Below are 57,671 nucleotides of genomic sequence, written 5' to 3' on the forward strand. Positions count from 1 at the left end.
CCGGCAGCCCGGCATCGTTCAAGGCCAGGATCGCGCGGAGGGCTGTAGCCGTCTCTTTATCATATGCTGTGCTGTCTGCAGAAGGCACAGCAGAGGCAGAAACCATACGATTCCCGTTCTGTGCAGTATCAAAAGAATCTGTATCATCCATACTCTCGTCAATGTCTGTGAAATCTGTGTGGTCAGTGTCTTGCGTAGCGTATGAGAGAGTCCCCTGATCGGCGTTTCGCTCATTATGTGTGAGCGTGGCATTGTCGTTTGGAACTTGCTCCAGCGCGGTGTCAATACAGGAAAGGACGTCTTCCGCTCGATTAACAGCAGTATAGTAGGCTGTTTTCCGGTTGGCCAGCTTTTCACTGAAGGCATCGTCGCTCCGGGCGCTGGACAATGACAGTACCGCGAAGGTCAAGAGGCAGAGCACGAGGAACACCACCAGCAGGGAGGAAGAGCCGATGTTGGTAAAGGGCGCGGAGCGCTGTTTATGATTCATGCGAAGCCCTCCTTTGCAGATGATGAGAAAGCTGCAGGGTATAGATTGCATCACTGTTGGCAGGATCATGACGATCAGAATCTGTGATTGCTGCAGAACCGTCGCTGACAGCATCCGCGGATCGCAGACTGCTGACTGCTTGTGTACGAAGATCCGCATCAAGTTCCCGGTTTTCCTGAGAAAGCGTTACCGAAAGTACCAGTGTGGCGTCCGGACTGTCAGATTCACAGGGAGCCAGCTCTTTATCATAGAAAATCCGGAGTTCTACCGGGGGATGCGGCGTTATCTCCCCATTTGCTGTTCCGGCAGACGCCTCTTCGCCAGAGGAATCGTCGGCTTTTTTCGACAGTATCGGTACTTGTGGCGGCAATCTCTGCCAGGGGATACCGTGCGGTGATCAGTGCCACTGCCTCTTCCATACTGTCGGAGGCTTCGATGAGCTCTGCAATGGCGGCGCTTTCATTGACCGCCAGGTTCAACTGCCGGGAATGGAGGCTCAGCAGATGAGATTTGACGAAGATCTGCACGCAGACCGCACTTGCCGCCGCAAAAAACAAAATGGCAAGGGTCAGTTCGGTGAGAAACAGGGCAGATGAGCGGGACTGTTTCTGTGGTGTCATAAGCGGAAGCCTCCTTTCTGTAGAATATTTTCGTATGACAGGAAATGGAGTCCTGTCATTAGGCTGTTATTGTGTGTTTACCTCGTTTTTGCTTGTTGCGGTACCCCTGACAGCAACTATGGTGGAAACGCTTTCTCCGTTTTCATCGGTACAGGTGAAAGAAAACAGCCCGTTTTTCAGCTCTTCCATGGAAAAATCGCTGATGGACAGGATGGTTTTCCCGGCGGATGCCCGGGCCTGTACGTCGTCTTTGATGAACAGCTCTTTCAGTTCCTTTTCATACAGATAAATATACGTGGTATAGCTGTCGTCCCCCACCGTTTGCTGGATGGCCAGGGCATCCAGTCCGTCAAAGGTGCCCAGATGGACGGCATCCCCGGAGTCTCCCTGATGAATTTTTTCACTGATGTAGGACAGGGCGGTGCGGGAAACGTCGTTTTTGGCCGTTTCCACCGCGGACTGGCGGTAGATCCCGGCGGCGAGAAGCATGACGCACAGGGCCGACACTGCGAACACAAGGAACAGGGCAGCAGGAAACAGAAAATCAATGATGTGTTTCTGATGTCTCTGTGCTGGCATGCGCACCGCTCCTTTCAATGATCGTGACATCCGGGAAAATATTGGCGCCGGAGATCCGGTAATCCACAAAAAACAAATCTTCGTTGTAGGTAATGCCGTAATTGGTTTTCAGATAGTCCAGGCTCTGCGGATATGCGCCCTCCACCGCATAGCAGTAGGTAATGCTGCGGTTCAGCGCGTTTTCCAGCGTCTCTTTCTGCCGTCGGACCGTATCCTCTGACAAATGGCTGATACCGAAGAAAAACAGGGCAAAAATCAGTACAAACATGCAGACGGACAGCTGCAGGCCCCGAAATACCGAGGGGGATCGTTTTTCCTGAAACCGTGCCATGGCAGTCGCTCCTTTCCGTTAAATGCCGGACATGATGCCCATGAGCGGGAACATGACAGACAGAAGGATCACGCCCACGATGAGGGAAAGGGCGATGACCAGCGTGGGTTCGATGGCAGACAAGATCTGTCCGATCTGGTTGTCCAGATTTTCCTGAGAAATCCGGGCGATATCGTCCATCACCTTTTCGGTCTCGCCGGTGCGGATGCCCAGCAGTACCATGCGGGCGTACAGACCGGACAGCAGGCCGCTGGTATGCATGGCGTCACCGAAATCCTCCCCGGCGCGCAGTTTTTCCAGGCAATCCTTTGTCCTGGTGGAAAATACGGGATCCTCCATCAGGTTCTGCACCAGCTCCAGGCTGCGTTCCGGGTCGAGACCGCTGCGCAGCGTCAGTCCCATGGCGCCTGCGAACCGGCAGGTGCTGATCTCATCCCGCAGCGTGCGGAAAAGGTGGAAATGACAGAGCATTTCGTAAAAAGAGCTGCGGCCTTTGGCGGAATGGGAGAGGGTCAGGCCAGCCGCAAGGAGCAGGACGAGCAAAGCCAGGAAAAACATGGAGTATCGGTTAAGAACGGTACCTACGTTCATGAGCCCCCGGGAAATCCCAGTCATTTCCGTGCCCAGCTGGATGAATACCTGGTTGAAGATCGGCATGACCTTCACGAGAAGGATAATGATCACAGCGATCATCATGCCTGCCATGACGGCGGGATAGGCAACCGCGCTGCGGATGCTGTGCATGATGGCGTCCTCCCGGGCATAGTGGTCGCTCAAGGCCTGCATCACCTCGTCCAGCGTGCCGGTTTCCTCGGCGATCTTCACCATCTGCAGCAGATAGGCCGGGAACAGGTTCGTGCATGCCAGCGCCGGATAAAGGTTGCCGGTCTCCTCCTGTTTTTCCAGAATCTGCTGTAAAATGGCCCGTTCCGTGTTGTCGGTCATATCGTCCAGCATCACCGTCAGCCCTTCTGTGGCCGAAATGCCGGATCGTAAAATAAGGGCGAGCTGTCCGCAGAAGGAAGAAAGCTCACTGTTTGTGAATCGTTTGGTATCCATGATCAGCCTCCTATATTAACCAAGGTCTTTACAGGGATTGCTCCGTGCGTTGCACTCCCACAATCCCACCTCGACATTCGCATATCGCGAAGCATTCGCTCCGCTTTTATGCTCATGCCGGGGCGTGTACCAAGATCTTACGCCCGTTCTTGTGCAAGCACAAACGGGCTCAGACCTTTGTACACTGTAAACTAATATACATATTTTACAGTATAATTGCTTCCGTCGCCGATGTATTTTTTCACTTCTTTGCTGCTGTTGCTGGCGGCCAGTGTGGGATCCATCAGCGTCCAGTTTTTGCCGTCGAATTCGATGATGCCGCTGACCCAGCCGGATTCCTTCAGATATACGCTGATCCAGGCGTGGTAGGCGGTGCCGGAATAGCCCACATCCAGCCGGGTGGGGATACCCTGGGAGCGCAGCATGGCGGTCATGAGGGAAGCATAGTCGAAGCAGATGCCCTTGCCGGATGCCAGGGTGGCATCCACATCCGGAATGTAATTGGCAGAAATGTTTGCCGCTGCTTCCTTGTCGTAGGTAATATGTTCAATCACATAGTTGTAAACGTTCTGCACATAATCCAGATCGTCGGCAGACTGATCGGAGAGGGAGATGCCAAGCTGTACGGTCTGGCTTTCTTTTGTATACCACACATACTGGTTCGGGCAGAGAAACGGGCGGAACTCATCGGCGAGTGTCACGCTGATCTCCTGGGAAAAAGCCATGGCGTACATATTATCATAGGCGTGCTCCAGAACAGCGATGCTGTAGGTGCCGTCTCCACCGGACAGGGGGAATGCACTGTCGGTGTCCGGCAGCAGGGTATAGGTATATACGGTCTCGTCCGGGATGGTGATCTGCAGCTTGGCCATGTCGGAAGCACCCTGGTAGCGGATCATCACATAGCCGTCGGATGTGTTGGAAGCGTCAATGGAGACGGCTTCATTTCCGTAGGTGATCGTGCCGGATTCTTCCGGGAGCGTGACATCGGTGATGGTCTCCCTGTGGCTGTCAGAAGCTCCGGCATTTTCTCCGGAGGTGCCGGCGATATTGGCGGCCGCCGTTGCTGTCTGGGCGTCGGAGGTCGCGTGGCTGCCATCCGAAGAGGAACAGCCGCCAAGACAGGAAAGACCCAGGAAGAGAAATACAGATGTGATGATCATTCGTCTGTTTTTTCTCATTCCAGGGCCTCCTTTCCGGTACTTTATTGTTTCAATGTCAGAATCAGCTGTAACGTGTTGCCTGCGTGGTCAGGAACGAAAATATTCAGGGAAGCTGAGGGATAATCAAATACCACACACCCTGTCTCTTCGTCCCAGGAAACCGGGAGGATCTGTTCTCCGTTCCCATCTGCCGCATAAATATGTTCATAGTCGATGCCGGAGCCGTTTTCTTCGTCTTGCAGATACAGGAGCAGCTGTCCGTTCTTCAATTCATTGGATACGAGAACCGGAGATGTACGGTCAATGCCGGTGACGGCTATTGTCTCTACTGCGTACTGATGATTGGAAAGTACGACGGTGATGGTCATGGTGCCATTCATGGTCGGCTCAATGGAGTATTGCCGGGTGCCGGTTTCATATACCGGGATGTTATGGCCATCGATGGTTGCCGTTACTCTGCTGACAGAAGGAAATTTGCTGGTGACATGCAGCTCATAGACCGGATCCGCAGAGATTGTGGTGGGAAACTCCCGGATGCTGATCTTCGGAGCAATAAACAGCACAGGAAGCAGGAAAAACAGTACCATAATCACAACCAGCACCAGCCGCTGCAGGGCAAAACGCTCCCGGCGGTAGTTGCTGTAGGAGGTAAGCACTTCCAATGGAATTTTGTTGGACTCCATATCACAGGCTTCGAAAATATTTTCCAGCATCTGCTTGGCAATCTGATCATCCAGGGCAGAGATATCTGTTTTTTTGTATTCATCTGACATATGTGATCCCTCCCTTTCCTAATGTTCGATCAGCTGTTTGAGCCGTCTGCGGCCGCTGATCAGGTAACGCTTCACGGAACTTCGGCTGATATCCAGCATTTTTGCAATATCTTCCAGCTTCATATTTTGATAATATTTCAGGAATATCACCTGAGATTCTGTAAATGGAAGGTTCAGCACCTGCCGCATGAGGTATTCTTTTTCATCGATGCGGATGGCCTGACTCTCCGGATTGTCAGTGGGATCAGTCTCCTGAGAGGCCGCAGAGGCTTCGTAGTCGCTGAGCTCCGTCTTGTGTTTGGTGTTTTTTTTCTGCATGTTAAAGCAGATACGGAAGCAGATCTGATTCAGCCAGGAGATAAACAGCTCCGGATTTTTCAGACTATGGATGTTCTTCAGGACGAGAATGTATGTTTCCTGCAGGGCGTCCTGGGCCAGATATTCATCTTTCAGATAATGATAGGCAAAATGGTACAGCCGCTGATACGTTGCTGCATACAGTTCTGCAAAAGCGTCACTATCCCCGGTCATCGTCCGGGTAACCAGCTTCGCGATATATTGATAATCTAAAACAGACACTCTCGCACCCTCTTTCCTGAAAAATTAGGGGTATATGATACCAGGGTCGAAAAATCAAACGTCGATTGTGCTTGCACAAATAGATGTTTGATCTTGAGACCCGCCCACAATATGAGGATAAAAGTGTGGCGTATGCCACACGATATCCGAATGTGTGTGGGGGATTGCGGGAGTACAAAGTACGGAGCAATCCGCAGGGTATCATAAATTATACTTCTTCCGATGTGTCGCTGATCCGCTGGTTGGCAAGGGAGATCAGCTGTGTGATGGTACGGATCTGTGCGCCTTCGTGGTAGGCCCTGCCGTAGGCGTATTTCAGCGGAAGCTGCTCTGCCATGGAGTTGTAGGCAGACACCCGCTGGTTCACCAGACGCAAGAACGCATCCATCTGCTCCGGCGTCGTATCCTCAAAGATCGCCAGAAACTTATTGCCGCCGTTGCGGCCGACGAAGCACATGTTTACAGAGGCAAGCTTCAGAATATTGGAAAAATCCCGGATCACGGCGTTGCCCTGCAGATGGCCGTACAGGGTGTTGATCTCCTGGATATTCGTCAGGTCGAACATGATACAGCCCAGCGTGTCCGGCAGCGGCCGGTCCAGATATTTCTCAATGAGCGCGTCGCAGCTGTAGCGGTTGGCAATCCCGGCCACGGGATCGGAGTGCACCGCAAAATCCAGTTCCCGGTAATCCTTTTTATATGAAGCGGAAAAGGAAAAGTCCAGGAAAATAAAGAAAAACGAGAGGCCAAGCACAAACCATAGCAGCGCAAACATGATGCGCACATCGGGATCCGATGCGATCATATGGTAAAGACTGTGGTTGGTAAAAATCTTATAACAGCCAAAAGCGGTCAGCAGGATAAAAATGATCAGCTGGATCGTTTTGACAATATCGTGTTTTCTCATAGGATGGCCTCCTTTTAAGGAATTTGTTGTCTTCCCTTCTTAAACTCAGGTTCCCGCGCTGCCACGCTCTACTGCCTGCTATCGCAGGCGGAACCTTTATTAATGGCTTGTGAAAAACAAATGTCTGCTAGCGCAGCCGCTTGTTTTTCACTGCGCGCATTATATTATAACATAGTTCTTTGTGGGGCGCGCGACAAAAAGTTTGAAAAATTTTTGAAAAAGGTGAACCTTTTTCTGAACCGCCCCGCTCTTAATAAGTAGAAGGTTATCTATTGTTGAACAACAGGTGGGATATACAGATCACAAGAGAAAGGAAAGATACCGTATGAAGAGCTATTTTTAAAAGAGGTCTTGCGTTAGTTTTGGCGGTGGCGCTGGTCGTGTCCAGCGGCCTGTACGTGTCTTCGGATCGTACCTTAAAGGCGACGGGCGAGGATGAGATGTACAGCGAAGCCGGCGCGGAGACAACGCAGGAAGTAGTGGAAGTACAGGCAGAGCAGGAGGAAGCACAGCCCGTGGCGGAAGCGCCCGCAGAGGAGGCGCCTGCCCAGGAGCCTGAGACGACGGTGCATGAGATTGAGATCGCGCCGGAACAGCCGCAGGCACAGGAAGAGACACCTGCGGAAGAGCCGAAGGCGGAGGCAGCAGAAGCACCGGCGCAGGAAGAGACACCGGCGCAGGAAGCACAGGCCAAGGCCCCGGCGGCAGAGACTCCCGTGGAAGAGGAGAAGGCAGCAGAAGTCTGTCAGCTGCATGTGCAGGCCGTATCCGGCGGCAAGGTAACCGTATCGGTGGATGGCGGCAGTGCGAAGAATGCAGCAGACGGCCTGACAGAGGAGATGCAGAAGAATGCATCTGTGGTTCTCCATGTATCTGCAGATGAGAATCATGAGATCGCAGCTGTGACAGCCAACGGTACTGCACTTGGTGCGGTATCCGGTGACAGCGCAAATGCATCTTATGAGCTGAAGGCAGATGCTGATACCACCATCGCTGTTTCCTTTAAGGAAAAAGCAGAGGAAGTACAGCAGGAATCTCCGAAGACTGAGGAGAAGAAGGACGAACAGAAAGCGGAAGAAGCTAAAGAAGAGACTCCGGCTGAGGCGGAGCAGGAGGAAGCCGCAGAGAAGGATCTGAACGAGATGCCTGCGGATGAGCTGTTCGCGTATCTCATGACCGTATCCGGCGACGACATGGACGCGCTCTATGAGAAATATCCGAATCTGGACGAGCTTACCGCAGCATTCAGTGAAGAGCAGAAGAATGCGCTTACCGCACACTTTGGCGGGGATCAGGCTGTGACGCTGGATGTTACAACCGATTATACGCTCCGGGAGGGAGAGAGTATTTCCGTTACCGGAACACAGGGAGATTATCCGGCGAGTGACCGCTGGCAGATCACGTCCGGTTCTGCGATCGTGAGACTGGATACCTATTCCGAGAATACGGCGCAGCTTACAGCCCTGGCTGTGGGTACTGCAACAGTAAAGCATGGTTTTTGGGTAAGGAATAAAGGCTGGAACTGGAATGAGGAGACCTTTACCCTGACAGTTATCCCGGCTGTAGAGGCTACATCACTGACGGTATATCCGGAAAGCGTTTCAGTTGCAGCCAATAGCACGGTACAGCTGACTGCAACTGTTGAACCGGGCAATGCATCTGTTACATGGGCCAGCAGTGACCCCAATATTGCTACGGTTGACAGGAACGGAAAAGTGACAGGCGTGAAGGAAGGAAGTGCGACAGTCACCGCTTCTTCCGGCACCCGGGTGGCGTCTTCTGTCATTACTGTAACGAGAGACACCACCGGAGATGTGTCCGGGCAGACTGCATATTTCTATATCTGGAAACCGGGAGCTTCTACGAGTGCCAGTTATCGGGATACCTGGTATTATGCAGGCACCGGAAGCGTCACGGGGCCAAAGGCCACAGCGGGTCTGCACGGAACAAGATATTATGACTGGAATATGGTTACTGCCTATCCGGGCACGATGCCGGATATCACTGTAGATGGAGTAACGTATACGTATAATGCATCTCCGGATGCCCCGGTCGGTACCTATTCCGTAAACTGGGCATATCTTGTCGTGGAGAATGGCGCAAACGATGGGTATAGTACAGTCGTACCGAATGGTACATATGTATACCATGTGGACGGGTATGCGGTGTTTAAGACCGCAGGCGAGATTACCGTGGATTTCCAGGTGAAACAGCCGACAGTCAGCGGATTTGACAGTGTGACCGGATGGCCCAAGGTATACAAGCAGGGTAATGATGTGACGGCACCTGCCCAGGATGCGACCAAGACCGTCAACAATGTGACTTATACGTTCGATGGCTGGTATAAGGATCAGGGATGCACGCAGAGAGCCACTGCAGAAGATTTCAGAAACTTGCAGGAAAGTGTCGTTTTCTATGGGAAATATGTGGCCAACAGTGCAGCGTATACGGTGGAATATTATTATGATGATGTACTGAATGCCAATGAGACGGTCAATGGAAATGGCACGCAGGGAGAGCGGATTCCTTACGCCGCACCGGGCGAGAAGACCGCAGGAGATATCACCTATAAGCTTGACCGCGTGGAGACACCGGGAAAGCTGATCACCTCCGACAGTGCGGAAAATGTGATCCGTATTTATTATAAAGGGGAATATCAGGTTGTCTATGATCTGAATGGCGGAACGACCACCAGTGCGCAGACGACATTTGGCGGCCTGCACAAAGGAGATGCGACGCCGACCATCGACGATCCGACCAGAGCAGCAGATGACACCTATACATACGAATTTGCAGGGTGGAATCCGACTGTCAGCGACACAGTGACCGGAAATGCAACCTATGTGGCACAGTGGACACCGGTATACAAGATTTTCCATGTGACTTACGACTGGGGCACCCCGGACAAGGCAGTCACCGATGTATACTCCCTGCCGACCGATAGCACTGTCTACCACTACAATGATCCGTATGAAGCGGTAAAGACCTCTTACGGAAGAGTGGAGACGACAGACCGGTACGGCAATGTGAATGGTTACTACAGCTTCAGCGGCTGGAGTCCGGCAGAGGGCACCATCACAGGCGATGTGACCATCACCGGTGAATGGACATACACATCGGTAACGGTAGAGAAACATAAGGTATTCTACACCTGGAAAGGTCTGCCGGATGCAACCTTGTATAATGAAGCGGGCACAGAGATTTCCAGACCGGAATACCCGCATGACATCCCCGGACTGGTGAATGGCGAAAGCTATGCTGATCAGTTGGATACCGGAATGCCGGGTACGGTGGTATACACCCGGGATGCATTCGGCAACAAGACCGGTAAGTACACGTTAAGTGCATGGACAGATCCGAATAACGGTATCATGGGAACCGCAGACGTGAATGTAACGGGTGTCTGGCAGGAAGAGATATTCCAGGTAAAGGAGTGGCATATCACTTACGAATGGAGCGGAGATGTGCCGACAGGCGATTACGCCCAGACACTGCCGACAGATGGCACTACCTATAAAAACAACCAGGATTACACAGTAGATACCAAGTATGGCGAAAATTACACCGTAACCACTTATGACGAGTGGAACAATGTGACTGGCACCTATACTTTCAGCGGATGGGATACCGAAGACGGAAAGATCACAGAAAACCTGACCATCAGGGGTACCTGGAAATATGACAAGACAGATGTTGCAAAACACAATGTAAACTACATCTGGCATAATTTCCCTGCTGGCACTCTTTATAATGATGAGGGCATAGTGGTAACACCGGAGAAACCGACTTCCATCACTGACCTGGTGAAGGGACAGAAGTACACCATTGATAAGGCAATGCCGGGAACCATTGTGTACACCCACGATGATCTGGGCAACGTCAATGCGAAATATGAGTTAAGCGCATGGACAGATCCGGGTAACGGTACCATGGGCGAGGCAGATATTACCGTCAGTGCTACATGGGTAAAAGAAGACGTAGAGGTGAAGACCTGGAAGCTTACCTATGCATGGAACGGGGATGTGCCCACAGGCGTTTATGCACAGATCCTGCCCACCGATGATACAGCATACAGAAACAATGAGGTATTTCACGCAACAAATCAGTACCCGGCCGGTTACACCGTAACCACCAGGGATGCATATGGCAACATCAATGGCCGGTACGAGTTCAGCGGCTGGACACCGCTGACCGGAACGATGACATCTGACCGTACCATCTCCGGTACATGGAAATTCATCAGCCAGACAGTGGAGGCACATGAGGTGCACTACAGCTGGGGGGCAACCCTGCCCAATGAAACACTGTATGATGCAGATGGCAACGAACTGAAAGTACGGCCGACGGAGCCCACCGATGGCAACAAGTATGTAAATAACCAGACCTATCCGGTCAATCGTGACCAGGAGGGCATGACCGTTTACACCAGAGATGCATATGGCAACACCAACGCTTCCTACAAACTGAGCACATGGACGGATCCGGGTAACGGCACCATGGGCAACAGCGATGTGACCATCACCTCCGAATGGGTGAAGACAGAAATCGCGGTGGATACATGGAAGATCACGTATTCCTGGGATGGAGACATTCCGACCGGCGTGACCCTGCCCAACGATCCGACAGAATATGTGAATGGCGCAACATACAAGATTGATACGACTTATACCAGCAGCTATACCGTACCGACTCATGACCAGTATGGAAATATCACCGGGGAGTATCGGTTCTCCGGCTGGGATAAAGCACCGGGAATCATTACCAGCAATATCGAGGTAAAGGGAACCTGGAACTATGTAGAGACAGAGCTGGTACAGTATACGGTAGAGTATACGTGGAGCGGTCTGCCGACCGGCGTTACCCTTTATGACGCAGATGGCAAAGAGACCACACCGGAGAAACCGGAATCTATCACCGGATTGGTGAACGGCGAGAGCTATGCCGAGCGGATTGATACCACCATGCTGAACACGGTGGTATACACCCATGACGAGTACGGCAACCGGACAGCTTCCTATACGTTAGGAAAATGGCAGGATCAGGGAACCGGAAAGATCAACAACGCCAACGGAGAGATAAAGGGTGTCTGGACAGAAGAGAAGCTGGATGTGGCTACCTGGAAGATCACATACAACTGGAAAGGTAATGTACCGTCCGGCAAATACGCACAGACGCTTCCGACAGACAGTAAAACTTATATCAATGGAGAGCAGTACACCGTTGATGACAAATTCAAGGACGGAATAACCGTAGAGACAACCGATGATTTCGGCAACGTGAATGGCGTTTACACTTTCCATGGCTGGAACCATCAGACAGGGGAGACCATCACCTCCGACCTGACCATTGAAGGTACATGGAGCTTTGAGACCAAGACGGTGGATGCTCATAATGTCACCTACCATTGGGAGGGCCTGCCGGGTGAGCAGTTATATGATAAGGACGGAAACAAAGTAACACCGCAGGAACCCAAAGGGCATACCAGTCTGGTGAACAACCAGCCTTATACGGTAGACCGTTCTCAGGAGAATATGGTGGTGTATACCCATGACCAGTACGGCAATGTCAATGCCAAGTACACACTGGGCACCTGGCAGGATCCGGAAAACGGCGTCATGAAGAACGCGAACATCACCATTGAGGCAAAGTGGACGGCGGAAGCTGTCGATGTGAAGACGTGGAATATCACTTACGAGTGGACAGGCACGACTGTACCGGCAGGTGTGAATCCGCCCACCGACAGCAGAACCTATACCAACCGACAGCCTTATACCGTTGATCGGACATTTACAACGGGATATACGGTAAATTCTTACGATGCGTACAACAACGTCAACGGTGTTTACACCTTCCAGGGCTGGGATACCGCAGACGGCACCATCACCAGTGACCTGACCATCAAAGGAAGCTGGACATTTACTAAGACAGACGTAAAACAGCTGAACGTTATCTACAGCTGGAGCGGTCTGCCGGAGAATACCAGACTGTACGATGAAAAAGGAAACGAAGTTACACCGCAGCTGCCCGCAGGCGCTTCTGGTCTGGTGAAGAATCAGAAGTACACGGTAGATACAAAAGTTTGCCCGGCTGGCACCAAGGTCTACACAAAGGATGCCTATGGCAACCTGAATGTCTGCTATACCCTGGGTGACTGGAGTGCATCCGGTGAGATCACCATGGCAGACAGCGATGTGGAGATCAGCGCACAGTGGACACCGGAAGTAATCGAACTTCCTGATTACAGCATTACTTATACCTGGGATGGAGACGTACCGACAGGTGTGAATCTGCCGACAGACAACACCAAGTATAAGAACAACCAGCCGTACACGGTAAATACCACATACGGCGAAGGATATACGGTAAACCGCACAGACGAGTACGGCAATGTGAATGGCGTCTATACGTTCAGCGGCTGGGATAAAGGAAATGGCAGGATTAATCATTCTGACCTGATCATCCATGGAACCTGGAGCCTGAAAGAGACGACCGTGGCACAGCACAATGTGACCTACACCTGGGATCTGCCGAAGGGAACCTACTATACGGCAGCAGGTACGCAGATTGTACCGACGCTTCCTGATCCGCACGTCGGACTGGTGAAAAATCAGGGCTATACGATCGACACCTTAAGACAGGGCATGGTGGTCTATACCCATGACCAGTATGGCAATGTGAATGCATCCTACACCATGGGCAACTGGAGCGATCCGGGCAACGGCGTGATGGGAGATGAAAACATCGTTGTATCCGGTCACTGGACCAAAGCGGATGTAACGGTACAGACCTGGAAGCTGACTTACAAGTGGAGCGGCCTGAAAGACGGCGAGCAGCTGTACGATGCGGACGGGCAGGAAATCACTGAAAATGTAAAGGAACCGATTGACAATAGGACTTATATCAACAAAGAGCCTTTTGCGGCAGAAGCCGGATACTTTGACGGCTATCAGGTATACACCCATGATCAGTATGGCAATGTCAACGGCGAATATACCTTCAGCGGCTGGACACCCAAGTCCGGTATCATGACTGCTGATCAGAACATCGAAGGCACATGGACATTCAGAGAAACAACCGTGACAGCGCATCAGGTAACCTATCGCTGGAGCGGCCTGCCGGATGGCGTGATCTTATACGATGCAGCAGGCAACACGATCGTTCCCACATTGCCGGGTGGCACAAGCGGCCTGGTGAAGGGACAGCCTTATACGGTGAATACCGCAGGCGCTCCCGCGGGTATGCAGGTTTATACCCATGACGAATATGGCAATGCAGATGTATGCTACACCTTAGGTGACTGGAGCGCATCCGGCACCATCACCATGGGAGACTCTGATATCGTGATCGTTGCCGCGTGGACAGGCGAAAGCATAACGATTCCTGAATGGAAGATTACCTACTCCTGGGATGGCAAGATCCCGGATGGCGTCACCCTGCCGACCGATGACACGAGCTACAAGAACAATCAGCCCTACGAGATCGACAAGACCTATACAGGCGAAACAAAAATTGAAGTAAAAGATGCATATGAGAACGTCATCGGCATCTACAGCTTCAGCGGCTGGGATACGAAAGATGGTAAGATTACCAGCAATCTGACCGTAACTGGTATCTGGAGCTACGAAGCGAAGCCGCAGACTCCGCATAAGGTAGCCTATACCTGGAGCGGCCTGCCGGAAAACGAAACACTTTATGACGGCGAAGGCAATGAAGTGACACCGAAGCTGCCGGGCGACATTACTGATCTGGTGAACAATCAGCCTTATACACTGGACAACACCCTGATCGGAACGACGGTATACACCCATGACCAGTACGGCAACCAGACAGCAGTCTACACCTTAAGCGGCTGGACGGATCCCAATAACGGTATCATGGGAACCGCAGATGTAGAGGTAGCAGGCACCTGGACGAAGGAAGAGATTCCCGTACAGACCCATACCATTACCTACACCTGGAGCGGTTTGCCGGAAGAACCCATTCTGGATGCGAACGGCAGCGATGCAACACCGAAGAAACCGGAAGACAACCGGATTTACACACACAACGCACCTTACAGTGTCGATACCACTTTCCCGGCAGGTTATACGGTAACCACCTATGACCAGTATGGAAATCCGAACGGTGCCTATATCTTCAGCGGCTGGGATGCTGTGGAGACAAAGGGCTACATCACCGCAGACCTGACATTTAAGGGCGAATGGCGCTATGAGGCAGCGGAAGTTGCAAAACACAATGTGGTATACAGCTGGAGCGGCCTGCCGGAGGAGCAGCTGTACGATGCCGACGGCAATCCGATCGCACTGGCAGTACCGGCAAGCATCATCGGCCTGGTAAACAACCAGCCTTACGATGTGGATACCACATACCCGAACATGACCGTATACACCCGCGACGCTTATGGAAATGTCAATGCAAGCTACACTTTTGGCAGCTGGAATGACCCGAATGGCGGCGTCATGGGAGAAACAAATGTAACCGTAGACGGCACCTGGACAAAGGCAGAGATCGCAGTGGCACAGTACACCGTGACCTATCTGGTAGACGGACAGGTATATGGAGCAGTGGAAACGTATGTACCGGGTCAGCCTATCGCAGCCCTGCGGCAGGCACTCACCAGAACAGGCTACACCTTCAGCGGCTGGAACCCGTCTACACTTCCGGAGAAGATGCCGGCACACAACATCACTGTTGAGGGCACCTTCGCTGTGAACAGATACACACTTACCGTACACTATGTGGATACCAACGGAAATCCCGTGGCAGCAGATTACAACGGCACTTACGACTTTGGCGCACAGTTCCATGTCGTATCCCCGAACGTAACCGGCTACACACCGAATTATGCATCCATCAGAAGCGATGAGAACGGTATGCCCGCACAGAACCTGGAATTCACCATCGTTTATACCGCAAATCCCGGCGGCAATAACCCGGGCGGCGGCGGAGACGATAATGGCGGCGGTGATGACAACGGCGGCGGAACCACACCGGGAGGCGGTACAACGACAACCACAACAGACAACACACCGGCAGCAACACCTGCTGACGGCGGAAATGCACAGACCGAGACGGTGCCGGCTGCACAGGACGCAGTGGTGACACCGGACGGAAACGGCGGCTATGATCTGACAGCGATCGCGGACGGGGAGACACCTCTCGCAGACATGGAGCTGGACAACCATAAATGCTGTATCATGCATTTCCTGTTGATGCTGATCGCCCTGATCGTTCTTGGCTTCTATACCAGAAGCAGAAAGAAACATCAGGAGAAGATTCATGAACTGAGAGAAGAGCTGGAACTGGAAAAACAGAAACGCGGCCTGACAGGCACTGACGCTGCAACGGCTGCCGGTAACGGAAGGGAGTAAGAATGATGTTGTATAATCTGTATGTGTTTGACCACAATGTTCTGCACATGTGCTTCTGGACACTGCCGGCAATCATTGCCGCAGCAGCAATGGTCATTGTAGGCCTCGTCCATGGACACAACCAGAAAAAGCGTGAGAAGAAGTTTGAGGAAGAGCTTGCGGAAAAACTGCAGGGAAATCTGGAAGGAGGGAATGAATCATGTCATATATCATAGAGCATACCCGGTTGGGATTTTGCTGGCTGGATATTGTCGCACTCATTGTTCTCCTGGTAGTCGTGATCTGGTTCATGGTAAAACGCCATGACATGAAAAACGAAGAGAAGGATCTGGAGGACGAGCTTTCCGCCATCTACGCGGGAGATACGGTGGACACCGAACATCATATCTAAACAAAATCAGGAGGGGATGCGCAGGAATCTGTGCATCCTCTTCCAAGTTTCGGGCATTTGTTATCGCCTGCGCGGGAAAGTGCCATGTACTGTAGTAAAAGGCGTATACTGCGTGGAAGTGAAATAAGGCAGCAATTTGCACGGACAGAATGCGTCCAAGCGTTATATACAGGAAAGATGGTTGAAATGCCAGGTGGATTTTTGGCCAGGACAGTGTATAATAGATGCGGAAATCAAACAGGGAAGTGATATCGTTGGGAAGAAGAATGTTGAAAAAATATGACGGAAAGAAACAGGGATGGCTCCGGCAGGGTAAGGAACTGGCGGTGTTTATCATCCTCATGTTTGTTGTGTTCCGGTTTATTATCGGGGTATCGCTGGTAAACGGCAGTTCCATGAACCCTTCGCTGAAAAATGGAGACGTGGTGGTGTATACGCGCATTGTTCCAAACTATGAGAGCGGCGATATCGTGTGCATCCGCATGCCGTCGGGGGAATATTATATCAAACGCGTGATCGGGCTGGCGGGGGACACGGTGGAGATCCGAGACGGATCGGTGTATGTAAATAGCACTGTCCGGGAAGAAAACTATGCCCAGGGGAGGACAGAAACACAAGGGGATTCCATCAAATATCCCTACGAGGTCAAAGCTGACCGGGTATTTGTGCTGGGGGACAACCGGGAGGAATCCATGGACTCCCGCACCTTCGGCGCGGTGGCAAAATCCCAGATCAGAGGAAAGGTGCTCTTTTCTTTTTCTTTACCGGGGCATAAATGAGTCATCTGCGTGTGTGACGAACGATGCGTGAGCTCTGGATAATCGGGTTAGTAGTGAGGCGCACGGATCATGCGATATGGATAAAGGGAGTGATCGTCGGAATATTCCGGCGATCGTTTCTATATAATGAAACAAACGCTTGTGCAATGCGGTGACTTCATGCGGCTGCTCCATTTTCTGTCAGAATTTACGATACCACTCATCATTTTCTATATCGTGGGATACGGTTTGCTTCAGAAGAAAAATGTCTACGAATCGTTCATTTCCGGAGCCCGGGAGGGGATGGAGATCGTCGTGCGGATTTTGCCGACGCTCACCGGCCTCATGGTGGGCACAGGGGTGCTGCGTGCGTCCGGGCTGCTGGATTTTCTCGGAGACCATCTGGGGATGCTTCTGGAACGGGTGCAGGTGCCCGGTGCACTGGTGCCGCTGATCATTTTGCGCATGTTTTCCTCGTCTGCGGCCACCGGGCTGTGTCTGGATATTTTTCAGCAGTACGGGCCGGACTCCCGGATCGGTATGATCACTTCGATCATGATGGGATGCACCGAGACGATTTTCTATACGATGAGTGTCTATTTCATGGCTGCAAAGGTAAAAAATACCCGGTATACGCTGCCGGGAGCTCTGGCGGCCACTTTTGCAGGCATCGCGGCGAGTATTTTTCTGGCGGGGAAAATGACGGTATGAAAACAGGGCGGATGGAACCAGCGTAAACAGGAATGAAGAGGCGGTCAACAGAGCGGATGAGCAGTACGAACGGAAAACGGTAGGCTGTGAAATTTATGTAAAAGTTTCAGAAATCGCCTTGACAGCGCCGGAAAAACAGGATACAATCGGCTTACATTTAGAGGGAGTAGTTTTGATACGTCATCCAACAGACGCGGCCTTGGAAGGTCTGGAGACGTATACCGGGATTTTTATATCGAAACGGGTACGAGACTTTTCATGTGATTATTTGACAGGGAGTATGCAGATAATCACATGGAGGGTCTCTTTTTTTATATGATTTACAAAACAAAAGGAGGAGCCAGGATGAAAGAGTGGTATCAGATGACGGAACAGGAGGTACTGGAACAGCTGCAGGCCCGGCTGGAGGGACTGACCGGCACACAGGCAGCGCAAAGGCTGGAAGAAGCGGGGGAAAATGTGCTGCAGGAAGCGAAGAAGAAATCCGCCCTGCGCATTTTTGCGGAGCAGTTTTGTGATCTGCTGGTGGTGATCCTGATCGTGGCAGCCGTGATTTCCATGTTTTCCGGCAACGCCGAGAGTACGGTGGTCATCCTTGCGGTGATCGTCATGAACGCTGTGCTGGGAACGGTGCAGCATCAGAAGGCAGAGAAATCGCTGGAAAGTCTGCGCGCGCTTTCTTCCCCCAGCGCCAAGGTACTGCGGGATGGACAGAAGACAGAGATCGATGCACGGCTGGTTGTGCCGGGGGATGTGCTGCTTCTGGAGGCCGGAGATCTGGTGGCCGCAGATGGCCGGGTGCTGCAGGGGTATTCTCTGCAGGTCAATGAAAGCTCCCTTACCGGGGAGTCTGCCAATGTGGATAAGCGGGAAGGAACGCTGGCGGGCGAGGTACCGCTGGCGGAGCGGACGAATCAGGTGTTCTCCGGCAGCCTGGTGACCTATGGCCGCGGTGTGGTGCTGGTGACCGGCACCGGTATGCAGACCGAGATCGGCAAGATCGCTAGCCTGATGAATGACACAAAGGAAAAGAAGACGCCGCTGCAGGTGAGCCTGGACGATTTCAGCAAGAAACTGGCGATGCTCATTATGATTGTCTGTGCTGTGGTGTTCCTGCTGAGCCTGTATCGCCGGATGCCGCTGCTGGATGCGCTGATGTTTGCTGTGGCGCTGGCAGTGGCGGCCATCCCGGAGGCGCTGGGCTCCATTGTTACCATTGTGCAGGCGATGGGAACCCAGAAGATGGCGAAGGAGCAGGCAATCATCAAGGATCTGAAAGCGGTGGAAAGTCTGGGCTGTGTGTCCGTGATCTGCTCAGATAAGACGGGAACGTTGACCCAGAACCGGATGACCGTGCAGCAGGTGTATGTGGGCGGAGAGACGGTTGCTCCGGCAGCGCTGGATCTGCACAATCAGCTGCACCGGTATCTGCTTTATGATGCGATCCTGACCAACGATTCGGCCATTGTGGATGGAAAAGGCATCGGAGATCCGACGGAATATGCCCTGCTGGAAATGGCAGAGCAGGCGGGCATTCAGGAAAAAGATATCCGGGAGCTGATGCCCCGGCTGGAGGAGCTGCCCTTTGATTCTGACCGGAAGCTGATGAGTACGAAATACGGGATCCACGGGGTACCGACGGTGCTGACCAAGGGGGCGGTGGACGTGCTGCTGTCCCGCTGTACCGGTATCCGGGAGGGTGCAGAGCCCATGTCTGTCCGTCCGGTGACGGAGGCGGACTGTCAGCGGATCCTGGAGGAGAATCAGCGGTTTTCAGAGAATGGGCTGCGGGTGCTGGCCTTTGGTTATAAGGAAACCACGGTGGAAGAACGGTTGTGCACAGACAATGAGAAGGACTTTATTTTCCTGGGGCTGGTGGCAATGATGGATCCGCCCAGGGAGGAGTCGGCACAGGCTGTGGCAGAGGCCAGACGGGCAGGCATTCGTCCGGTGATGATCACCGGCGATCACAAGGTGACGGCCAGAGCCATTGCGCAGTCCATCGGCATTTATCAGGAGGGGGATATGGCGCTCACCGGCACGGAGCTGGATGCACTGAGTGATCAGGAGCTGGGAGAACAAATTGACAAAATTTCCGTATATGCCCGGGTATCGCCGGAACATAAGATCCGGATCGTGGATGCCTGGCAGAAGCACGGCAATGTGGTTGCCATGACCGGAGACGGTGTCAATGACGCCCCTGCATTGAAAAAAGCGGACATCGGCGTTGCCATGGGCATCACCGGAACTGAGGTGTCCAAGGATGCGGCGGCCATGATCCTGGCGGACGACAATTTTGCGACGATCATCAAGGCGGTAGCCAATGGCCGGTGCGTATATCGCAATATCCAGAATGCGGTACAGTTTCTGCTGTCCGGAAATATGGCCGGTATTTTCTGCGTATTATACACTTCCCTGGTGGGTCTTTCTGTGCCGTTTCAGCCGGTGCATCTGCTGTTCATCAATCTGGTGACAGACTCCCTGCCGGCTCTGGCCATCGGCATGGAACCGGCAGAGGCGGATCTGCTGTCCCGACGGCCCCGGGATCCGAAACAGGGCATCCTGACGGGAAATTTCCTGCGGGCGGTATTGCTGCAGGGCGGCCTGATCGCCATCTGCACGATGGCAGCATATCATATGGGATTACGGGCAGGCGGCGCGGCAGCGGCCAGCACCATGGCCTTCTCGACGCTGACTCTGGCCCGGCTGTTCCATGGATTCAACTGCAGAAGCAGCCATTCCCTGTTCCGGCTTGGCTTCCGGGGCAACCCGTACAGTCTGGGCGCTTTTTGCGCAGGCCTGCTGCTTCTGGGGCTGGTGCTGTTTGTTCCCGTGCTGCAGAAGCTGTTTCTGGTGGTTATGCCCGGCGGGGTGTGTCTGTGGGGGATGCTCCTGCTGGCGGCTGCGCCCACGATCGTATTACAGGTAGGGCGTCTCATGCGGGGAAGATAATATATTGGGACCTATAGTGAAAATGAGAAGCAATAAACGCAAGGATTGGGGATGCGCAAAACCAGGCAATCCAGGAGTGATAGAGCAGAAGTGCTATACGGGCTGCAATATGCGAAAATTACAATGTATGTGAATATAGAAAAACGGAAAGGATGTGAGGGAAGGTCGAAGGATATCAAGGATTGGAAATCATGGAAGTACTGCGGGTAACAGGAGTGATGGGGGTACTTATATTTCTGGTGATTGTCGCCCGGATGGATGCCCGCACAGCGCGGATTCCCAACGGGCTGCTGCTGGCGGGCATCCTGTTTGTATTATTCTTTGTTGGGATGATGGAGCAAAATTCCGGTTTGCCGGAGACTGTGGTGGGGTGTGCGGCAACGGGAGAAGCGCGCCCGGCATATGTGTATTTTGTTCGGCAGCGCCTGTTGGGGCTTGTGGGCGTCAGCGGGTTTCTGCTGTGCCTGACACTGTTTCGGCCCGGGGCCTTTGGTGGCGGGGATGTGAAGCTGACGGCGCTGACCGGTTTTTTGCTGGGCTGGAGACTGAGTTGGTATGCATTTGCTGTGAGTGTGTTTTCTGCGGGGGTGTATGTGCTGTGGAAGCTGCTGCGAAAAGAAGTGGACAGAAGCAGCCAGATTCCGTTCGGGCCATTTCTCTGCCTGGGAACGGCAGGGGTATTGGTATTTCCTTATCTTTATTCCATATGGAACTGTGTCCTGTGAGACGACAATAAAAAAAGAGGATATCTCAAAGCCATGATGTGAAAACCAGGCTTTGAGACACCCTCCTGAGGGGCGTTGTTATAAAATTGTCCTCTGTTTTTGGTTTGTGCGGGAATCCAGGGAAGAATTCCCGCGCGGTATATAGAGGATGTAGAGTTATACCAATGGAAACGGGGTGAACTGTCGCAAAAGCTCCGATGTGTTCCGAAGTCCGTAGAAAACAAGTCCTGTGATCTTATTCTGATCAGTCGTGTCCCCGTGGATGCCGGTAACGGTATTTGCCCGGCTCATATAAGCATTTGTCTTGCACGCATCGCCGATATAGAGAATCTCATTGCCATCCGGCAGAACCTCCAGCCGATAGGGCGTTGCCGGAGTGATCAGCATGGATCGGATCTCCCGGGGCGTCTGGCTGATGGCCCGATAGTTGGTAAAAATATACACCATATGTTTCTCGATGATATTTTTATCTATAATGGAATGGATGCACAGGCTTAAGGGTGTCAGGATCACAAGCATCAGACAAAGGACAAACTGTAATGCATGCACCCGCATCTGCTGTGCGAAAGGGATAAATACAAAAGCAAAGAATGTCAGCAGGGAGAGGCAGGCCGTCCACAGCAATGGCAGTGACCGGGAATAAGGAGGCGCAAGCAGCCGGAAGGGCTCGCTTCGTCCTTTCCATAAAATCTTCTCTCCGTCCAGCAAATTCTCACTCAGGTATCTGTCCATGTATCATCCCATTCCTAAAAGGTGATAAATCTCTTTCGACACTGACAGTATAACGCACTTTCTGATAAAGATAGTGTTAAAAGAAAAGACACCGGCGTAAAGAAACTGTTAATCTTTGGCAGAACACCCGGCGGATCAGTCCACCAGCATACGGTAGCCGATGCCCAGCTCTGTCAGGATATACTGAGGTTCTGCGGGATTTTCCTTCAGCTTTCTGCGGATGTTTGCCATATTTACCCGGAGGATCTGATTGTCGGAAGAACTGTACGGCCCCCAGATATTTTTCATAATGAAATCATAGGTGAGTACTTTTCCGGCGTGTTTGCCCAGCAGTGCCAGACATTTGAATTCATTCTGGGTAAAATGGATTTCTTCTTCCCCTTTGGTTACCGTATGGCGGGCAATGTCGATGGTCAGATCTTTTACATGGATGATGTTGGATGCCGGGGAAGCGTCTGTGGTGGAAGCCGTATGCCGAAGGGCAGTGCGCACCCGGGCCATCAGCTCGGAGATACCGAAGGGTTTCGTGATATAGTCGTCGGCGCCCATATCCAGGGCAGATACTTTCTCAGATTCCTTGTCGCGGGCAGAGACGATGAGAACAGGCGTCTCATTCCACTGCCGGAACTCCTGCAGCAGGGTAAGGCCGTCCACATCGGGAAGGCCCAGATCCAGCAGTACAAGATCCGGACACTGAGAAAGAAATGCTGTCCGGGCAGTTTTGCCGTTCTCGGTCAGAATGGTCTTGTAGCCGTTGGTGGTCAGTGCATTGTGGATAAAGTTGCGGATGCCTTTTTCATCCTCTATGACCAAAATGGTTTTCTCGTTATTCATCCTGTGTTACCTCCTCCATTGGAAGTCCGAAGCGGAAAACAGCGCCGCCGCCCGGACGATTTTCTTTTTCAAAAAATCCCTTGTGTGCCTTTACAATGCTTTCGCAGACGGGAAGTCCGATGCCCAGTCCCTTGGAAGAATCGCTGGAAGGCTCCTCGCCGTCGTTTTCTGTGGCGTTCAGGCCGCGGCCGTGGTCGCTGACCTCGATCACTGCGAAGCTGTCTTTTGCATAAGAAGCGATCTGAATATGCTCGGTATCTCCGGAGTGCCGGATGGCATTTTCCAGAAGATTGATGATCACCTGTTTGATCAGGGTGGAATCCATGGGCGCCATGAGAATGTCTTGGGGCAGCTCCACGTGGATCTTCGTGTTGGGGAAACGCTTCTTCGTCTTCACCACCGCGTCGGAAATGACATCCTCCACGACCTCATTCTGTGTTTTCAGCGTTGTCTCTCCGGGCTGGAATTTCGTGATGGACAGCAGGTTTTCCACCATGCCGATGAGCCATTCGGAGTCGTCCCGGATATCGGTAAGCAGCTTGCGCACCTCGGCTTCCTCCATGTTGCGGCCGTCTTCCAGGATCAGTGTCGTAGAGCCGATGATGGTCGTCAGAGGTGTCCGCAGGTCATGGGAAATAGCCCGGAGCAGGTTGCTGCGCATTTTCTCTTTCTCCGCTTCAATCTGTACCTTCGTGCGCTCATCGTTCAGCTGCCGGTTCATCTGGTACAGCTCCCGGGTGTGCTGTTCCCGGCGGATGGCATCCTGGGCCTGCCGCTTGATCAGGGAAGTCATCGTGCAGGTGACGATGGAAACGATCAGCATGCTGATGCCCGCCACGGTATAGCCGGGCATGGTCATGTTGAACTTCGCGTAAGGGTACATGAAGTAATAGTTGATGCAGAAAGCGCTGAATATGGAAGCGGCGATGCCCCACAGATAGCCGTCCGTCACCCGGGAAATGATGAGCACAGCCAATGCGTAGATCAATGCCGAGTTGTTCTCAACGCCCGTATAGCCCAGCAGGATGTCACTGATCTTGTATGCTGCGGCCAGAACAAAAAGTGTTTTAAACAAATCTGAAATATGTAACTTTTCCATAGAGAGCCCTCCTCATCATTCTATTATATTATAAATGAAGATAAAGAAAGTGTTAAGATTCGTATGAAAGCATTGTCAAGCGCCCAGGCGGGATGCGTGCTTGCACGTAAGCCCGTCTGGGCATTTGACAATCAAGCCGGAATGAGCAAGTAAGGCGATAGCCTGGATTGCGAATTTTGGCGGCAGATGCGGAAGCGCTGAAGGCGCGAAGCAGCTGGCTTTCATACGAATCTGTCTGCATAAAAGCATGGACGGAGCGCCGGATATGAGCAGAAATGAGCTGCGAAGCGGCGGAGAGCATCGAAGATGCGGTTCTGCGAATGCGCGACTGAACTTTACGTATGGCGAGCTGGCTTTCATACAAAGCTGGGCATGTGTAGCTGGCTTTTCTGTTGCAGCAGGTTTGAATTTATGGTAAGATAAAAACAGACAATTTTATAAGAAAAAAGTTTTTTTCTGAAAATAATACCAAGAAAAGGGGAGACAGCTGATGGAGAAGCAGGAACTGATCAGAGAGGCCATCGCCGCACGAAAGAGATCCTATTCGCCGTATTCGCACTTCCAGGTGGGCGCGGCGCTGCTGGGAAGATCCGGGAAAGTATACACGGGATGCAACATTGAAAATGCGGCCTACACACCGACGAACTGTGCGGAGCGGACTGCTTTTTTCAAGGCGATATCAGAAGGGGAGAAGGAATTCGAGATGATCGCCATTGTGGGCGGCCCGGCGAAGAGTGCCAGGACGGATTACTGCCCGCCCTGCGGCGTGTGCCGACAGGTGATGGCGGAGTTCTGTGACCCGAAGGCATTTCGGGTGCTGATGGCAAGGACGGAGACGGATTATCGGGAATGCAGCCTGGAAGAGGTACTCCCGTTTGGATTTACGAAGGAGGAATTGCAATGAGAATGTATGACCTGATCAAGGAAAAACGGGACGGCGGCGTGCTGTCTGATGAGGAGATCCGCTGGATGATCGACGGGTACGTGAAAGGGGAGATCCCGGATTACCAGATGTCTGCCATGCTCATGGCTATTTATTTTCAGGGCATGACGGATCATGAGACGGCGGTGATGACCGATGCGGCGGCGCATTCCGGGGATATGGTAGACCTGTCCTCCATTCCGGGCGTGAAGGTGGATAAGCATTCCACCGGCGGCGTGGGCGATAAGACGACGCTGATCGTGGGCCCCATTGCGGCAGCCTGCGGCGTCAAGATCGCCAAAATGTCCGGCAGAGGTCTGGGCCACACCGGCGGCACGGTGGATAAGCTGGAATCTATCCCGGGTATGCAGGTGGCGCTGGATCGGGAAGCGTTTTTCCGCATTGTGAAAGAGATCGGTCTGTGCGTCATCGGCCAGTCAGGCAATCTGACCCCGGCGGATAAGAAGATGTACGCCCTGCGGGATGTGACGGGCACCGTGGAGAGTATTCCGCTGATCGCCATGTCCATCATGAGCAAAAAACTGGCTGCCGGAAGTGACTGTATCCTGCTGGATGTGAAATGCGGCAGCGGCGCATTTATGAAAACGAAGGAGCAGGCGGTGACGCTGGCTGAAAAAATGGTGGCCATCGGGGAACATGCGGGTCGAAAGGTGGGCGCACTGATCACCAACATGGATATCCCGCTGGGCCATAAGATCGGCAATTCTCTGGAGGTGGAAGAGGCCGTGGAGACGCTGCGGGGAGAAGGCCCGGCGGATCTGACGGAGATTTGCCTGGAGCTGGCAGCCCACATGCTGTATCTGGCGGGAAAAGGCAGTCTCGAGGAGTGTCGAAGAATGTCGAAAGAGGCTGTGGAAAGTGGTGCGGCGCTTCGGAAGCTGGAAGCTATGGTGGAAGCCCAGGGCGGTGATGTGCGCGTCATCCAGGATCCGGCGCTGTTTGCCCAGGCTCCGGTTATTGAGGAGATCAAGGCACCGGCATCCGGCTATATCACCCATATGGACACAGAGGCTATCGGCGTAGCGGCAGCGCTTCTGGGGGCCGGCCGGGAGACGAAAGACGACACCATCGATTATTCTGCCGGTATCGTTTTGCAGAAAAAGACCGGCGAATATGTGGAGCAGGGACAGACCATTGCGCTTTTCCACACGTCGGAGCGCAGACGGCTGAAAGATGCTGAGGAGCGGTTCCTCCATGCGCTGACCATCGAGAAGGAAAACCGGGAGCAGCAGCCATTGATCCTGGGGCAGGTAGTGCGATAGTAAAAACCGGATAGCGGTTTACGACGACATTGTTGTGTATTTGTTCGTAAACAGCGGGTTGTAAAACAATTTTTCATATGTTAAGATATTTGGTGTTTCAAAGGGATTACATATGGAAAAGAGGATGAATCGATGAGCAAAATTGCAGTTGTCACCGACAGCAACAGCGGAATCACACAGGCGCAGGCGAAAGCGTGCGGCGTGACGGTGCTTCCCATGCCTTTTTATATTAATGAAGAATTGTTTTATGAGGATATCAATTTGAGCCAGGAGGATTTCTACGCAAAGCTGGAAGGAAATGCGGATATTTCCACGTCCCAGCCGGCGGTGGGAGATGTGCTGGATCTATGGAACAGCCTTTTGAAGGAATATGACGAGATCGTGCACATTCCCATGTCCAGCGGCTTAAGCGGCTCCTGTGAGACGGCCATCATGCTGGCCCAGGATTTTGACGGCAAGGTGCAGGTGGTGAACAACCAGCGGATTTCCGTCACCCAGCGGCAGGCAGTGCTGGACGCGAAGACACTGGCTGAGCGGGGAAAGAGCGCGGCAGAGATCCGGGAATATCTGGAGCGTACGAAATTTGATTCCAGCATTTACATCACCGTGGATACGTTGAAATATCTGAAAAAGGGCGGTCGGATCACACCGGCAGCGGCAGCTCTCGGCACCCTGCTTCGGATCAAACCGGTGCTGCAGATCCAGGGAGAAAAGCTGGATGCTTTTTCCAAGGCGCGGACGATGAAACAGGCCAAGGCGACCATGCTTCATGCCATGCAGGCTGATTTCAAAGACCGGTTCCACACGGATGAGCAGGCAGAGGAAATGTGGATCCAGGTGGCATACAGCGGCACCGACCGCACAGAGGCGGAGGCGTTCAAGGCAGAGCTGCAGGCACTGTATCCGAACCACGAGATCGTGATGGATCCGCTGTCTTTGAGCGTCTCCTGTCACATCGGGCCGGGCGCGCTGGCTATCGCCTGCACGAAAAAACTCGCTGAAAATAAGTAGTGCGGGCCTGAATGTATACCGAGCAGAGCAGCGACAGAATAAAGAAGGAACTTTGTACAATAGTGGAAAGTCAATGCCAGAGTATAAAGAGTAATGAAGAAATGAAGTAAGGAGGGCGCCGTGGATACTTACCAGACCATCAATGATGTGCTTGTCCGGCTGTTTCGGGAGATCATGGATCAGGAGCAGAAGGCGATCATCACGGAACAGTTCCGTGACATCACCAACAACGATATGCATATAATAGAAGCGATCGGTATCGAGGAGCCGCGCAACATGTCCTCCGTGGCCAAAAGCCTCTCCGTGACAGTGGGCACCCTGACCATTGCGGTGAATGCCCTTGTGAAAAAAGGGTATGTAGACCGGGTGCGCAGCGAGGCGGATCGGCGGGTGGTGCTCTTATCCCTGACGGAAAAGGGGGAGAAGGCCTACTATCACCATGAAAAATTTCACCGGGACATGGTGGATGCCGTCATCGGGCAGCTTTCCCCGGAGGAGCAGGTGGTTCTGGCAAAGGCGCTTACCAACTTAAGTGAATTTTTTCGGAAATTCTGATTCCTGTTCGGAGGCTGGAAGCAGCGTCAAGCACGAAACGTGCGAATCATGATATAGTGACAGTGTTGAATAATGTTCAATCCTGGTTGGCAATGAATTCATCGATTTTCTTCTCTAACAGAGAAAACGGAGCGGGTCCCAGGGACAGCAGGTATTCATGGAAGTCGTACAGACGGAAGTTGGATCCCAGTGCTGCCCGGGCCCGTTCTTTTAGTGCGTCAAATTCCAGATAGCCCACGTAGTATTTTAGATAGTTGGCCGGATCTTCCACGATGGCCAGGAAAACCTCCCGGGCCGTGGCCGCATCGGTGATGCCGCAGCTGTTCAGGAAAAGATAGGTGTCGTATTCGCTCCACCCGTAATAGTGGATACCCAGATCGATGGTGCTGTACAGGTTCAGTGCCCAGGCCTTGTTCAGCATGAGCAGCCGGGCCGCGGGTTCTTCCATCCTGCAGATGCCATAGGAGTACAGCTCGGCGTAGGTGGCCCAGCCTTCCGTGTAGCCGCCGTAGCTCAGGATGCCCTGCAGCGGGTTGGCGCAGTGGGTGCTGCTGTATACGGTCTGATACAGATGCCCCGGGTAGCCCTCGTGGGCCAGCACGGTGAACAGATCCAGTCCTTCATAATTTTCCCGGGGATTGATGTAGATCACATTGTCCGTCAGCCGGTCGATGGGTGGCGTCAGGTAAAAGGCCGGGCTGGAAGTGGCCTGCAGGGAAGCGGGAACGTCCCGCACCGTGTAGGAAATGTTGGAAAGCGTCGGAAAATCCCGGCTGATGGCCTGTTGCAGTGTCTCCAGCGTGTGCTCCGGCGTGCCGGTGTCCAGGGAAAGATCCAGAGAAGCCAAAAGCGCCGGGTGTGCTGCGGCAAGAGACTGGATTTCTGTGGTGTAGGCCTGACGTTTTTCATCCAGCAGTGCCTGCAGCTGGGCCGGGCTTTTCTCCGAACCGGTGACGGCTTGCACCAGATATCGGTAGTAGTCGCTGCCTTCCGAAAAATAGCACAGCCCCTTGTCGTTGACACCACTGCCTTTCAGGGCACACAGACTGTTCACCAGCTGCTCGTATGCCGGGAAAACCGTGTGCTCCAAAAGCCGGGTGTGCTGCGCCAGGTACAGCTGTTTTCTGGCTTCGGGAACATCCGAAAGGGCAGCCAGCTTTTCCTCAAACAGCACCTGCAGATAGGAGTCCTGCCGTCCCTCGATGAAATCAATACACTGGTCGATGACAGCGTCGGCCACCGCATCCGACAGGAACAGCCCCCGGGCCGCTTTTTCCTGCTCAAAAGCCACAAGAGAATCGAAGTAGTCCCCCACCTGGGAGAGCAGTTCCAGATAGTCGGTCACATCCTGCTCTGTGTAAAAGGCATACTCGGCCAGCAGAATGGGAAGCTGTGCCTGTACTCCCAGGGTGGGGCTGAGCGGTTCTTCGTAGAAGTACCAGTCGTAGCTCTCCATTTCTTCCTGCAGCGCGTCCTCCAGCACATCCCAGGTAAATTTCTCCGATTCGTTCAGGGCAGAGCGGTCAATCCCATGAAGAGCGGCCAGTGTGTTTTCTGTGCGGATCCGTTCTTCCTCCGGAAGAGCGGCGGAAATCATCCCCAGATGCACAGGCTGCCTGGCAATGCCGTAGCTTTCGGGATCGGCCAGTGTATAGTGCAGATTCAGCGTGGAGGAGGAAGCTTTTTCCTGAAAATACCGGTCCGTGAGAGCGGAAAGCGCTGCGGAGGCGTCTGCGTCGTCGATATTTGTCGAAAAAGAAAGAAAATGAAAAGAAGAGAGGTTTGCCGGGCGGGCAAAGAACAGGCAGAGAACAGTGGCAGCCAGCGCCAGTCCCATTACAGGGAGAAGAACCTTTTTTCGCATAGGGCTCCTTAAAGCAATCTTTGGAAAAATATATATGTACCAGTTCACCTGAATATTCTTGGCGCGAGTGAACTGGTAAGAGCTAGTCGAGAAAGAGCTGGGAAAGATTTTGCGAACCCTTGACAATGGGATGTGCTTTGTGATAGGCTTTCTCATATATACAATAAGGAAACGCAGGGAAGAAGAGAGTAAGCTTTGCAGGCTGTTTTTCAGAGAGATCCCCCGGGCGGACGCCTGGCTGTGAGGGGATGAACGGCCGATTGCTGAACATGGCTTCGGAGCGGCGCACCGAGCAATTCTATTTTTAGAAGGGTAAGGCTGCGACAGGGACCGCCCGTTACAGCGGAGAGAGATTTGCGGGAGACATTTTTCGTATGACAGGAAATTCCGTTCCAGAATGTCCGCAGATCGCTGCTGAGGTCTTTTTCGTGAGAAAAGGATGAAAAGAAGTGGTACCACGGTATATGCCCGTCTTCTGAAAAGAAGGCGGTTTTTTATTTCATGGGAAGTGGATTCCTGTGAATGAGGAAGAAGAGGAGAGATGAACATGGATAAGAAGAAGTTTTATATGACCACCGCCATTGCCTATGCGTCCGGCAAGCCGCACATTGGCAATACCTACGAGATTGTGTTGGCAGACAGCATTGCCAGATTCAAGAGAGAGCAGGGTTATGACGTATTTTTCCAGACAGGAACCGACGAGCACGGCCAGAAGATCGAGCTGAAGGCAGAGGCCGCAGGCGTGACACCCAAGCAGTTTGTGGATGATGCGGCAGGCGAGATCAAGCGGATCTGGGATCTGATGAATACTTCCTATGATAAATTCATCCGCACCACGGACGATTATCATGAGAAACAGGTACAGAAGATCTTCAAAAAACTGTACGACAAAGGCGATATTTACAAGGGGTATTATGAGGGGCTGTACTGTACGCCCTGCGAGTCCTTTTTCACAGAATCTCAGCTGGTGGACGGTAAATGCCCGGACTGCGGCAGAGAGGTACAGCCTGCGCGGGAAGAGGCTTATTTCTTCCGCATGAGCAAGTACGCAGACCGCCTCATCGAGCACATCAACACCCATCCGGAGTTTATCCAGCCGGTGGCACGCAAAAATGAGATGATGAACAACTTCCTTCTGCCGGGCCTGCAGGATCTGTGCGTATCCAGAACGTCCTTTACCTGGGGCATTCCGGTGGACTTTGATCCGAAGCATGTGGTGTATGTATGGCTGGACGCCCTGACCAACTACATCACCGGTATCGGTTACGACTGCGACGGAGACAGTACCGAGCAGTTTAAGAAGGACTGGCCCGCAGATCTGCACCTGATCGGCAAGGACATCATTCGTTTCCATACGATCTACTGGCCGATTTTCCTCATGGCGCTGGATCTGCCGCTGCCCAAGCAGGTATTCGGACATCCGTGGCTGCTGCAGGGCGATGGCAAGATGAGCAAATCCAAGGGAAATGTCATCTATGCGGATGATCTGGTGGATATGTTCGGCGTGGATGCGGTTCGCTATTTTGTGCTGCATGAGATGCCTTTCGAGAATGACGGCGTCATCACCTGGGAACTGATGGTAGAGCGGATGAACTCCGACCTGGCCAACACCCTTGGAAATCTGGTAAACCGTACCATTTCCATGTCCAACAAATATTTTGACGGCGTGGTGCGCAATGCCGGTGTGAACGAGCCGGTGGATGAGGAGCTCAAAAGTGTTGTGCTGGCGGCACCGAAGAAGGCTGCAGAACGCATGGAAGAGCTGCGGGTGGCAGATGCTATTTCCGAGATCTTTACGCTGTTCAAGCGCTGCAATAAATATATCGACGAGACGATGCCTTGGGCACTGGCCAAAGAAGAGGATAAGAAGGAACGTCTGGAAACCGTGCTTTACAACCTGGTAGAGAGCATTTCCATCGGCGCTTCCCTGCTGTATGCGTTTATGCCGGAGACCTCCGAGCGGATCCTTGCCCAGATCAACGGCAAGAAGAGAAGCCTGGATTCTATGGACACTTTCGGCCTGTATGAGAACGGCACGAAAGTCACCGACAAGCCGGAGATCCTCTTTGCCCGTCTGGACATCAAGGACGTGCTGGAAAAGGTGGAGGCGCTGAAAGCAGCGCAGCAGGCAGCTTCCGGTGCAGCCGAGGAAAAGGCTGAGGAAAAAGAAGAGGCGCCCGTCATCGACATCGAGCCTAAGGCGGAGATCGAGTACGACGATTTCTCCAAATTACAGTTCCAGGTAGGCGAGATCATTTCCTGTGAGGCAGTGAAGAAGTCCAAGAAGCTGCTGTGCTCTCAGGTAAAGATCGGCAGCCAGGTGAAACAGATCGTGTCCGGTATCCGCAAATACTACACACCGGAAGAGATGGTGGGCAAGAAGGTGATGGTTCTGGTGAACCTGAAACCGGCCACCCTGGCAGGCGTGGTATCTGAGGGAATGATTCTCTGTGCAGAAGATGCAGAGGGTAATTTAAGTATCATGGCACCGGAGAAGAAGATGCCTGCCGGCGCAGAGATCTGCTAAAAAAGAATTGACTTAAAATAGCATGTGAATAAAAAGAACCCTTTTGCATCCGTCATAACAGGCGATGCAAGAGGGTTCTTTGTTGTGGTGGGATGGCTGTGTTTAAAATGCGGCAGCCAGAAAATTGCGGAACTTTAATTTCAGCCAGTTGCGGCGGATAATGGGAATGCCCCTGATGGATGCCAGGGAGGCGGTGACGTAATCGGCGATCTTCGTCTGCCCTTCATCGTTGGGATGCAGGCCGTCCACCAGATAATCCTTGTCATCCCCGTGGGTGAAATCCAGTTCATCCGCATGGTAGAGATCGATGGAATCTACCTGGGGATATTTGTCTGCAATGGTGTTGATCTGGTTCGCATAGTCTTCCAGTTCATATCCTTCGTCGTTGGCACCGGTCTGATCGTACCGCTTCAGCGGTGTCAGCGCGATAATCTTACTCGTCGGATAATCGTGTTCCAGCCCGCTGAACAGCAGGTTCAGGGAACCGGAGAAGGTCTCGGCAGAATCGTCATCGTCATCTCCCATGGGAACATTCAGCGAATAGTCGTTGACGCCACCGAATACGAAGATGATGTCTGCATCCTTTTCCATCTTGGGAGCACGGGAGAGGAAAGAAAGATTCTCGTTCTCTTCCTCAGAAAGCGCCGGGTTGACAGTATCCGAAATCGGAGAGCTGGGTAATCCGTAATTATTTACCTTGTCTGCGCCAAGAACTTTGGCAACCTGATTCACATACACGTTGCCGGAATCATCCGTTCCGCTTCCATAGGTGATACTGTCCCCGAGGGCGTTGATAACCAGCGAGCTGTCCCGGGTGGATGAGGTGTCCGTATCCTTCGAGGTGCAGCCGCTTAAATATACGGCGCTGGCGAGTACGAATATGGAAAGAAGCAGAGCGAGCCATTTACGTTTGTTGAATAAATTCATACTCATCATTCCTTTGAATTGTAAAAGCTGTATCTGTTACTGTACAGTCAGGCGGGAAATCCCAGATGTTCCAGCAGAATCCTGACACCGATGGCGATGAGGATCAGTCCGCCCGCCAGTTCTGCGCGGGACTTATACCGGGTGCCGAATACATTGCCGACCTTGACGCCGATCACGGACAGAAGAAATGTCACAGTTCCGATGAAACAGACGGCGGGAACAATGTCGACCTGCAGGAAAGCAAAGGTAACGCCTACTGCAAGAGCATCTATGCTGGTAGCGATGGCAAGGATCACCATGACTTGAAAGCCGACGGACGGATCCGCATGTTCCGCCTCCCGGTCTCTGGATTCGCGTACCATGTTCAGACCGATAAAGGTGAGAAGAACAAATGCGATCCAGTGATCGACCGCCTGAATGTAGCTTTGAAATCCTATGCCCAGAATGTAGCCAAGCGAAGGCATGGCAGCCTGAAATCCCCCAAAATACAGACCGATGATGATGGCGTGACGCCAGTTCATCTTCTGCATGGCGAGCCCTTTACAGACTGCAACTGCAAATGCATCCATTGACAGACCTACTGCCAGAATAAATAACTCTGTTAAACCCATTATACCCATTTCCTTTCTTAATAAGTAGTGGAATTTTCTTAAAAATTCATTAAGGTAACATAAAAAACGAGACTTATCTACAGAAAAACTGTAGATAAGTCTCGTTATAGCCGATAAAATCGCCATGAACAGAGCCAGACGGCCGCCGTCAGAATGTTGACCCTGTTACACCGGAGGTGCTAACTACTCCCTTACCTATTGATAAAGTATAATCAATAGGTGGACAAAAGTCAAACAGTTTCCGGATTTTTTTCATGCCCCTTGCATTTTACCCTGCTATCGCATACACTAGTAACAGCGGTAAATCGCGATTTGGAGGAAAACCGATGATTTTTGAAAGCCATGCGCATTATGACGATGAGGCATTTGACGGGGACAGGGAGACGCTTCTTGCCGGTATGCAGGAAAATGGAATTGAATATATTATCAACGTTGGGGCAGATCTGGCGTCCACGGGAAGGAGCATTGCCCTGGCGGAGCGCTATCCGTTCATCTATGCGGCTGTGGGCGTTCACCCGGACGGTGTGGGAGAGCTGAATGAGGAGAATTTTCAGTGGCTGCGGGAGCAGTGTGCCCACCCGAAGGCTGTGGCAGTGGGGGAGATCGGCCTGGATTATTACTGGGACACCGCGCCCAGACAGCAGCAGCGGGAATGGTTTGTGCGGCAGATGGAGCTGGCGGTGGAGACGAAGCTGCCGGTCATCATCCACAGCCGGGAGGCCGCCCAGGAGACGTTCGAGCTTATCAGCCAGCATCATGCCCATACCACCGGTGGTGTCATCCACTGCTATTCCTATTCGAAGGAAATGGCGCTGGAATATGTGAAAATGGGTTATTATATCGGGATCGGCGGCGTGGTGACGTTTAAGAATGCCCGGAAATTAAAGGAGACAGCGGAGGCGGTGCCCCTGTCCTCCATTTTGCTGGAGACGGATTCGCCGTATCTGGCGCCGGTGCCCAACCGGGGAAAACGGAATTCCTCTCTGAACCTGCCGTATGTGGCCCAGGAGATCGCACAGATCAAAGGGATCACGGCAGAGGAGGTCATTGAGACAACGAACCGCAACGCGAAAAAACTGTTTCTGGAAGGGAGAGCGTAACATGGCGCCGACACTTGGCAATCCGAAAAATACGATAGAAGTTTTGAATAAATACCAGTTCATGTTTCAGAAAAAGTTCGGACAAAACTTTCTGATCGATACCCATGTACTGGAGAAGATCATCCAGTCCGCCAACATTACAAAGGAAGATTTTGTGCTGGAGATCGGGCCGGGCATCGGTACCATGACCCAGTATCTGGCCGAGGCTGCCCGGGAAGTGACGGCGGTGGAGATCGACCGGAACCTCATTCCGATCCTGAAGGACACGCTGTCCGGCTACGACAACGTGAACGTCATCAACGAGGACATTCTGAAGGTGGATATCTGCCGTCTGGCACAGGAGAAGAACGGCGGCCGCCCCATCAAGGTGGTGGCAAACCTTCCCTATTATATTACGACACCCATCATCATGGGGCTGTTTGAGAGCCATGTGCCGCTGGACAGCATCACCATCATGGTGCAGAAAGAGGTGGCTGACCGGATGCAGGTGGGCCCCGGCACGAAGGATTACGGCGCTCTTTCTCTGGCGGTGCAGTATTATGCCCAGCCCTACATCGTGGCCAATGTGCCGCCCAACTGTTTCATGCCCCGGCCCAAGGTAGGGTCTGCGGTGATCCGCCTGACCCGCTATGCCCAGCCGCCGGTGCAGGTGGACGATGAGAAAAAGATGTTCCGTCTTGTTCGCGCTTCCTTCAACCAGCGCCGGAAAACGCTGGTCAACGGGCTGAACAATTCCCCGGAAGTGCATGCCACACGTGAGGCGGTGCTGGCAGCACTGGAGCAGATGGGGCTGTCCCCCACTGTGCGCGGGGAAGTGCTGACACTGGAGCAGTTTGCGCAGCTGTCCAATCTTCTGGTGGAAGAGGCGTAGAATATTTAACGGAAACAAGAACAGCAGTTGAAAAGTACGCTGAACAAGATAATAGAATTACTGAGAAACCGGTTCTTAAAATAAGGAATCCGAATAGAAATAGGATAGAAAATATTTTAAGGAGCCGGATATGTCAGACTACAGACGCCTGGTGGCATACATATATCTGTACAATCAGGGAAAACGCGTCAAAAATGTCGGATTTACGAAGGTGGAATCCCGGAACGGGGAGTGCCGCATCCAGATTCAGATCAAGGGCGCCTGGGTGGCGGAAGGAAATGCCTGCAAATTCTATATTTTTTACCGGAAAGACGGGAAAATGCGGGGCATCCTTCTGGGAGAGGCGGTAATCCGTTCCGGCAGCGCACAGATGAAGCTGGTGACCGAGACGGAAAATATCATGCAGTCCGGCCTGGATTTGGGACAAATGGCAGGGCTCATCATCCTGTCGGAGAAGGATCACCTGTTTGCGACCCGGTGGGACGACGAGGCCGTGTCGCTGGAACAGCTGGTATTTCATGAGACGGGGCAGGCAGACGAGGCAGCGCCGACGGAAAGAACAGCGAAGCCTGTTCAGGAGACGGCTGGAAACAGTGAATCTGCGGAGCAAAACCGAATGACAGATAAAACAAAGTTCGAGCGAGACGTGCAGATGGAACATCACGCGAAGTCAGTGAGAATGACAAATGCTGATGTGGCGGATGAACTGGGTTCGTCCCAGTATATGACGTCGAGTCAGGAACCGCATTGCACGCAGCCAGAATCTGTGATACAGGTAAGTGATTCAATGCAGGAAGTGCCGACAGCCGATTTGCCATCAGATCCGGCACACGCCGCTACAGATCCTTCTCGCCTGGAAGCCCAGGCACTGGAAACGCTGTGGGAGAAGCTTCGAAAGGGCCGGGAACGGCTGCATCCCTTCGGGGAGCAGGACGGCGGAGAGTATATTTTTCTGGAACCGAAGGATCTGCTGACGTTCCAGGATAACGGAAAATATCTGGTGAACAACAGCTTTTTACTGCATGGATTTTATAATTACGGGCATATTTTACTGGGGACAGAGGCTGGGGACGGCATGCTGATCCTGGGGGTGCCGGGAGAATTTTATATTCAGGAAAAGCTGATGGCGTCGCTGTTCGGGTTCCCGGAGTTTCGGAAAACGGTGGACGCATACGGCAACGTGGAAAATATGGGGTACTGGTTGAGAAAAATGGAGGAATAACCATACATGGAGGAAGCAAAGAAGTACATGAAAGCGGCCATCGCCCAGGCAAAACGGGCTTATCGGCTGGGGGAGGTGCCCATCGGCTGTGTGATCGTTTACGATGGAAAGATCATCGGCAGGGGGTACAACCGCCGCAATACAGATAAAAATACACTCTGCCATGCGGAGATCACAGCGATCCGCCGGGCCAGCAAGGTTATGGGAGATTGGCGGCTGGAGGACTGCACCATGTATGTGACGCTGGAGCCGTGCCAGATGTGTGCCGGGGCCATTGTCCAGTCCCGGATGAAGGAAGTGGTCATTGGCTGCATGAACCCCAAAGCGGGATGCGCGGGCTCCATCTTGAATATTTTACAGATGAAGCAGTTCAATCATCAGGTGGACATCACCCGGGGCGTCATGGAAGAAGAGTGCAGCCAGATGCTGAAACAGTTCTTCGCCGAGCTGCGGGTGCGCAACAGGGAAGAAAAGCGCCAGAAACGGGAGGCAGAGGCCGCCCAGCAGGGACAGAAATCGCTGGAATTTGATATACAGAATCCGCAGGCTACGCTGCCGGAGACAGAGGCGCAACAGACTGTGGACGGTCGGCAGGAATCTGTTTGACAAAACTGGGAAAACACGCTATACTAAACTGCACGCAGAAAATATCTGCGTCAAGACCAAGTCATAAAGTTTCCGTACAGCCGGGGAGTTAGCGGCACCCTGTACCAGCAATCCGCTACAGCTGGGGTGATGTCCTGCCGCGGGCTGATTTATGCAGAGCTGCCCCTGATAAGTGATATTGACGTTTGGGTCTTACGCAATGGGAATCCGTGAATCGTGTCAGGTCAGGAATGGAGCAGCACTAAGCGGAACCTCTCATGTGACGTGAGGGTGCCTGGGCCGAGTTAACTGTCAGGGTAACGTCTGTGTAACAGGTTCAAAGCAGGACGTACGGATTTTAATCAGCGCAGAAGAAAAGGAAGCGACGTCGAAGACGGCATTTACTTTTCTTGCATGATTAGTGAGCGAACAGCCTGCGTCAGCAGGCGATAAAGCGCGATAGCGCGAGTTCGTGAGCGAATAAATAAAGAATAGCGCGGGTTCGTGCGTGAAAGAAGCTAGAAGAAAATAAAGCTATGAAAGTAAATCGAGAGCTGTGAAGGCAGTCTTTCGATTTTTTTATATACAGAACGCAGACGAACTGCGGAAGTATAGGATTGGTTTCTGTTGATTTACAGGATCAACTCACATGGACAGCAACGAAAAGGCACCTGCGTACTCGCAGATGCCTTTTCGTTTGGGCTTATTATTACGATGTGAGGTAAGGGATTTCAGGAACCGTTTTTTATTAAACTTAACAATAACAAACAATAACAGGCAAACTCAGGATTAGCATGCCTTAAATGGGTACTTTAGAAGGAAGATTTTGGGTATCGGTTCCTTTCCTCGCTTCACCTTGTAACTGAATAATAGCACGGTCCATGGGGAAATACAAATTACTAAAATTCTTTTGAACCGGGAAAAATTTTCCTCGTTTACAAATTTCCATTCTCCATGTAAAATAAGGACAGGGTATTTATAGTTTCAGAAGGAGTTAGAGGGTGATTGAAATGACAAATTTTGAATGGAAGGACCTGATGTTTCTCAACTGGCAGCATCTGATGTATTTTCTGGTGGCGGCCGATACGGGAAACTTCACACGGGCATCAGAACTGTTGTTTATCACGCAGTCAGCACTTACGAAGGCGATCAATAATCTGGAGTCGGAGCTGGGAGCGCCGCTGTTCGAGAAGAAGGGGCGCAACATCAAGCTCACCGTATACGGAGAATCTTTTTATGAGAACGTGTCCGGCGCAGCCGAGGAGCTCAACGGCGGTGTGCGCAAGATCCATGATATGATCGACCTGAAGAGCGGAAGCATTTCCGTCTCAGCTACATACACCATGTGTGCGGAGTATCTGCCAAATATCATTCGAAAATACCGCAGAAAATATCCCGACACAGATTTTTCCATGCGCTATGAGGCAACAAGTACGATTCTGAAACAGATCGCTGAGGGAACCGCGGATGTGGGTCTTTGCGGCGACTATGATGATACGGAGAAAAAATATGCCGGTATCGTGAAGCACAGGATCCAGGTGGAAGAGGTGATCCTCATCGTGCCGCCCCGCTGCCGTCTGGCAGGAACGGAATATATCGATGATCTGACGACATTAAAGGATGAGAACTTCATCATCAATTCCAGTTCCAACACGGGAACCAACTATGTGTTCAACAAAATGTGTGCGGAGGCCGGATTTAAGCCGAAGATCGCATTCGAGTCCCATGACGATCACACACTCATCGGTCTGGTTTCCTCCGGGCTGGGCGTTGCCGCGATTCCGGACAGCCCGTCCCTTCTTGTCAATAAGGTATCGGTGCTGCGGTTCCGCAAGAATCCGCCCATGCGTAACCAGTATCTGGTATACAAGAAGGATCGCTACATGACCCCTGCCGTGAAAGCATTCATCGAGTTCATTCTGGAGCAGGTGAAGAAAGACGAGGAGATTGGTCTTCCGCCCACACCGACGCCGGGCATGATGCTGCCGCAGGAATAAAGATAGTATAAGGCAAAAATGCTAGGGGAAATGCAGATGCAGGTCCGATGGGATGCGACCATCAGACGCGTGCAGGGAAAACGAGAATAAAAAATAAGAAGGTGCTGTAACACGATCCGTGGGGATCATGCTGCAGCACCTTTTCTTACAGCATATTTGCTTTTAAAATTTCAGGTATATATCACCAATCAGGTATCGCCTGCTTTTACTTTAAAAGGTTGTTATCCTCGAAGTAGTTGATCTTCATGGATGCCCGGACATTGCGGAGCGTCTCGGCGGCCTTGGCCTCTGCCACGCGGCTGCCTTCCCGTAAGATATCATACACATCGTTCGGGCGCTGTTCCCACATCTTCCGGCGCTCGCGGATGGGTGCCAGTTCTGCCTGCATGACGTTGTTCAGGAACTTCTTCACCTTCACATCGCCCAGACCGCCGCGCTGATAATGTGCTTTCAGCTCGTCCAGATTTGCATAGTCCGGCAGGAATTCTGCAAAGTGCTCAGGACGGCAGAATGCATCCAGATAAGTGAATACCGGGTTGCCCTCCACCTGGCCGGGATCTTCCACGCGCAGATGGTTCGGGTCTGTGAACATGGACATGATCTTCTTGCGCACATCTTCTGACTCGTCGGACAGGTAAATGCAGTTGCCCAGAGATTTGCTCATCTTTGCCTTGCCGTCGATGCCGGGCAGACGCAGGCATGCCTTGTTGGACGGCAGCAGGATCTGCGGATCCACAAGCGTATCGCCGTATACACTGTTGAACTTGTGCACGATCTCCTTGCACTGCTCCAGCATGGGCATCTGATCCTCGCCCACAGGAACGGTGGTGGCGCCGAAAGCAGTGATGTCCGCTGCCTGGCTGATGGGATAGCAGAAGAAGCCCACCGGGATGCTCGTCTCAAAACCGCGCTGCTGGATCTCGGATTTCACCGTAGGATTGCGCTGTACACGGGAAACGGTTACCAGATTCATATAATAGAAGGTAAGCTCTGTCAGCTCCGGTACCATGGACTGAATAAAGATCGTGGATTTCTCAGGATCAATGCCGCAGGCCAGGTAATCCAGTGCAACCTGCAGAATGTTCTGGCGCACCTTCTCCGGATGCTCGGCGTTATCCGTCAGCGCCTGGGCGTCTGCGATCATAATATATACTTCGTCATATAATCCGGAATTCTGAAGCTTTACTCTCTCTGCCAGAGAACCCACATAGTGGCCCACATGCAGGTGGCCGGTGGGGCGGTCTCCGGTTAAAATTACTTTTTTCATACACGTAATCTCCTTATTATTATAATAATTATCGCAATCCATTTTCTGCTCTGGTCGGCACGAAACATACACTGTTGGGATATGTCACAGTCTGCTTGCAAGTCAGGGCATACATGATGCCTGCAGATTGCTTCGTGCCCTGCACTTTCGCAATCCGCGCTGATATTCGCATATCGCAGGATTGCATCCTGCTTTTATGCTCATATCGGGGCGGGGCTCAAGGTCTTGTATCCACTAGTGAGCAAGCTCACATGGATACAGACTTTTGCCCCTGGCATCATTATATAGTTTGTACGAAAAAGCGTCAACCGAAAACCCGGACAATTCTTCCGGATGTCATGCGGGGAAAAGCACGGGAACTGTCATGTGCGTTTGTCGGCTAGGTACGTGTATTGCGGGTGCACCGGGAAATGACGGCAATGACCTTGTCGATCTCCAGCGGCTTGGCCAGATGGGCATTCATCCCGGCTTCCAGGCACTTCCGGGCGTCCTCTGCGAAAGCGTTGGCTGTCATGGCGATGATAGGGATGGTCCGGGCGTCGAAACGTCCAAGAGCGCGGATCTGCCCGGTGGCGGTGAGGCCGTCCATCACCGGCATCATCACATCCATCAGGATGGCATCGAAGGTGCCGGGCGGGTTTGTGCGGAACTGTTCTACTGCCTGTTCGCCGTTGCTTACGGTGGTGACAGAGGCGCCCGCATCGGTCAGGAGGATCTGCGCGATCTCCGCGTTCAGCGCATTGTCCTCGGCAAGCAGCAGGGAAAGTCCCTGAATGCCGGTGGATACGGTGCTGGGAGTGGTCGGTTCCGCAGGCGTCGCCTGCTCTGCGATCTCAAAGGGAATCGTGATGATAAAGGTGGAGCCCACCTGTTCCTGACTGCGGACCTCGATGGTGCCGTGCATCTGCTCGATCAGCCCTTTGACAATGGTCATGCCAAGCCCGGTGCCATGGTGGATGCTTCGGGCATCGGCCCGCTCCTGGGCAAAGGGGTCAAAAATATGCTTCAGGAACGCTTCGCTCATGCCGATTCCCGTATCAGTGATCGTCCAGCGGTAGGTGACCTGCGTGTCAGCGGTGTTGACACAGGTAAAGAGCGTGGAGATGGAGCCGCCGATTTTGTTGTATTTGATGCAGTTGGTATAAATATTGAGAAAAATCTGCCGCAGATGCAGCGGACTTCCGTATACCCACGGAAAAGTGACCGGATCGGAATGGGGATCGTAGGTCATGGTGATGCCGGATTCGGCGGCCCGCTGTTCGATAATGGTCAGCACCTCCACGGACAGACGGTTCAGATCCAGCGCTTCGCGGGCCAGGGTGATCTCTCCGCTTTCCAGCTTGCTCATCTGCAAAATGTCGTTGATGAGGGAAAGCAGATGGCTGGCCGCCACCCGCATCTTTTCCCGGTTGGTGTTGACCAGGTGCGTGTCCTCCGGGTGGGCGGCGTCGATCTCCAGCAGACCGATGATGCCGTTGAGGGGCGTGCGGATGTCATGGCTCATCCGGGAGAGAAAGCTGGTCTTGGCTGCGTTGGCCCGGTCAGCCTGCGCGACAGCAATGCTTAACTGTTCGTTGGTATCCTTCAGCTGTGCGGCGTATTCCTGCTGTGCCTGGATCTGCTCTTCCCGGTAGCGCTGGGCCATTTTCCAGCGAAGGGCACTGATACCGGCAAAGAGAATGATATAGCCGATGAGCGAGTAGAGGAAAATTTGCGGGGTGTTGGAAAAAACACTGTGCTCCGGCAGAAAGCTGTAGACATAGAAATCCCGGCTCCGTTCCATTAACCCAAAATACTGAGAAAGAGAACTGGGGGTCTGCCGGGTGTGGGCCAGTTTGTTTTCCTCCGGCATGGTTCTGATTTTGCGCAGGATGGGAATGTCACTGGCACTGTGGCCGATGAGCGTTGGGTTATTGCTGGCAACGATGGTATCTCCGCTGCTGACGACGATGGTGCCGTCATTTTCCGTGCTGTAGCCGGACAGCAGCGACGCAATGGAGAGATTGAAAGCGTCTATGTATTCCAGTGGGGTATGATAGTAGGCGACAACAATGCCGCTGGCATCCTGCCGGGCCGTGGCAGCCAGATCAATCTCACTTCCGTCCGGGCAATGCAGGCGGACGGCATACCGTTTTTTCCGGCCAGACGGCGGTATCCAGAAGGGCCGGAGAAGCGAGGGCATCCAGGAGCAGATCCGACGCGGGCTCTTCGGCATGGTACTGTGAGGCTACCTGCCCCTTTGCATCCAGCAGAAAAATGCCGGAAACATAGCTGCTTCGGGCATACCCTTCCATGGCGCTGTCTGTACAGAGACCGTTGGCTTCTTTCAGATGATAAGAAATCTGTTTGCAGCTTTCCATGATCCGCATGAGGCTTTTGGTCTCTGAGGCAAGTCCGATGCGGGCATAGCGGTTGCACTGTTCCTTGACGTAGCTGGTGGTTGCGGACAGGGATCGCTGGGTGGATACCAGGTCGGCCCGCGCGGCGGTAAAGGTGATGCCTGTGATCAGGAGGATGCCCAGCAGAAGATGTGCAAGAATATGGCGTTTGGCAGCCGGAATTCCGGGTTTTTTAATCTGCATGTGCGTCCACCTCCATGAATTTCTGCGGATGATCCAGATACTTGCCGATGATCTGCGCCATGGTGCCATCAGCGCGCATCGCTTCAAAGGTTTGGGACAGTGTCTTTTCCAGCCCGCGCTCATCCGACCGGGCGAATGCAACACCCAGGCCCACCGTCAGAAGCGGTTCGTCCAGAATCCGGTAGCGCAGGTCATAGTCGGCCATGCACTGTAAAAGCGCTATTTCGTGGGCGGCGATGGCATCCACATAGCCTTTGCTCAGATACGGATAAATCAGTTCCCGATTTTGAAGGGAAAAGACCTCCTCCAGTGCCGGAATCCGCTGGTCGGTGTGGGACAGGAAGATTTCTTCCGGTTTGGTGGTAGACTGGACAGCGATCCGCGCCCCTTCCAGATCGGCAAGGCTGCAGATCGGGCTGTCTTCCCGGACAGCCACCACCTGACGGCTGTACATATACGGTTCTGTCCAGCGGTACTGCTCTTCCCGGCCGTCGATGGAGAAGCTGCCCCAGATACAGTCGATGGTGCCGGCTTCCACCAGCTCTTTTTTTTCGATTCCCAGTCGATGGTGGTAAAGACCGCCCGGTAGCCCATGCGGCGGAATGCCTCTGTGGCCAGATCCACGTCAATCCCGGCGGGCTTGCCATCGGCATCCTCATAGTTATACGGCGGATAATTGTCACTGCCGACAATGATGGCGGGCGTGTCGCTGTCCGGAGCTGTTTTGACTTCCCGGGGTTCTGCGCAGCCGGTCAGTGCCGTGGCCAGCAGGACTGCAGCACAGCAGAAAATCATGCGGGTTCGATACTTGTGTGTACGCATTTTCATTACATCATCCTTTGCTCGTAGATTGTAAATTTTTGTCGAATCCGGCCGAAACGAAAAAAAGATACATTGTCCGTTCCGACAATGCACCTTCTTCTGGCCATATCCAAAATATGGAATAAATGAAAAATGTAGTTAGATTATATGCGAAGACGCTCGATTTTTCAAGTATTTACAGGGATAAAATACGGAAGAATATGAAGACAAATTTCGACAGAACGTGCAGGACAGGCGCAAAAACGCGCGACGGGAAACTCGAACAACAACCTGGTGACAACTTTTTACAGATGAAGGATAACGAAAAAGGACACTCAGTCAATGCGGATGGCATCAACCCGGGTGTCCTTTGCAAGCGGAGATGGTGGGATTCGAACCCACGTGCCAGTTGCCCGACAACTTGATTTCGAGTCAAGCTCGTTATGACCACTTCGATACATCTCCAAAACAATTCAAATAGCATTATACCATACAAAAAGAAGCAAGAAAAGGGGGAAGTTTATAATTTTGAATATGCCTTGTCCTCCCGAGGAAATTATTATATAATGATTGATACTAAGGGTCAAAGAATCCGGAGGCATCAATCATTAGGCTTGAAGCATAAAGATGGGACTATGTGTATGCAGTGATATAGAAAAGGATAACGGAGGCGTTGTGGAATGAAAAAGAATTGGTATGCTGACCAGCGGCGGAGACTGCCAGGCACTGAACGCGACAATGAGAGGCGTGGTGAAGGGACTTTTTACCTACACCGATGATGTGGAGATCTATGGATTCCTGGATGGATATAAGGGGCTGATCTACAGCAATTTCCGTATGCTGACGGCACAGGATTTCTCCGGGATCCTGACCAAAGGCGGCACCATTCTGGGAAGCTCCAGACAGCCGTTTAAGCTCATTCGGGTGCCAGATGAGAACGGGCTGGACAAGGTGGAGGCCATGAAGCACACCTACCACAAGCTGAACCTGGACTGTCTGGTGATCCTGGGCGGTAACGGCACCCAGAAGACGGCCAACCTGCTGCGGGAGGAAGGGCTGAACATCGTGGGCCTGCCCAAGACCATTGACAACGATATCTGGGGAACAGACATGACCTTCGGCTTCCAGAGTGCCGTGGACATTGCTACATCGGCCATTGACTGTATCCACACCACGGCAGCTTCCCACGGCCGGGTATTCATCGTGGAGGTCATGGGCCACAAGGTGGGCTGGCTGACGCTGCATGCAGGCATCGCCGGAGGCGCAGATATCATCCTGATCCCTGAGATCCCTTATAATATTGATAAAGTCATTGAAGCCATCGAGCGCCGGAACCAGGCGGGCAAGCGGTTTACCATCCTGGCGGTGGCAGAGGGCGCCATTTCCCAGGAGGATGCGGCCCTTTCCAAGAAAGAATATAAGAAAAAACTGGAGGCTGCCAAATATCCGTCCATTTCCTATGAGCTGGCGCAGCAGATTCAGGAGAGAAGCGGTGTGGAGGTGCGCATCACTGTGCCCGGACACACCCAGAGAGGCGGAAGTCCATGTCCTTACGACCGCGTGCTGTCCACAAGACTTGGCGCCAAGGCGGCGGAGCTGATCATGAACGGCGACTTTGGCTATATGGTTTCCGTGAAGAATAACAAGATCGACAAGACACCGCTGCAGGAAGTGGCGGGACGGCTGAAAATGGTTGAGCCGGATTCGGATATTGTAAAAGAAGCCAAGACCATCGGCATCAGCTTTGGTGACTAGGGTTTTGGCGGGAAGAAAGGAAGAAGCACATGTCTTATACAGCACTGTACCGGAAGTTCCGCCCGACGGAATTTGAGGATGTGAAGGGGCAGGATCATATCGTGACGACCCTGAAACACCAGATCGCGGCGGATCGTATCGGACATGCTTACCTGTTCTGCGGGACGAGAGGCACGGGAAAGACCACGGTGGCGAAGATTTTTGCCAAAGCGGTGAACTGTGAGCACCCGGTGGAAGGCAGCCCTTGCGGGGAATGCCGGATGTGCCGGGCCATCGCCTCCGGGGCGTCCATGAACGTCATCGAGATCGATGCGGCCTCCAACAACGGCGTGGACAACATCCGTGAGATCCGGGAAGAGGTGGCATATTCTCCGGCAGAGGGCAAATATAAGGTTTATATCATCGACGAGGTTCATATGCTTTCCATAGGCGCGTTCAACGCCCTGCTGAAAACGCTGGAGGAGCCGCCGGCATACGTGATTTTCATTCTGGCGACCACCGAGGCCCACAAGATCCCGGTGACGATCCTGTCCCGGTGCCAGCGATATGATTTTCGGCGCATCGGCATCGACACCATCACCGACCGTCTTATGGAGCTTTTGGAAAAAGAGCAGGTAGAAGCCGAGGAAAAGGCGGTCCGCTATGTGGCCAAGGCGGCGGATGGTTCCATGCGTGATGCGTTAAGCCTGCTGGATCAGTGTATCGCTTTTTATCTGGGGGAAAAGCTGACCTACGACCATGTACTGGAAGTGCTTGGGGCGGTGGACACCGAGGTGTTCAGCAATTTCTTTGGAAAACTGCTGCGGGGCGATATCCCGGGCTGCATCCGGGCGCTGGACGATCTGGTCATCCAGGGCCGGGAGCTGGGGCAGTTTGTCACGGATTTTACCTGGTATCTGCGCAACCTTTTGCTGGTGCGGAGCGCCGATCAGATGGAGGATGTGCTGGACATGTCCACAGAAAATCTGCGGCAGCTGAAAGAGGACGCCGCCCAGGTGGAGCCGGAGACGCTCATGCGGTGGATCCGGATTTTCTCTGAGCTGGCAGGACAGATGAAGTTTGCCTCCCAGAAGCGGATCATGGCGGAGATTGCCGTTATCCGGCTGTGCAGACCGGCCATGGAGCGCAACATGGATACGGTATTTGACCGGATCGCAGAGGTGGAGCGGAAGCTGGAGGAGGGCGTTGTCGTGCAGGCAGCGGCGCCTGCGGCCAGTGCGGGAAGCCGGGCGGAAGTAAAACCCCAGGCGAAACCGGTGCTGGACCGGGCCATCCCCGATGATATCAAACAGGTGGTGGCAGACTGGAAGGGCATCATCCGCGATCTGTCAGGCATGACAAAGAATTACCTGCGGCACGCAAGGCTGAGCCTGGGCGGGGAAAACCGGCTGCAGATCGTGTTTGAGGATGAGACAGCTTACGACTTTGTGAACCGGGATGTCCAGAAACAGGAGCTGATCGAGGCCATCGAGAGCCGGATCGGCAAACAGGTGGAGCTGGACATCAAGCTGGTGGATCAGGGCAGAAGTTTTGAGGATAGTTTTGTAGATATTGAGAAAATCGTCAATATGGACATTACAATAGAAGATTAAGCAAATAACAGGAGGAAAAGAATATGGCAAAAAGAGGTGGATTTCCGGGCGGCGGTATGCCGGGAAACATGAATAATCTGATGAAACAGGCACAGCGCATGCAGCGTCAGATGGAGGAGCAGCAGAAAGAGCTGGAAGAGAAGGAGTTTACCGCATCTGCAGGCGGCGGAGCCGTTGAGGTGACCCTGAACGGTAAATATGAGGTGACTAAGATTTCTCTGGATGAAGAGGTCGTTGATCCCGAGGACATCGAGATGCTGGAGGATCTGGTCATGGCAGCTGTGAACTCTGCTCTTCGTCAGGTGGAGGAGGCTTCCAAGGCCAACATGTCCAAGCTGACCGGCGGTATGGGCGGAGGATTCCCGTTCTGATGGATTACTACAGCAGTCAGATCAGCAAGTTAATAGAGCAGCTGTCGAGACTTCCGGGCATCGGCCCCAAATCCGCCCAGCGGCTGGCGTTTCACCTCATTCATCTGCCTCTGGAGCAGGTGGAAGAGCTGTCGTCCTCGATCCTAGAGGCGAAGAAGAACGTCCGCTACTGTAAGGAGTGCTGCACGTTGACGGACGCGGAGGTGTGTCCGATCTGCGCCAACCCCAAGCGGGATCACAGCGTCATCATGGTGGTGGAGAACACGAGAGACCTGGCGGCCTATGAGAAAACGGGCAAATATGAGGGCGTCTATCATGTGCTCCACGGCGCGATCTCTCCGCTTCTTGGTGTCGGCCCGGCGGACATCCGTCTGAAAGAGCTGATGCAGCGTCTCCAGGGGGATGTGAAGGAGGTCATCATCGCCACCAACTCCAGTCTGGAGGGGGAGACGACGGCCATGTACATCAGCAAGCTGGTGAAGCCGACAGGCATCAAGGTGACGCGGATCGCCAGCGGCGTGCCGGTGGGCGGCGATCTGGAATATATCGATGAAGTCACATTGCTCCGTGCGCTGGAAGGGCGGACCGAGCTGTAACCATAAGCAAAAACTTGAAAAATGAAAAAGGTGGTAGAGAAAATGAATGAACTGGAACTTCAGAAAACTGCCGTAGAGGTTCGAAAAGGAATCATTGAGGCGGTTCACAGTGCAAAATCAGGGCATCCGGGCGGCTCCCTGTCCGCAGCGGATATTTTCACCTATCTGTATTTTGAGGAAATGAATATTGACCCGAAGGCTCCGAAAAAAGAGGGCAGAGACCGTTTTGTCCTGTCCAAGGGGCACACGGCGCCGGGCTACTATTCTGCGCTGGCACACAGAGGCTTTTTCCCGGTGGAGGATCTGAAAACCCTTCGGAAAGTAGGCTCTTATCTCCAGGGCCATCCGGACAGAAAGCACATTCCGGGCGTGGATATGTCCAGCGGTTCTCTGGGCCAGGGCGTGTCTGCCGCAGTGGGTATGGCGCTGTCTGCCAAAATGTCCGGCGAGGATTACCGCACTTATACCCTGCTGGGCGACGGTGAGATCCAGGAGGGCCAGGTATGGGAGGCTGCCATGTTCGCAGGCGCCAGAAAACTGGACAACCTGGTGCTGATCGTGGACAACAACGGCCTGCAGATCGACGGCAACATTGCTGACGTCTGCTCCCCGTATCCCATTGACAAGAAGTTCGAGGCATTCAATTTCCATGTGATCAACATCGATGGAAATGATTTCAAACAGATCGCAGCTGCTTTTGCAGAGGCAAGACAGACCAAGGGCATGCCCACGGCCATCATTGCCAAGACCGTCAAGGGCAAGGGCGTTTCCTTCATGGAAAATCAGGTATCCTGGCACGGAACCGCGCCCAACGACGAGCAGTATGAGATCGCAATGGAAGAACTGAGAAAGGCTGGTGAAGCGTTATGTCAGAAGTAAAGAAAATCGCAACAAGAGAGAGCTACGGCAACGCGCTGGCACAGTACGGCGCAGAGTATCCGAATCTGGTCGTTCTGGACGCGGACCTGGCCGCTGCCACCAAGACCGGTATTTTCAAGAAAGCATTTCCGGAGAGACATATCGACTGCGGCATCGCTGAGTGCAACATGGTGGGCATTGCAGCAGGCCTTGCCACCACAGGCAAGATCCCGTTTGTCAGCTCCTTTGCCATGTTTGCGGCAGGCCGTGCCTTTGAGCAGATCCGCAACTCCGTGGGTTATCCCCACCTGAATGTGAAGATCGGCGCTACCCATGCGGGCATTTCCGTGGGCGAGGATGGCGCTACCCATCAGTGCAACGAGGATATCGCCCTCATGCGCACCATCCCGGGCATGGTTGTCATCAACCCTTCCGATGATGTGGAGGCAAAGGCCGCTGTGAAGGCTGCCATCGATCATGACGGCCCGGTATATCTGCGGTTTGGCCGTCTGGCTGTGCCGGTGATCAACGACAACCCGGATTACAAATTTGAGCTGGGCAAGGGCGTGGTGCTGCGGGAAGGCAAGGATATTACGCTGATCGCCACCGGCTTGTGTGTATCCGAGACGCTGGAGGCTGCCAAGCTGCTGGAGGCAGACGACATCGACGCCAGGGTCATCAACATCCACACCATCAAACCGCTGGATGAAGATCTGGTGGTTGCTGCGGCAAAAGAGACCGGCAAAGTGGTGACCATCGAGGAACATTCCGTCATCGGCGGTCTGGGAAGTGCTGTGTGTGATGCCCTGTGTGCAAACTATCCGACACCGGTGTACAAGATCGGTATCAATGACACCTTCGGAGAATCCGGCCCGGCAGTAGAGCTGATCAAAAAATATGGACTGGATGCAAAGAGTATCTATGAGAAAGTAAAAGCATTTGCTGGGAAAAAACGATGACAGCAGTAATTGAGCGGGTATATGCGTGGCTGTGGGGAGATCTCTTCTCCATACCGCTTCCCGGCGGGGGCCAGATCGGCCTGTCACTTCTGGTCATTTTTCTCGTTCCTGCGGGAATTTATTTTTCCATCAGAACCCGCTTTCTGCCGGTTCGTCTGTTCCCGGATATGATCCGGGCGCTGGGAGAGAAGGAAAAAGAAAAAGGTGGTCTGTCATCCTGGCAGACACTGATCGTGTCTACAGCCACAAGAGTAGGCATGGGCAATCTGGTGGGCGTGGTAGCGGCCATATCCGCAGGCGGTGCAGGTGCAGTATTCTGGATGTGGCTGATGGCAGTGCTGGGGGCATCCACCGCATTCGTGGAGGCAACGCTGGCCCAGCTGCATCGGGAGGAGGACAGCCTGTACGGCGGTTTTCATGGCGGCCCGGCCTATTATATCCATCATGCCAGTGAAAAAAAGAGCGGCAGGAAGAAACGGTACTCCCTTCTGGCGGTGCTGTTTGCCCTGTCCGGCCTGATCTGCTGGTGCGGCATCAGCCAGGTGGTTGCCAATTCCGTGACATCGGCTTTCCAAAATGCGTTCCACATTCCGGTGCTGTACACCACCATCGTGCTGGTGGCGCTGGCGGCAGTGATCGTTCTGCGAAAAAATACAACCGTGAAGGTGCTGGATATTATGGTGCCGATCATGGCGGGCTGTTATTTTATACTGACGGTGGTCATGATCGTGAAAAATATCGGCATGGTGCCCGGCGTGTTTGCCCGGATTTTTGAGGAGGCCTTCGGCATCCGGCAGGTGGTGTCCGGCGGTTTTGGCGCTGTGGTGATGAACGGCGTGAAGCGGGGACTGTTCTCCAATGAGGCGGGCTCCGGTTCCGCACCCTGTGCGGCAGCAGCGGCGGAGAGTGACGATCCGGTGAAGATCGGTCTGGTACAGGCGCTGGGCGTGTTCATCGACACCATTGTGATCTGCAGCTGTACGGCATTTCTCATTCTGCTGGTGCCCCAGGAACAGATCGCAGGGCTTGCGGGCATGGATCTGCTGCAGACAGCCATGAGTTATCATCTGGGAGAGTTTGGTGTGATTTTTACGGCACTGACACTGGGGCTGTTCAGCTTCTCCACGTTTCTCGGCATTTTGTTCTATGCCAGATCCAACGTGTCCTATCTTTGCGGAGAGAAGTGGTGCTTCCAGACACTGTATAAGGTGGTGGCGCTGGTCATGCTGTTCATCGGCGGCCTGGCAGCCTACACGGTGGTGTGGGATCTGGGCGACGTGGGTGTCGGCCTGATGACGATATTCAACCTGATCGCTCTGTATCCCATGGCGGGAGAGGCGCTGGAAGCACTGCGCAGGTACGAGCAGGAGCGCAAAGAAGCGCGTTCCAGATCCCGTCAGAAATAATATCCGCCAGCAGGCATACCTTCCTGCGCGGCGTGTGTTTCAGAAAAAAGTAACCGAGAGCGCCGGAGCGGCTGACCGTTCCGGTGATATGCAGATCTCCCGCAGCGGGCAGCTGTTTGGACAGACCGGCACCTGGGAGAAGCGGCCCCAAACCAACCGTAATGCAGCCGGGGCGGTGTCCGACAGCGATGGCGGCATCCACGGCCAGAATGGGGGCACCGGGGAAATCCCGGGAGATCGCGCGTAAAATAACAGGAAGATTCAGGGCATGGACCGCCTGTTCCTCTGTACCGAAAATGTGTACAGGGAGCAGGCGGTCTGTTTTTTTCAGTTTTTCTTCCAGCAGTGTGCCCACCAGCGGCCCTAGCCGATCCCCCTGCACCTGGGTGGTGCCAATGCACAGGATGATCAGAGGCCGGGTGTGATCGACGGCAGGCAGAAGCTCTGCCAGAAAACGGGTCAGCGCCGCGGTGTACGAGCGGCGGCCCGGGATATAAAAAATCGGGTTTGTATTCATAAAATTCCTCCGAATATTTCAAAACATTGTTTTACACATATTATCGCTTGCAAAGTGCGTTTTATTTCTCTGGTATGAGTCAAAATCTATGTCCATGCGAGAAATTGATGTTGCTGAGTATTTGTGTCATTTACTTTTCAATAACGGAACTTTCTTTATAGTATGTCCAATGCAGGATGAGTTTGTTCCATATATCTCTAAAAGTTTTGAGAAAATGCAATGGAATTATGTAAGAGATATTTAGGTGGCAAAGACAGACGCAAGACGGATGCACGATGTGCACAGGGCATGTGATATACAAAGGTAAAGCAAAAATTCCGTCGAAATAATCTTCAAAACAGGGACACAAACCGGCAAAATATGCGGGAAACTTATGCTACGTTTAGAAAAAACAAAGCAGAGGTGGAGACGATGATCGAGGTTGTTTATCAGGGAGACGCGCAGGAGGAACAGGAAGGCATCGCATTGCCGAAGAATGTCCGGCAGGTGGGGGAGATCCAGCGGGACAGACGGATTTACATAGAAGATTACGTGGTGACATACATTCGGCAGAAAATAGAGGAAAACAAGAATCTGGGCTGTGTGCTCATCCTGACGGGAAGAAAAGAGTACGTGCAGGACACGCTGTATCTGTTTGCGGACGGCGCGTTTCTGGTGGAGTATGAGCAGGTGGGAAAGGATTACGTGTTTTCCGACCGGGTGTGGGAGAACGTCTATGAGCAGGTGAAGGAATATTTTTCCGGCGGGGAGATCGTGGGATGGCTGCTGTACGACGACGATCTGACGGAGGAACGGCTGCTGAAAGCACAGAAGAAAAACTTTCCGTCGGAGGACATGCTGCTCATCAAACGGGAGGCCTACGAGGAGGACTGTACCTGCTATCTTTATCGGGGCGGCAGTCTGGACGAGCTGCCCGGGTACTTTGTTTATTATGAGAAAAACGAGGCCATGCAGGAATTCCTTGTGAAAAATTATCAGAACGCCGCCCGGGCGGCGGAGGAAGAGCAGGCCATCCGAAAGAAAGAAGAACCGGTGGTGAACTTCCGAAAACGCATGCAGAAAAACCGGGAACCAAGGAAGCAGGCCGGCGGCACCCATGGCATTCTGTATGTGGCGGGTTCCTTTTTGCTGCTGCTGGTCATCCTCACCGGAATCACTATGGTGAATAATTATGATAAAATGCAGCAGCTTGAGACGGCAGCAGATCTGGCGGGCACGCCGCAGGCCGGCGGCGATGCGCAGCAGACGTCCGCGGCGGTCGCCAATGGCAGAGACGGCACCGAAAAAGATGGGCAGAGCGGAACAGAAGGGACTGCCGGGGCGACAGGGGTACAGGCTGGTAACGCCAACACTGCGGATCAGGAAAGCGCAGCCGGGAATGGAACCGGGCAGAGCGGAAGCGCAGGGCAGGCAGACGGGACAGGCAGTCAGGCCCGGGTGGAGGAAGCCCCTGCCGGGGTAACCCCGCTGACGGATACCGTTTCCACAGGTTCTTCTGTAGAAAATGGGAGTGGCCAGAATAGCCAGGGACAAGCGGCAGACGGGGCTGCGTCGTCAGGTGCAGAATCAGAATCCTCTCAAAATTCCGGTGAAATCGGTATGGAAAACGAAAACCGGGAAGCAGGACAGGACGACGGGTCTGCAAGGGCGCAGTCCGACAGCGAAACGTCTGATCAGGATGCCGATGCCACCGGCGGTCAGACGCAGGATGAAACGGCGCCTGCCTCCACCAACGTGCCTGTCCAGTACACCGTCCAGCCCGGGGATACTCTGCTGGCCATCAGCAAACGGGTCTACGGCACTGACCAGATGGTAGGCAAGATCTGTGCCGCCAATGGCATCAATGACGGAGACAAAATACTGGCCGGGCAAAAAATACTGCTTCCCTAGATTAGAAAACATGATATAATGTGTGCAAAAGAAAAGGAAGCGACGTCGAAGACGGCATTTACTTTTCTTGCACCATTATCGAACGAACAGCCTGCGTAGCAGGCAATAAAAAGCGCGATAGCGCGGGTTCGTGAGATGCAAGGGAGAGGATTTGAGACTCGTAGCATTATCGAATGAACAGCCTGCGATAGCAGGCAGCAGAGCGCGATAACGCGGGGAACCGGAGCTTGAAATTCCGATAGAAAGATAAAAGGAGCCTCTTACATGGCAGAAGATAATATCAGGCCCTTCCGGACACGGGACGCCAAAAACGTCCCCACAGAGGAAGAGCGTGCTTTACATAAAAAGATCCGCCGGCATCGGCTGGGCGGCCGGGCGGCCATCGTGGTGCTGCTTCTGGCGGCGGTAATCCTGATCGCCTATTTTTACATGGATTACCAGCGAAAGACGTACAGCAACTACAGCATCATCGAGTGGAATGAGCTCAGCGGTATGGAGAATTCCAACAGCGTTTCCTTCGGCGGCAATATCCTGCGCTACAATAAAGATGGCGTGGCCTACGTGGATTACACCAATGCCCAGATCTGGAACCAGCCTTACGAGATGGGATCACCGATGCTGGATGTGAGTGACCAGGCGGCAGCCGTGGCGGACAAGGGCGGCAATAAGATATACCTTTTTGACGAAAAGGGCCTGACCGGCGAGATCGACACGGTGCTTCCCATTCAGAAGATCGCGGTGTCGGATGCGGATACGGTGGCTGTGCTGTTGAAGGATGGCAGCGTCAGCCGGGTGAATTATTACAATAAGAGCGGCGAAGTGATTTCCGAGATGAAGATCGGTATGGACAACATGGGCTATCCCATGGCCATGGACGTGTCGCCGGACGGCAAGATGTTCATGCTGTCTTTTTTGAGCGTGTCCGGCGGCAGTCTGGATACGGTGATTTCTTATTATAATTTTGGAAATGTGGGACAGGAGTACAAGGATCGTCTGGTGAAGTCCAAGACTTACGAGGACAGCGTGTTCCCGGAGGTGGAATTCCTGGACGACAGTACCTCCGTGGCTTACGGGGATACCATGGCCTGTATTTACAAAGGTTCCCAGATTCCGGAGGAATCCGCCACCATCACGTTTGCGCAGGAGATCCAGAGCGTATTTTCTGATGCCACGCATCTGGGCTTTATCCTCAGCAACGACAAAGAGGGCACCCCATACCTGGCAGAGGTGTACAATCTGAGCGGGAAAAAGATTTTCTCGGAGGATGTGTCTCTGGCTTACACCCAGGTCAAGCTGGACCGGGAGAAGGTCATTCTGTTCAATGACACGGAATTTTCGGTATACAGCCTGTCTGGCATCCATAAATTTGAGGGAGAATACGAGTCCACCATCAAGGACGTGATCTCCACCAACAAGCAGTCCCGGTATATCATCATCACCCCTACAGAGATGGATAAAATCAAACTTGAGTAGGCATATATACAGATAGCGAAGGGCATAGAGCAGGAAAATGCATCCTGAAGCAATGTGCAAATGCAGAAACGACGACAACATAGACTGAACTGACAGAAAGAGAAGACAGGAAGTGGAGACATGAACTGGTTACTGATAGGAATTTTGATTTTTATGCTGATCTGCACGATCAACGGATACCGCAAGGGCTTCATCAGGCTTGCGGTTTCCTTTGTTTTTGTGATCATCACCATTGCGCTGGTGCGGATGGTGACGCCTTATCTGGGCAGTTTCCTGGAGCAGCACACGCCGGTATACAGCACCATCAAGGAAAACTGTATGGAAATTTTCCGGGAGGACGCCGGGGACTACGATCAGGAGAAAAAGACTGACCAGGTGAAGGCCATTGAGAGCAGCCGTTTGCCGGAAAAATTTAAGAAATCCCTCATGGAAAACAACAATGCGGAGATCTACTCGATCCTGGAAGTGACGGGCTTTGATGAGTATATCGGCACCTATGTGGCGAAAACGCTGACGAACATCATCGCATTTGTGCTGGCGTTTATCATCATTTATCTGGCGCTGAAGCTGATCCTGTTTTCCCTGGATCTCATCGCAAGGCTGCCAGTGCTCCACGGCATCAACAAGACGGCGGGGCTGCTGCTGGGGCTGGCGGAGAGCCTGGTGTTCATCTGGGTATTTTTCCTGGCGATCACCATCTTTTTCACCGGAAAAACCGGCGAGAACCTGATGGGCATGGTCAACGACAGCCTGTTCCTGCGGTTCCTGTATTCAAACAACTATCTGCTGAAAATCATCAGCGCTATTGTGCTGGGGGTATAAAACATATATGAGAATGCGGCTGGACCGGCGTTTATGGATGTGACGAAAGTGGATGAGGCTGATTTTGTTGGAGGGATACGCGATGAAGGTATGCATTTTGATGGGAAGCCCGAGAGCACAGGGTAACACGGCAGCACTGCTGGCCCCCTTCACAGAACAGCTGGAAAGCTGCGGCGCCCAGGTAACGCGCTTTGATCTTTACGAGAAAAACCTGCAGCCCTGTCTGGCCTGCCGGGCCTGTCAGAAGGACTGGACGATTTTCGGCTGCGCGAGAAAGGACGATATGCAGGAAATCTTTGACGCGGTGATGAATTGCGATCTGCTGGTGCTGGCATCGCCCATCTATTCTTGGTATTGCACCCCACCCACCAAATGCGTGCTGGATCGGCTGGTGTACGGCATGAATAAATATTACGGAGAGAAAAAGGGCCCCTCTCTCTGGCGTGGAAAGAAGATGGCCCTGATCACAACGTGTGGATACCGGCTGGAAAAAGGGGCCGATCTGTGGGAGGAAGGCATGCGCCGTTACTGCAAACACTCTCAGTTGACTTATGTGGGAATGCTGGCGGAGCGGCATCTGGGCTACGCCTCTGTGTTTATGGATCCTGAGAAGGAAGCGCGGGCCCGGGCATTTGCCCGGGCGTGTGTGCAAGCTTTTGATATTCCTTCGGCGTGATGTTCATTTCGTGAATAAAGGTACGGTAAAAATGGGAGATATCTGAGAACCTGATGGGCCGGATATCTCCCATTTTTTTGTGGCTTTTTTATGATTGCCAGGCATTTTGTAAAATAATTTGCGAAGCCCTCGTGCTGCTAATGAGAAGAATTATCACATAATATCAAGATTTTTTTGAATTTTGGTGAAAGGATTTCCTCTTTCTGGTATTTCATATAATAGAGGGTTATCGCGAACTGCGATATTTTCACGAAAAAGAGAAAAAGAAAGGCAGGGGGGACTATTTTGAAAAGATTTTTCAGCATACTGCTTGCAGTGTGTCTTCTCGCAACCTGTGTTCCCATGGATACGTACGCCATGGTCGGCGCATTGAACACAACGACAGAGGCAGTTTCGGCCGATAGTAATGGGGCATCCGTTGGAACTTATAAGGTCAGATGGATCCAGAATGACCATATCCGGCTGTATGTTGTGACAAACAGGGTTGACAAAGAAACTTATCTGGTGACGGTTCCGGCAAGAACCAAAGCTTCGGCCAAGGGAAGCATGTGACATGG

The 57,671-nt window shown here is 52.8% G+C and carries 49 protein-coding genes, 1 tRNA gene, 1 other RNA gene and 3 pseudogenes (2 of these 54 cut by a window edge); 32 read left to right on the forward strand and 22 right to left on the reverse strand.

Going from position 1 to position 57,671, the window contains the following annotated elements:
* From RJD28_00485 to RJD28_00525, 9 genes are all read right to left on the reverse strand, one after another.
* On the reverse strand, positions 1 to 490 hold the 5' portion of the coding sequence (locus RJD28_00485; GenBank protein ID WNV58088.1) for a hypothetical protein. The gene continues 206 nt to the left of window position 1, outside the view; only the first 490 of its 696 coding nucleotides appear in the window; the start codon lies at positions 488 to 490; the stop codon falls past the left edge of the window.
* A 245-nt stretch (positions 491 to 735) separates the two neighbouring features.
* The gene (locus RJD28_00490; protein WNV58089.1) at positions 736 to 1,110 is read right to left on the reverse strand and encodes a hypothetical protein; all 375 of its coding nucleotides are present in this window, start codon (positions 1,108 to 1,110) and stop codon (positions 736 to 738) included.
* A gap of 66 nt (positions 1,111 to 1,176) precedes the next feature.
* A complete protein-coding gene (locus RJD28_00495) occupies positions 1,177 to 1,689 on the reverse strand; it encodes a DUF4860 domain-containing protein (GenBank protein ID WNV58090.1) in 513 nt (170 codons plus the stop codon).
* Entirely contained in the window at positions 1,655 to 2,020 is a 366-nt protein-coding gene (locus RJD28_00500; protein ID WNV58091.1) for a hypothetical protein, read from the reverse strand. The genes RJD28_00495 and RJD28_00500 overlap by 35 nt, the downstream gene beginning before the upstream one ends.
* A gap of 18 nt (positions 2,021 to 2,038) precedes the next feature.
* Positions 2,039 to 3,079: a type II secretion system F family protein gene (locus RJD28_00505; GenBank protein ID WNV58092.1), complete on the reverse strand. Its 1,041-nt coding sequence runs from the start codon at positions 3,077 to 3,079 to the stop codon at positions 2,039 to 2,041.
* 191 nt (positions 3,080 to 3,270) lie between these two features.
* Complete coding sequence (locus RJD28_00510; GenBank protein WNV58093.1) at positions 3,271 to 4,260, reverse strand: transglutaminase-like domain-containing protein; 990 nt, start codon at positions 4,258 to 4,260, stop codon at positions 3,271 to 3,273.
* A 23-nt stretch (positions 4,261 to 4,283) separates the two neighbouring features.
* Positions 4,284 to 5,015, reverse strand: coding sequence for a hypothetical protein (locus tag RJD28_00515; protein WNV58094.1), 732 nt, complete (start codon positions 5,013 to 5,015; stop codon positions 4,284 to 4,286).
* Between the two features lie 18 nt (positions 5,016 to 5,033).
* Positions 5,034 to 5,594: a sigma-70 family RNA polymerase sigma factor gene (locus RJD28_00520; protein ID WNV58095.1), complete on the reverse strand. Its 561-nt coding sequence runs from the start codon at positions 5,592 to 5,594 to the stop codon at positions 5,034 to 5,036.
* Positions 5,595 to 5,802: 208 nt separating this feature from the next.
* Positions 5,803 to 6,501 carry a GGDEF domain-containing protein gene (locus RJD28_00525; protein ID WNV58096.1) on the reverse strand — a complete coding sequence of 233 codons (699 nt, stop codon included), beginning with the start codon at positions 6,499 to 6,501 and terminating at the stop codon, positions 5,803 to 5,805.
* 368 nt (positions 6,502 to 6,869) lie between these two features.
* Here RJD28_00525 and RJD28_00530 point away from each other — a divergent pair, with 368 nt between their 5' ends.
* The 7 genes from RJD28_00530 (at position 6,870) to RJD28_00560 (ending at position 21,409) form a co-directional block, all read left to right on the forward strand.
* Positions 6,870 to 15,872 carry an SHIRT domain-containing protein gene (locus tag RJD28_00530; protein ID WNV59527.1) on the forward strand — a complete coding sequence of 3,001 codons (9,003 nt, stop codon included), beginning with the start codon at positions 6,870 to 6,872 and terminating at the stop codon, positions 15,870 to 15,872.
* Positions 15,873 to 15,874: 2 nt separating this feature from the next.
* Positions 15,875 to 16,087 (forward strand): hypothetical protein, encoded by a 213-nt coding sequence (locus RJD28_00535; GenBank protein ID WNV58097.1) that lies wholly within the window; start codon positions 15,875 to 15,877, stop codon positions 16,085 to 16,087.
* Entirely contained in the window at positions 16,072 to 16,263 is a 192-nt protein-coding gene (locus RJD28_00540; protein ID WNV58098.1) for a hypothetical protein, read from the forward strand. Before RJD28_00535 ends, RJD28_00540 begins: the two co-directional genes overlap by 16 nt.
* Before the next feature lie 254 nt (positions 16,264 to 16,517).
* On the forward strand, positions 16,518 to 17,042 hold the full coding sequence (gene lepB / locus RJD28_00545) for a signal peptidase I (GenBank protein WNV58099.1): 525 nt from the start codon (positions 16,518 to 16,520) through the stop codon (positions 17,040 to 17,042).
* Between the two features lie 159 nt (positions 17,043 to 17,201).
* Complete coding sequence (locus tag RJD28_00550; protein WNV59528.1) at positions 17,202 to 17,732, forward strand: spore maturation protein; 531 nt, start codon at positions 17,202 to 17,204, stop codon at positions 17,730 to 17,732.
* Between the two features lie 345 nt (positions 17,733 to 18,077).
* Positions 18,078 to 20,684 (forward strand): cation-translocating P-type ATPase, encoded by a 2,607-nt coding sequence (locus RJD28_00555; protein ID WNV58100.1) that lies wholly within the window; start codon positions 18,078 to 18,080, stop codon positions 20,682 to 20,684.
* A 191-nt stretch (positions 20,685 to 20,875) separates the two neighbouring features.
* Positions 20,876 to 21,409, forward strand: a complete 534-nt coding sequence (locus RJD28_00560; protein WNV59529.1) for an A24 family peptidase — start codon at positions 20,876 to 20,878, stop codon at positions 21,407 to 21,409.
* Positions 21,410 to 21,565: 156 nt separating this feature from the next.
* Here RJD28_00560 and RJD28_00565 read toward each other — a convergent pair whose 3' ends face one another.
* The 3 genes from RJD28_00565 to RJD28_00575 all read right to left on the reverse strand — a co-directional run bounded on the left by RJD28_00565 (position 21,566) and on the right by RJD28_00575 (position 24,074).
* Complete coding sequence (locus RJD28_00565; protein ID WNV58101.1) at positions 21,566 to 22,141, reverse strand: hypothetical protein; 576 nt, start codon at positions 22,139 to 22,141, stop codon at positions 21,566 to 21,568.
* Positions 22,142 to 22,276: 135 nt separating this feature from the next.
* Positions 22,277 to 22,975, reverse strand: a complete 699-nt coding sequence (locus tag RJD28_00570; GenBank protein ID WNV58102.1) for a response regulator transcription factor — start codon at positions 22,973 to 22,975, stop codon at positions 22,277 to 22,279.
* Positions 22,968 to 24,074 carry a DUF4118 domain-containing protein gene (locus RJD28_00575; GenBank protein WNV58103.1) on the reverse strand — a complete coding sequence of 369 codons (1,107 nt, stop codon included), beginning with the start codon at positions 24,072 to 24,074 and terminating at the stop codon, positions 22,968 to 22,970. The genes RJD28_00570 and RJD28_00575 overlap by 8 nt, the downstream gene beginning before the upstream one ends.
* A 490-nt stretch (positions 24,075 to 24,564) precedes the next feature.
* Here RJD28_00575 and cdd point away from each other — a divergent pair, with 490 nt between their 5' ends.
* From cdd to RJD28_00595, 4 genes are all read left to right on the forward strand, one after another.
* Positions 24,565 to 24,978, forward strand: coding sequence for a cytidine deaminase (gene cdd / locus RJD28_00580; GenBank protein ID WNV58104.1), 414 nt, complete (start codon positions 24,565 to 24,567; stop codon positions 24,976 to 24,978).
* Complete coding sequence (locus RJD28_00585) at positions 24,975 to 26,279, forward strand: pyrimidine-nucleoside phosphorylase (GenBank protein ID WNV58105.1); 1,305 nt, start codon at positions 24,975 to 24,977, stop codon at positions 26,277 to 26,279. Before cdd ends, RJD28_00585 begins: the two co-directional genes overlap by 4 nt.
* 132 nt (positions 26,280 to 26,411) lie before the next feature.
* Positions 26,412 to 27,290: a DegV family protein gene (locus tag RJD28_00590; GenBank protein ID WNV58106.1), complete on the forward strand. Its 879-nt coding sequence runs from the start codon at positions 26,412 to 26,414 to the stop codon at positions 27,288 to 27,290.
* Between the two features lie 120 nt (positions 27,291 to 27,410).
* Positions 27,411 to 27,845 carry a MarR family transcriptional regulator gene (locus RJD28_00595; GenBank protein ID WNV58107.1) on the forward strand — a complete coding sequence of 145 codons (435 nt, stop codon included), beginning with the start codon at positions 27,411 to 27,413 and terminating at the stop codon, positions 27,843 to 27,845.
* A gap of 76 nt (positions 27,846 to 27,921) precedes the next feature.
* Here the strand turns inward: RJD28_00595 and RJD28_00600 are convergent, their stop codons facing one another.
* Positions 27,922 to 29,709, reverse strand: coding sequence for a DUF885 domain-containing protein (locus RJD28_00600; GenBank protein ID WNV58108.1), 1,788 nt, complete (start codon positions 29,707 to 29,709; stop codon positions 27,922 to 27,924).
* 547 nt (positions 29,710 to 30,256) lie between these two features.
* Here RJD28_00600 and metG point away from each other — a divergent pair.
* Positions 30,257 to 32,236, forward strand: coding sequence for a methionine--tRNA ligase (gene metG, locus RJD28_00605; GenBank protein WNV58109.1), 1,980 nt, complete (start codon positions 30,257 to 30,259; stop codon positions 32,234 to 32,236).
* Positions 32,237 to 32,338: 102 nt separating this feature from the next.
* On the opposite strand, the gene RJD28_00610 is transcribed toward metG, so the two are convergent.
* Both RJD28_00610 and RJD28_00615 read right to left on the reverse strand, forming a co-directional pair.
* Positions 32,339 to 33,163: an SGNH/GDSL hydrolase family protein gene (locus RJD28_00610; protein WNV58110.1), complete on the reverse strand. Its 825-nt coding sequence runs from the start codon at positions 33,161 to 33,163 to the stop codon at positions 32,339 to 32,341.
* Positions 33,164 to 33,210: 47 nt separating this feature from the next.
* A complete protein-coding gene (locus RJD28_00615) occupies positions 33,211 to 33,774 on the reverse strand; it encodes a manganese efflux pump MntP family protein (GenBank protein ID WNV58111.1) in 564 nt (187 codons plus the stop codon).
* Positions 33,775 to 34,100: 326 nt separating this feature from the next.
* On the opposite strand from RJD28_00615, the gene RJD28_00620 reads away from it, so the two are divergent.
* From RJD28_00620 to RJD28_00645, 6 genes and pseudogenes are all read left to right on the forward strand, one after another.
* Complete coding sequence (locus tag RJD28_00620) at positions 34,101 to 34,874, forward strand: TatD family hydrolase (GenBank protein ID WNV58112.1); 774 nt, start codon at positions 34,101 to 34,103, stop codon at positions 34,872 to 34,874.
* Between the two features lies 1 nt (position 34,875).
* Positions 34,876 to 35,745, forward strand: a complete 870-nt coding sequence (gene rsmA / locus RJD28_00625) for a 16S rRNA (adenine(1518)-N(6)/adenine(1519)-N(6))-dimethyltransferase RsmA (GenBank protein WNV58113.1) — start codon at positions 34,876 to 34,878, stop codon at positions 35,743 to 35,745.
* Positions 35,746 to 35,875: 130 nt separating this feature from the next.
* Complete coding sequence (locus RJD28_00630; GenBank protein ID WNV58114.1) at positions 35,876 to 36,967, forward strand: DUF6128 domain-containing protein; 1,092 nt, start codon at positions 35,876 to 35,878, stop codon at positions 36,965 to 36,967.
* Between the two features lie 6 nt (positions 36,968 to 36,973).
* Positions 36,974 to 37,444 (forward strand): annotated as a pseudogene (tadA, locus tag RJD28_00635) (tRNA adenosine(34) deaminase TadA).
* 201 nt (positions 37,445 to 37,645) lie between these two features.
* An RNA gene (ffs, locus tag RJD28_00640) (signal recognition particle sRNA large type) lies at positions 37,646 to 37,907 on the forward strand.
* 655 nt (positions 37,908 to 38,562) lie between these two features.
* Positions 38,563 to 39,549, forward strand: a complete 987-nt coding sequence (locus tag RJD28_00645) for a LysR family transcriptional regulator (protein WNV58115.1) — start codon at positions 38,563 to 38,565, stop codon at positions 39,547 to 39,549.
* A 205-nt stretch (positions 39,550 to 39,754) separates the two neighbouring features.
* Here RJD28_00645 and trpS read toward each other — a convergent pair whose 3' ends face one another.
* Positions 39,755 to 40,816, reverse strand: coding sequence for a tryptophan--tRNA ligase (gene trpS, locus RJD28_00650; GenBank protein ID WNV58116.1), 1,062 nt, complete (start codon positions 40,814 to 40,816; stop codon positions 39,755 to 39,757).
* Between the two features lie 91 nt (positions 40,817 to 40,907).
* Between trpS and RJD28_00655 the strand changes: the two are divergent.
* Positions 40,908 to 41,104: pseudogene (locus RJD28_00655) on the forward strand (hypothetical protein).
* 91 nt (positions 41,105 to 41,195) lie between these two features.
* Here RJD28_00655 and RJD28_00660 read toward each other — a convergent pair.
* From RJD28_00660 to RJD28_00680, 5 genes and pseudogenes are all read right to left on the reverse strand, one after another.
* Positions 41,196 to 42,998 carry a response regulator gene (locus RJD28_00660; protein WNV59530.1) on the reverse strand — a complete coding sequence of 601 codons (1,803 nt, stop codon included), beginning with the start codon at positions 42,996 to 42,998 and terminating at the stop codon, positions 41,196 to 41,198.
* Positions 42,910 to 43,398 carry a hypothetical protein gene (locus RJD28_00665; protein WNV58117.1) on the reverse strand — a complete coding sequence of 163 codons (489 nt, stop codon included), beginning with the start codon at positions 43,396 to 43,398 and terminating at the stop codon, positions 42,910 to 42,912. Before RJD28_00665 ends, RJD28_00660 begins: the two co-directional genes overlap by 89 nt.
* Positions 43,388 to 43,936, reverse strand: coding sequence for a transporter substrate-binding domain-containing protein (locus RJD28_00670; GenBank protein ID WNV58118.1), 549 nt, complete (start codon positions 43,934 to 43,936; stop codon positions 43,388 to 43,390). The genes RJD28_00665 and RJD28_00670 overlap by 11 nt, the downstream gene beginning before the upstream one ends.
* A gap of 74 nt (positions 43,937 to 44,010) precedes the next feature.
* A pseudogene (locus RJD28_00675) lies at positions 44,011 to 44,226 on the reverse strand (transporter substrate-binding domain-containing protein).
* Positions 44,227 to 44,576: 350 nt separating this feature from the next.
* Positions 44,577 to 44,664 (reverse strand) — tRNA-Ser (locus tag RJD28_00680).
* A gap of 231 nt (positions 44,665 to 44,895) precedes the next feature.
* Here RJD28_00680 and RJD28_00685 point away from each other — a divergent pair.
* The 7 genes from RJD28_00685 to RJD28_00715 are packed head-to-tail and all read left to right on the forward strand — an operon-like array spanning position 44,896 to position 51,736.
* The gene (locus RJD28_00685; protein WNV58119.1) at positions 44,896 to 45,954 is read left to right on the forward strand and encodes an ATP-dependent 6-phosphofructokinase; all 1,059 of its coding nucleotides are present in this window, start codon (positions 44,896 to 44,898) and stop codon (positions 45,952 to 45,954) included.
* A 29-nt stretch (positions 45,955 to 45,983) separates the two neighbouring features.
* The gene (gene dnaX / locus RJD28_00690) at positions 45,984 to 47,546 is read left to right on the forward strand and encodes a DNA polymerase III subunit gamma/tau (protein WNV58120.1); all 1,563 of its coding nucleotides are present in this window, start codon (positions 45,984 to 45,986) and stop codon (positions 47,544 to 47,546) included.
* Between the two features lie 23 nt (positions 47,547 to 47,569).
* Positions 47,570 to 47,917, forward strand: coding sequence for a YbaB/EbfC family nucleoid-associated protein (locus tag RJD28_00695; GenBank protein ID WNV58121.1), 348 nt, complete (start codon positions 47,570 to 47,572; stop codon positions 47,915 to 47,917).
* Positions 47,917 to 48,513, forward strand: a complete 597-nt coding sequence (recR, locus tag RJD28_00700; GenBank protein WNV58122.1) for a recombination mediator RecR — start codon at positions 47,917 to 47,919, stop codon at positions 48,511 to 48,513. Before RJD28_00695 ends, recR begins: the two co-directional genes overlap by 1 nt.
* A 42-nt stretch (positions 48,514 to 48,555) precedes the next feature.
* Positions 48,556 to 49,392 (forward strand): transketolase, encoded by an 837-nt coding sequence (locus tag RJD28_00705; GenBank protein WNV58123.1) that lies wholly within the window; start codon positions 48,556 to 48,558, stop codon positions 49,390 to 49,392.
* Positions 49,380 to 50,330, forward strand: coding sequence for a transketolase family protein (locus tag RJD28_00710; protein ID WNV58124.1), 951 nt, complete (start codon positions 49,380 to 49,382; stop codon positions 50,328 to 50,330). Before RJD28_00705 ends, RJD28_00710 begins: the two co-directional genes overlap by 13 nt.
* The gene (locus RJD28_00715) at positions 50,327 to 51,736 is read left to right on the forward strand and encodes an alanine/glycine:cation symporter family protein (GenBank protein ID WNV58125.1); all 1,410 of its coding nucleotides are present in this window, start codon (positions 50,327 to 50,329) and stop codon (positions 51,734 to 51,736) included. Before RJD28_00710 ends, RJD28_00715 begins: the two co-directional genes overlap by 4 nt.
* Here the strand turns inward: RJD28_00715 and yyaC are convergent.
* The gene (gene yyaC, locus RJD28_00720; protein WNV58126.1) at positions 51,633 to 52,253 is read right to left on the reverse strand and encodes a spore protease YyaC; all 621 of its coding nucleotides are present in this window, start codon (positions 52,251 to 52,253) and stop codon (positions 51,633 to 51,635) included. The genes RJD28_00715 and yyaC overlap by 104 nt on opposite strands.
* A 360-nt stretch (positions 52,254 to 52,613) precedes the next feature.
* Between yyaC and RJD28_00725 the strand changes: the two genes are divergently transcribed.
* From RJD28_00725 to RJD28_00750, 6 genes are all read left to right on the forward strand, one after another.
* Positions 52,614 to 54,143, forward strand: a complete 1,530-nt coding sequence (locus RJD28_00725) for a LysM peptidoglycan-binding domain-containing protein (GenBank protein ID WNV58127.1) — start codon at positions 52,614 to 52,616, stop codon at positions 54,141 to 54,143.
* 264 nt (positions 54,144 to 54,407) lie between these two features.
* On the forward strand, positions 54,408 to 55,616 hold the full coding sequence (locus RJD28_00730; GenBank protein WNV58128.1) for a DUF5711 family protein: 1,209 nt from the start codon (positions 54,408 to 54,410) through the stop codon (positions 55,614 to 55,616).
* Positions 55,617 to 55,736: 120 nt separating this feature from the next.
* Positions 55,737 to 56,438 (forward strand): CvpA family protein, encoded by a 702-nt coding sequence (locus tag RJD28_00735; protein ID WNV58129.1) that lies wholly within the window; start codon positions 55,737 to 55,739, stop codon positions 56,436 to 56,438.
* Between the two features lie 82 nt (positions 56,439 to 56,520).
* A complete protein-coding gene (locus RJD28_00740; protein ID WNV58130.1) occupies positions 56,521 to 57,114 on the forward strand; it encodes a flavodoxin family protein in 594 nt (197 codons plus the stop codon).
* Positions 57,115 to 57,399: 285 nt separating this feature from the next.
* A complete protein-coding gene (locus tag RJD28_00745; protein ID WNV58131.1) occupies positions 57,400 to 57,666 on the forward strand; it encodes a hypothetical protein in 267 nt (88 codons plus the stop codon).
* Position 57,667: 1 nt separating this feature from the next.
* Positions 57,668 to 57,671, forward strand: partial view of a hypothetical protein gene (locus RJD28_00750; protein ID WNV58132.1) — the start only. It continues 5,690 nt past the right edge of the window; 4 of the gene's 5,694 nt are visible here — the first part of the coding sequence; the start codon lies at positions 57,668 to 57,670; its stop codon lies off the right edge, out of view.

Source organism: Oscillospiraceae bacterium NTUH-002-81, assembly GCA_032620915.1.
In the GTDB taxonomy this organism is placed as follows: Bacteria; Bacillota; Clostridia; order Lachnospirales; family Lachnospiraceae; genus JAGTTR01.

Excerpts from the sequence above, each read along its gene's own strand:
- RJD28_00490 (WNV58089.1), bottom strand. The coding sequence starts at position 1,110 with ATGACACCACAGAAACAGTCCCGCTCATCTGCCCTGTTTCTCACCGAA.
- RJD28_00590 (WNV58106.1), top strand. The coding sequence starts at position 26,412 with ATGAGCAAAATTGCAGTTGTCACCGACAGCAACAGCGGAATCACACAG.
- RJD28_00535 (WNV58097.1), top strand. The coding sequence starts at position 15,875 with ATGATGTTGTATAATCTGTATGTGTTTGACCACAATGTTCTGCACATG.
- cdd (WNV58104.1), top strand. The coding sequence starts at position 24,565 with ATGGAGAAGCAGGAACTGATCAGAGAGGCCATCGCCGCACGAAAGAGA.
- RJD28_00715 (WNV58125.1), top strand. The coding sequence starts at position 50,327 with ATGACAGCAGTAATTGAGCGGGTATATGCGTGGCTGTGGGGAGATCTC.
- RJD28_00515 (WNV58094.1), bottom strand. The coding sequence starts at position 5,015 with ATGTCAGATGAATACAAAAAAACAGATATCTCTGCCCTGGATGATCAG.
- RJD28_00660 (WNV59530.1), bottom strand. The coding sequence starts at position 42,998 with ATGCCCTCGCTTCTCCGGCCCTTCTGGATACCGCCGTCTGGCCGGAAA.
- RJD28_00600 (WNV58108.1), bottom strand. The coding sequence starts at position 29,709 with ATGCGAAAAAAGGTTCTTCTCCCTGTAATGGGACTGGCGCTGGCTGCC.
- RJD28_00585 (WNV58105.1), top strand. The coding sequence starts at position 24,975 with ATGAGAATGTATGACCTGATCAAGGAAAAACGGGACGGCGGCGTGCTG.
- RJD28_00740 (WNV58130.1), top strand. The coding sequence starts at position 56,521 with ATGAAGGTATGCATTTTGATGGGAAGCCCGAGAGCACAGGGTAACACG.
- RJD28_00610 (WNV58110.1), bottom strand. The coding sequence starts at position 33,163 with ATGAATTTATTCAACAAACGTAAATGGCTCGCTCTGCTTCTTTCCATA.
- RJD28_00550 (WNV59528.1), top strand. The coding sequence starts at position 17,202 with ATGCGGCTGCTCCATTTTCTGTCAGAATTTACGATACCACTCATCATT.
- RJD28_00555 (WNV58100.1), top strand. The coding sequence starts at position 18,078 with ATGAAAGAGTGGTATCAGATGACGGAACAGGAGGTACTGGAACAGCTG.
- dnaX (WNV58120.1), top strand. The coding sequence starts at position 45,984 with ATGTCTTATACAGCACTGTACCGGAAGTTCCGCCCGACGGAATTTGAG.
- RJD28_00710 (WNV58124.1), top strand. The coding sequence starts at position 49,380 with ATGTCAGAAGTAAAGAAAATCGCAACAAGAGAGAGCTACGGCAACGCG.
- RJD28_00495 (WNV58090.1), bottom strand. The coding sequence starts at position 1,689 with ATGCCAGCACAGAGACATCAGAAACACATCATTGATTTTCTGTTTCCT.
- RJD28_00575 (WNV58103.1), bottom strand. The coding sequence starts at position 24,074 with ATGGAAAAGTTACATATTTCAGATTTGTTTAAAACACTTTTTGTTCTG.
- RJD28_00620 (WNV58112.1), top strand. The coding sequence starts at position 34,101 with ATGATTTTTGAAAGCCATGCGCATTATGACGATGAGGCATTTGACGGG.
- RJD28_00730 (WNV58128.1), top strand. The coding sequence starts at position 54,408 with ATGGCAGAAGATAATATCAGGCCCTTCCGGACACGGGACGCCAAAAAC.
- RJD28_00500 (WNV58091.1), bottom strand. The coding sequence starts at position 2,020 with ATGGCACGGTTTCAGGAAAAACGATCCCCCTCGGTATTTCGGGGCCTG.
- metG (WNV58109.1), top strand. The coding sequence starts at position 30,257 with ATGGATAAGAAGAAGTTTTATATGACCACCGCCATTGCCTATGCGTCC.
- RJD28_00630 (WNV58114.1), top strand. The coding sequence starts at position 35,876 with ATGTCAGACTACAGACGCCTGGTGGCATACATATATCTGTACAATCAG.
- RJD28_00505 (WNV58092.1), bottom strand. The coding sequence starts at position 3,079 with ATGGATACCAAACGATTCACAAACAGTGAGCTTTCTTCCTTCTGCGGA.
- yyaC (WNV58126.1), bottom strand. The coding sequence starts at position 52,253 with ATGAATACAAACCCGATTTTTTATATCCCGGGCCGCCGCTCGTACACC.
- RJD28_00570 (WNV58102.1), bottom strand. The coding sequence starts at position 22,975 with ATGAATAACGAGAAAACCATTTTGGTCATAGAGGATGAAAAAGGCATC.
- RJD28_00685 (WNV58119.1), top strand. The coding sequence starts at position 44,896 with ATGCTGACCAGCGGCGGAGACTGCCAGGCACTGAACGCGACAATGAGA.
- RJD28_00645 (WNV58115.1), top strand. The coding sequence starts at position 38,563 with ATGACAAATTTTGAATGGAAGGACCTGATGTTTCTCAACTGGCAGCAT.
- RJD28_00560 (WNV59529.1), top strand. The coding sequence starts at position 20,876 with ATGGAAGTACTGCGGGTAACAGGAGTGATGGGGGTACTTATATTTCTG.
- rsmA (WNV58113.1), top strand. The coding sequence starts at position 34,876 with ATGGCGCCGACACTTGGCAATCCGAAAAATACGATAGAAGTTTTGAAT.
- RJD28_00725 (WNV58127.1), top strand. The coding sequence starts at position 52,614 with ATGCGGGAAACTTATGCTACGTTTAGAAAAAACAAAGCAGAGGTGGAG.
- RJD28_00695 (WNV58121.1), top strand. The coding sequence starts at position 47,570 with ATGGCAAAAAGAGGTGGATTTCCGGGCGGCGGTATGCCGGGAAACATG.
- RJD28_00510 (WNV58093.1), bottom strand. The coding sequence starts at position 4,260 with ATGAGAAAAAACAGACGAATGATCATCACATCTGTATTTCTCTTCCTG.
- RJD28_00525 (WNV58096.1), bottom strand. The coding sequence starts at position 6,501 with ATGAGAAAACACGATATTGTCAAAACGATCCAGCTGATCATTTTTATC.
- RJD28_00705 (WNV58123.1), top strand. The coding sequence starts at position 48,556 with ATGAATGAACTGGAACTTCAGAAAACTGCCGTAGAGGTTCGAAAAGGA.
- RJD28_00735 (WNV58129.1), top strand. The coding sequence starts at position 55,737 with ATGAACTGGTTACTGATAGGAATTTTGATTTTTATGCTGATCTGCACG.
- RJD28_00665 (WNV58117.1), bottom strand. The coding sequence starts at position 43,398 with ATGCAGATTAAAAAACCCGGAATTCCGGCTGCCAAACGCCATATTCTT.
- recR (WNV58122.1), top strand. The coding sequence starts at position 47,917 with ATGGATTACTACAGCAGTCAGATCAGCAAGTTAATAGAGCAGCTGTCG.
- RJD28_00565 (WNV58101.1), bottom strand. The coding sequence starts at position 22,141 with ATGGACAGATACCTGAGTGAGAATTTGCTGGACGGAGAGAAGATTTTA.
- trpS (WNV58116.1), bottom strand. The coding sequence starts at position 40,816 with ATGAAAAAAGTAATTTTAACCGGAGACCGCCCCACCGGCCACCTGCAT.
- RJD28_00540 (WNV58098.1), top strand. The coding sequence starts at position 16,072 with ATGTCATATATCATAGAGCATACCCGGTTGGGATTTTGCTGGCTGGAT.
- RJD28_00615 (WNV58111.1), bottom strand. The coding sequence starts at position 33,774 with ATGGGTTTAACAGAGTTATTTATTCTGGCAGTAGGTCTGTCAATGGAT.